Here is a 57,671-nt window from a genome sequence, read left to right on the forward strand (position 1 = left end):
CCATATGCAAACACTTTATGGTGTAACGGCAGGGAATAATAAGGATGAACTAGGTGCTTTTTTTAGTTTCAGTGTCGAGCCGCAATCACTACAGTTATCAGCATCGAACACCAACATCACACTAGGTGAAACATTGGTATTGAACTGGAACACAGTGAACGTATCAGGTTGCACGGCTTCTGGTGATTGGTTAGGTGAAAAAACGGTCGACGCCAGTGAAGCGATAACACCGGCTAACACAGGTGAAAAAATATTTTCATTACATTGTGAGAATACCGCCGGAAAAATTTTCAGCCATTCTGTGCGCGTAACCGTTGAAGAAGACGATGCTAAGAATATACCTGACACCGACACCGACACCGACACCGACACCGATACTGGTACTGGTACTGGTACTGGTACCGATTCAGTCAAAGGTTCTGGTAGTTCAGGTGGATCAAACAGTCCTTGGTTATTATTAGGGCTAGCCTTGCTGGCAATAATCCGCCGTGAAACGCATTAAGCCCACGTTAGTTTGTGGCAAAAATATTGATTGGGTGTGAATCCTAGGTTGTTTTAAGCACCTAACCAGTATAACCAACCTCAACTTTTAAGGAGACAATTATGTCTATTGACGTAACGTACAGCGAATCGTTTTTTAATCTTGATTTAAATGGTTCAACCGACCAAACAGGTAACGTATATACGTTAGGGAATTTTTTCACTTGGGCCGACGGTATCTTGACCTCAACCGACTATGACAAAAGTGTGGGTGATTTTGCTGGTGAAGAAAACCCAGATCCAATTGTAGACCTTGGTTTCTGGGGCGCATTTGGCACCTTCTCTGGCACACAATACACGTTTAGTGGGACAGATAGTGCCAGCGATACAGAACTTGGTTTCATTATCGAAACCAGTGATGGAAGCTATTTGGATTACACCTTTTTTGCGGGCCCAACTCACACACTTTATGGCGAAATTACGTCTATTACATTTGGTTCTGGTTTGGTAAAAGACGCAAATGGTGAGTATTCATTCAGTGATGAGCTCGTCACGATTGATGGGTTAGACACCATTGGTTTAAACAATGGCGTAGATGCAAACGGTGATGTGATTGGTCGTAATGATGCAACGCAAACAAATGATACTCATGAAATTGTAAATGCATTAATGAACACAGATGTGAGTACATTAATCGATGCTATTGATGATTTTGTGGGTCTGAATGACGTAGTCACACCAGATGTCAGCGCTGATCTATTGCTAGCGGCTTAATCCATTAGCACTTACGTCTTTTGGCGTAAGTGCGTTTTATTTTAGGAGTACATGGTGACATTTATCTTACTTATAAAACGTATGTTTATGGCCGGTGTGATGGTGTGTGGTTTTATAAATATGACCATGGCAACCACATTAGTGGATGATATTAAAGTGAATTATCTCACGTCATTTCACACATTACCTTCAACGAGTCAATGGCCTGCTCCTGGTACAGGCTATCCTTTAAGCCCCCCATGGTATGACAATGAGCGAGAACAAATTATTGGGCTGGCTGGTGGCAGTATTTACACGATGCCGCCCACAAGGGGGCACCATACTAAAGTTGATGGTTTTGCTATGTCTGCGCCTTCAGGTTTTGTAAGGCATCCATTAACACATGAAATTTATGTGGTGGGCTCAAAAGGTGATGTGGCCAAAGCGAATCCTGATGGCGCGTCTCCTCAAATATTATATAAGGATTCTGAGAGCGGTAATATAATTAACGACGTATACGTCTTACCTGTTTTTGATGACGTAGGGCGTTTGTATTTTATGGATTCCAATGGTGAATCGTTATCACGGCTTTGGCGGTTTGAAACAGACCAAACATTCACACTCGTATATGAATTCCCTTCTGGCCCTGTGGGGCAATACAGCCATGCTAATGGATTTATGATTAGCAACGGCGTTATTTATGGTTTATTGGGTTATCGTCGGGGTATCCCTTATTTTGATACGTTATCTGCGGCGGATGATTTTGTAGTTGGGGCGTTATATCGGCTAGACCCCAACAGTAGTGCAATAGATAAAGGGTTTACGCTTTTACATGAATTTACGTTAGATCAAGGGGAGATACCTTGGGACTTAAATAATAATTATATCAGTGCGTATTTGAAAGAAGATGATCAAGGCTACTTATACGGTGGCACCTCAGTGGGGACATGTAACACCAAGGGCGTGACTCCCTTGGGCACGATAATGACTTACTTGAACGGTGTATGCGGCGGTAAGTATCAGTTTTTTTCATTTAAGAATGCTCACCTTATTCAGACACCTTACCCGCATATTGATGGTTCTAATCCTCATGGGTCCTTATACCGCATTAAAAAAGACGGCACAGACTTTTCAATTTTACATACTTTTTCTGATAGTGATGGTAGCCAGCCTCGCGGACCCATGACGATTGCTGATGGCTACCTGTACGGCACCACGATGGGCGGAGGTGATCATAAAACATATATTAGCACCAGAACAATAGAAGGGAATGAGTATCCTAAAAAACCCTTAAACATGACCTTAGATGGAACCATTTATCGGTTAAAACTGGCCGACATTCAAGTGGTGAACGGTGCCGTGATAAACAGTGGTTTTGAACATGTGCATAATTTTAAAAGCGGCCCCGGTGACGATACAGACGGTAAAGTCCCCTCAGGATTAATGTTGGCAGACAACGGTCGCCTGTATGGAACAAGTCGATTTGGCGGTCGTGGCTATGTTTCAAATAATTTTAAAAAATATCAGTTTGATATCCATGGCACGTTGTTCGAAGTGGATTTAAATGCCCGCGTAGTCGGTGGCAGCGTGAATATAAGTGGTACACCTACCTCTATTAAAATAGGTGAAAGCACCGAATTGGTTTGGAGCTCGGTCAATACATCGGATTGTATTCCAACAGGCGGAGCACAGGGGGATGGCTGGGCGCAAGACGCAACCATTACACCATTTGGCTCTTTAATATTGACGTTAGAAGCCGGCACGTATTATTACACCTTAAACTGTCATGATGATATTAAAGGTGGCCGTATTGGTGCTGTGACCACCATTAATGTCAGTGTTGAGGGTAAGGTTTCTAATTCAGAGCGCTTGTCATATGGCAACGGAGGCTCAATATTTTATCTTTTATGCATAAGCCTCCTTTTGCTTAGGCATAAAAAAGGATGCACTCATGATATCGAGTGATCCCTTGCGCCCTGTTCTTGATATGGCGCTTAAGCATAAATCAGAGTTTATTCATGCTGCGGCATTTAGCGCATTAATTAATTTGCTGTTATTAGCGCCTGCGATTTACATGTTACAAGTTTATGATCGTGTATTAACATCGGGCAACGAAATGACCTTGTACATGTTGAGCGTCATGGTGATTGCGTTACTTTTTTTAATGGGATTTTTAGAGTGGATTCGCAGCCAAGTCATGGTGCGTATCGGCGGTGCATTTGATGAGCAAATAACTGAAAAAGTATTCAGCGCATCTGCGGCTCATCAAATCACGACAGGGCAAAATAATGCAACGGTGTTATTAAACGATACGCAAACATTGCGTAATTTTATGACGGGCAGTGCGGTGTTTGCATTCTTTGATGCGCCTTGGGTTATCGTCTATTTACTTTTATTATTTTCATTCAATGCACTGTTAGGTGGTGTGGCGTTAGTAGGGGCCGCATTGTTATTTTTGTTGGCATTTGCGAATGATTTGTGGGTAAAAAAACCACTCACGCAGGCCAGTAAAAAATCCGATGAGTCTATGAAACAAGCGGAAAGTTATATTAGTAAGGCGAATACCGCTAAGTCATTGGGCATGCTGGGTGTGCTGCAACGTCGCTGGCAAGACAATTATCAATATGGCCGCCAGCAACAAATATTAGCCAACGAACGCAGTGGACTATTAGTGGCAATGGGGCGTTTTTTAAGGGTGTTATTACAGTCATTAATTTTAGGTTTGGGGGCTTGGCTTGCACTTCAGGGTGATATTACACCGGGTATGATGATCGCGGGTACTATTCTGATTGGTCGAATGCTGTCCCCGGTTGAACAGCTTGTCAGTAGCATGCGACAGTGGGAAGGCGTTAAGCGATCGGCTAATCGTCTCAATACATTATTGGTTACGTACCCGCCTGAAAAAGAAAAATTACAATTGCCAGAACCAACAGGAAAATTGGTAGTAGAAGGGGCCACCGTGCTGCCACCTAATGCACAAAAACCGACATTAACCAGTATTAATATGACGATAAACGCTGGTGAGATGCTAGGAGTTATTGGCTCGTCAGGATCAGGAAAAAGTTCATTAGCTAAATTATTGTCAGGGGTTTGGCAGCCACGTTTAGGTCGTGTACGTCTAGATGATGCCGACCTACAGCAATGGCAATCACAGCAGTTAGGCTCACACATCGGTTACCTTCCGCAAAATGTAAACTTATTTGCTGGCACAATAGCCGACAACATTTCACGTTTTGGCGATCGCAATGACGAGCAAATAATAGCGGCGGCAAAATTAGCCGGCGTGCATGAAATGATTGTCGGTTTGACACAAGGGTATGACACCATTCTTGGGGATAACGGCAGCGGTTTATCTGGCGGAGAACAGCAACGAATAGGATTTGCTCGTGCGTTATACGGCAGCCCTAAATTACTTATTTTAGATGAGCCAAATTCTAATCTTGATGATGCAGGTGAAGCGGCGCTTATGCTTGCGCTAAAAACGTTAAAGCAATCAAAGACAACGGTTGTACTGGTTACGCATAGGCGCGCTGTTTTGAATGCAATGGATAGAATTTTAATTCTAGATAACGGCATGGTAAAAGCGTGCAGTACTAAGCAACAAGTTTTGGATGTGATGCAACAAGCATCAAATGCAGTAAAGACAACGGCTCACATGCCATTGGCGGTTTAGATATGAAAAATATGGCAACACTTAATAGCACCAAAAAAACCGTTTATTTAGGCTGGCTCGTAGTTGGTATGACCTTTGGTATATTCATAGTGTGGGCATCGTTCGCACCTTTAGATAAAGGTGTTGTTGTGGATGGTAATTTAATAGTTGCAGGTAACCGCAAAATTATTCAAGCGCAAGAAAAAGGAATTGTGAGTGATATTTTAGTAGAGGATGGGCAGTGGGTTAAAAAAGGGCAGTTACTGGTGCGCTTGGATGGCTCTGCAACTCAAGCAGAATATGATGCGGCTAGGCTTCAATACTATTCTAATATTGCTCAAAAACTGCGTTTACAGGCTGAGCGAAACGGCACACAAATTATATTAAACTCAACGTTATTAGCTGTCATCGATAATGATGACTCTGTCAAAGAAGCATTGCAGTTGCAAGAACGATTTTTATTGGACTCAAAGCGAATAATAGAAAGCGATAAACAGGTTTTCGTGGAATCCAGACTCAGTACCTCAGCAAGAATAGCGGGATTAAAAAATGTCATAAATAGCTTAGATGAACGCTTAGCACTTTATGATAAACGCATAAATAATGTGAATGAATTAGTCCAACAAGGTTTTGCAGCAAAAGATAAATTAGATGAATTGCAACTTATCGCATCCGAGGCGCGTACTGAGCGTGCAAGTGCACAAGCAGACTTACAGTACCAAGTCGCAAGAATTCGTGAGATTAATGCACAACTTACGCAATTAGTTTCCAATCATAACCATCAATTAAGTAAGCAGTTGATAGACAGTCAGATGACACTGGATGCCTCATTTCAAAAGTACAAAGCGGCTGAGTTGATTCAACAAAGTCGTGATGTTGTTGCCAGTGTGTCAGGTCAGGTGGTTAGTCTGAATATCCATAGCCAAGGAGGCGTGGTTAAACCCGCTGAAATACTCATGGAAATTGTGCCTCATAACAAGCAGTTGGTGGCTGATGTTCAAATCCCTGTTGATGTGATTGATAGTATTCACATGAACCAAGTGGTAGAGCTAATGTTTACGTCGTTTAATCGTAGCCAAACCCCAAAAGTAGACGGGAAAGTAGTGAAGCTGGCCACAGATCGGCAAATTAATGAAAACACAGGCCAGCCGTATTATGCCGCGAGTATCGCATTTGATAGTGGTCCAACGAATCAACTAGTGTTGCAGCCTGGCATGCCTGTGCAGGCATTTATGAGCAATGGTGAACGTTCTATGCTGAGTTACTTGTTTAAGCCTGTATTTGATCGCATTCCTAAGGCATTGGCTGAAAATTAAATTTTCAATAAAAAACGGTACTTTTATCAGTGCTGTTCGTCTTATATATAAATGGATAATTTAATATAGGAAATATCATGACTCAAGATGCTGTAGAGCACTTGTCTGAAGTGACTCATCCCCTTACGGTTCGATTGAAAATGAGCACACATGACAGCCATGAATCTCTTGATCAACTAATCATGAAAAGTAAGCCGTTTGCTAGCTTGGGTAATTATGCGCGATTTTTGCGTATGCAGTATTGCTTTCATTGGTTGGTGCAACCTTTGTATCATAACGAAACGTTAAATAAACAGCTTTCTGGATTAGAAGGTCATTGCCGTCTTGAGCAAGTCATTAATGATTGCTTAGATTTAATGAAAGACCCAGCCGAGCTACCTCTTTTCGTCAAAAATATTCCTGTCCTTAATATAACCAATGCACAGGCTCTTGGTTGGCTTTATGCAATAGAGGGTTCAAATATTGGCGGTGCATTTTTGTTTAAATTTGCTAAAGAGCTGGGTTGTCATGAAGAGTTTGGCGCGTCACATTTAGCGGGCCATTCTGATGGAAGAGGAAAACATTGGCGTGAATTCAAACACAAAATTGATGCTTTATCATTAAATGAAACAGAACAGCTACAAGCGTGCGAAGGCGCAGCGGCTGCATTTTCATTTGTTCGTGATCAGGCTCGCGCTGCTTTTTTGGAGTTCTAGTCTCGTGTTGAAATGGCCGTATTTATGCCTTGCCTATATTTGTATCGCCATTGCGTTTCTTGGTGTCGTGACACCAGGGTTACCAACCACAGAGTTTGTTTTAATCGCGGCATGGGCCGCGGGAAAAAGCTCTCCGCGACTTCAGCAATGGTTACACAGTCATAAATTGTTTGGACCCCCTTTGAAGGATTGGCATAACGATCGAGTTGTCGCGTTGAAATATAAAATTATATCTGCGTGTACAATGATTATTGGGTTAATCGGTATGTGTTTATTTGTTACACATATACCATCTGTTGTGTTGGCCGCATGTGGCATGGGAATAGGTGCTATCTGGATTTGGAGTCGCCCGAGTCGTTCGTCATCGAATAATGAGAATCAAAAATGTCAGTAAAAAAAATATCATCACTGCTAGTACTTTTCTTATGTGTGATCTCAATGGATGCGTTTTCAGAAAATAGTAGCGGTGAATTGAGCATAGATGCACTGCTAAACCAAGCTGATTGGGTTGTAAAAACTGTGATGGGCGCATTGATGTTTGCATCTGTTGTATGTTGGAGCATTTTATTTGTCAAACAAGTAGAGCTGACATCGGCCATTAAAAACAGTAAGGCGTTAAATATGAGCATCGTTAATGCCCAGCAGCTTGGTGAAAGTGTCATGATGAATAAGAACACGCCGGAATATGAATTATTAAGTGCAGCCAAGCAAGAATACGATTGGACAGTCCATCACACGGGGGATGATGAAAAAGCGAAGTCCCGCATTATAGAAAGATTAAATACAATCACCGTCGCACTTGTTTCTGAGCGATTAACCGGGACGGGAATTTTAGCTTCCGTGGGTTCGGTTGCACCATTTATAGGCTTGTTTGGTACTGTATGGGGGATCATGAATAGTTTTATTGGAATTGCTGAAAATGAAACGACTAATTTAGCCGTGGTCGCACCAGGGATAGCTGAGGCGTTATTAGCAACTGCATTTGGCTTAGTAGCCGCAATACCTGCCGTCATTTTTTATAATTACTTTAGCCGTAAAGTAACTGGATATCAAAAACATTTAGATGTCATATCGTCAAATATATTATTAATAGCAAGTCGACAATTAGAATTGCATTTAAAACAATATCACGGTTCTTTGCTTGACGATAATGCCGCTATAGCAGCGGTTAAAAAATAAATATGATGCCAAGTCCTTCACGTCAATCCAGTAGCCCAATCGAAGAGATATCAGAAATAAACATGACCCCCTTTATTGATGTTATGTTGGTATTGCTTATTATTTTTATGGTGGCGGTTCCGCTTTCTAAAGTCGAAATTCCACTCGAATTACCATCCTCATCGTCTGATAAAAAGGTAGAAGAAGACGATCCAATTGTTATATCTTTAACACCAGAATTAGATGTTTACATTAATGATGATAAAATAAAGACAAAGAAAGAAAATTTATTATCTGAAATTATGACGATGACGAACAATGATACTGGGCGTGTTATTTATATCCGAGCAGATAATAAAGTGGATTATGGCAATTTTGTAACCTTGCTAGATGACATTCGGTCTGCAGGTTATACAAAAATATCGTTAATCAGCAATAAGGCAGAGTAATAGCATGCGAATAGGAGGTCATTCGGTTCGTATGCTGTGGCCGATATCGTTACTGATTGCTTTTTTATTACACGCTGGTGTCTACTTTATGGCGATTCATTCATTTGAAATTTCGGTAATTCAGCCAATAAAAAATACGGCCCCTATTGCGATTACTATTGCACCGGCATCTTTTAATAACAGTATAGCGAATGACATATCAGAGAAATCTAGGCTATCAAATAAAAAGCAAGAAAAACCAGATAAAACACATGATATTCATGTTAGTCAGTCTGATAACGGACAACTTAAAAAATATATTGTAAAGAAAAAAGATGCCGTCATTGATAAAAAAGAAATAAATGAATTAGAGCTTAATGATCAACCGGACGTAAAAGAAGAATTTAGAGCAGTTGAAATTAAAGAAGAAAAAAATGAAAAAGAAAACAGTCAAGAAGTCCAAGGTGATAGCGCACTTGCGAATACAAAAATAGTTGCTGATTGGCAGGCAAAAGTACTCGCACATTTAATGCAATACAAGCGCTACCCAATAGCGGCTAGAAAAAAATATCAGCAAGGTAGTGTTTTGGTCAGTTTTGATGTTGATGTTTCTGGTTTTGCAACCAATATAAAAATTTTAGATGAATCTAAATTCCCGCTATTAAATCGGGAAGCGAAGGCGGTGATCAATCGAGCATTGCCCTTACCTTCGCCTCCTCATGTCTTTATTGCAAGTAATAAGAATGTGGTTGTACCTATTAATTTCTTTTTACTTTAATATTTTATTCTATGTTTTCATGTGCACTTTGTGCTTGAATCGGTATATAACGATAATGATGCTATAACCGATGAAACCCGTACTACGTTTGGGCTTGTGGTCTCGCTTTAGTATGAATGTAATACGCTCAATTATTTGATTGATATAATTAGGCTGCTTTTATGCGAGTAGAGAAGGCCAATAATAGTTTCCTATATACTCGGGTATATTGACTTTTGGTAATTATCTATTTTCTGACTGTGTTTCATGGTTCACTCTTCTAGATCTAAGTAAACCAATTATTCTGTTACCCAAAACGCGACTTATTTAGGGAATTATGTCGATATCATTGCTAATTTAGGGGATTCTGCCTATTTCATCACGAACGACGTTTATATTGTTTATTTAAAATACAGCGTATGTATAATCCGCCAACTTTTAATTTTGCAAAGGAATATTTGTGAATACGTTGTTAAGAATGTTTGTTTCTTGTTTGGTGCTTTCTAGTTCGTTTAGCGTAATGGCGGATGAAGATAATGATCACATATACTTGGGTTTTGGGTTTTCTACTGGCTCAGGTACGATTGAGGCAGAATCACGTGGGATGATGACTGACACTGATGTTGATCAAGATCAAACTAGGCTTATAATCGGATATCAATTTCGATCCCAAAAACGTGTTCAGTTAAGTTTTACCTCTATTGATCTCGAAACGAAATCTTCTGGTGGGGAAACAGAATACTCTGGCGTTGATATCGATTGGCACTTCCCTTTTCTAAAGGATGCTACAGTACAGCCTTATTTAGGTGTGGGTTTTGGGTTGTATGAATATGAAGATACTGGCGAGCTTTTTTATAATAACGGTGATTTAGAAGGTGTGGCTTTCAATGTAATGGCGGGTCTATTGATCCCTGTTAATGAGCACATAGAATTTGAAGTGGCTTATCAGGTTAAAGTGATTTCATGGCAAACAATCGAATATCAGAATAACTATAGCTATGATTATGGTTATTATAGCGGTACTGAGGAGATTGAACTCACTTCAGTGTTAAGTTCTGTTGCTCTGTCTGCCCGTTATAAATTTTAATTTGTAATTTTCAATAAAAAAACCGCTCAATGAGCGGTTTTTTTATGCCTACTTATTTTTAAACTAATGTGTTTAAGGGTTGTGATTAATTACACTTGCTTTGTTTTGCGCAAAGGCATTAAAAGCAAAGTCATCTACCGTTAACATTTCCAGTACATTCGCTTCATATTTTGCCATGAATTCGGCTTCCCCTTCGCTGTAGATTTTAGCCTTGAGTGCTTCACTAAAACGTTGCTCTGGGTGAAGTGCTTCCATAGGAATATCCCCTTTGGCATAGGCTTTATTGGCTCGGCGATACAGCTCTTCTGCTTTTTCGTAGTCTTTTAATAGCTCGTTGTATCTTGCAACAGGGTTATCGACTTTGTCATTGCCGGGCGTGGTCCAACATCCGGCTAATATTTTATGACGAATGGCAGTATCGTTAGAGCAGCTAACAGCAATTTCACGCGTTAAGTCATCATGGGGTTTGTCCCAGCGACGACCTAGCGGCATGGTGAGTACGCGTAATGTTTGGGCGACGATTCGGTTGGGTAAGTTTTGTAAAAACTCATCTAATGAATTTTCCATGTTATATAACAGCAGATTAAGACTGTATTGCATGAGCGCTTTTTCGCCGTCTACTTTGTCTGATTCGTGCCAGTTTTTTAACACCATAGAGGCCAAATACATATTTGAAAGTATGTCGCCTAATCGAGCTGAAATAAGCTCACGCATTTTAAGCTCGGCGCCAAGTGTGCTCATGGCGGCGTCGGCACATAAGCCAAAGGCTGCGCTAAAGCGAGCAACGCCCTGAGCATAAGGTTTTGCGGCGTCATCAAATGGCACTTGTGCTTTACCAATGCGTAAACCAAGGGTGAGTGCGCGAGCGGCGTTACCAAAAATTAAACCAGCGTGTTTGAAGAAGGCGATATCAAACGCTTTGATATCATCATTATTTTTAGCGACCAGTTCATCCAATACATATGGGTGGCAACGAATGGCACCTTGACCAAAAATCATCAATGAGCGAGTCATGATGTTAGCCCCTTCTACCGTAATCGATACAGGGTTGCTGCTGTAACCAATGCCAAGATAATTACGAGGCCCAAGGGTAACGGCTTTGCCACCATGTACATCCATGGCGTCACTCAAAATACTGCGCTGCATTTCGGTTAAGTGATACTTTAAAATGGCAGAAGGTACCGATGGTTTTTCATCGTTATCGACCATGTTTGCGGTGTGTTTAACTGCGCTTTGGGCAATATAGGTATTGGCCATAATGCGAGCTAATGGTTCTTGTACACCTTCCATATCGGCGACGGGGGTATTGAACTGGCGACGTACTCTTGTAAAGCCACCACTGGTGCCGACCGCATAAGCGCCGGCGCCAGCGGCACCAGAGGGCAGTGTAATACAGCGGCCGACCGATAAGCATTCGACCAGCATGCGCCAGCCTTCCCCCGCCATTTCTTCACCGCCAATGATGTACTCAAGCGGAATGAACATGTCTGTGCCTTTAATAGGGCCATTTAAAAATGGCCCACCGATAGGGCAATGACGACGGCCAATTTCCATGCCTTTTGTATTGCGCGGAACCAGTGCGCAAGTGATGCCGCGGTCTTTGCCTTTGCCTAGTAAGTTGTCAGGATCAAGCATGCGAAACGCTAAGCCGACAACGGTGGCGATGGGTGCTAGGGTGATCCAGCGTTTTTCAAAATTGAGTTTTAAACCAAGCACTTCTTTGCCTTCAAATTCGCCTTTACAGACAACGCCAGTATCAGGCAATGACGTTGCATCTGAGCCAGCGCGAGGGCCGGTTAAACCAAAGCAAGGAATCTCACGGCCATCGGCTAAGCGTGGCAGGTAATGATCTTTTTGTTCTTGGGTGCCGTATTTTAACAGCAGTTCACCGGGCCCTAACGAGTTGGGCACGCCAACGGATACCATTAAGCTTTCATTGGTGGCGAGCTTTTGTAATACCGCGGATTGGGCTTTTGCTGAAAATTCTAAGCCGCCATAGGACTTAGGAATAATCATGCCAAAAAAGCCTTCTTTCTTTAGGTAGTCCCATACTTCTTTTGGTAAGTCGGCGCGTTCAACGGCCACATCCCAGCTGTTGCATTTTGAGACAACTTCAGTGCACTGCTTGTCTATAAAAGCTTGTTCTTCTGCGCTGAGTTCACCACATGGGTTCTCAAGTAATTTATTCCAGTTTGGTTTGCCTGAAAATAACTCGCCATCCCAACTGACGGTTCCGGCATCCAGTGCCACTTGCTCGGTGGCCGATACTTTTGGTGCCACACGTTTGAACATATTAAAAAGACTGGGTGTTAGCCATAAACGCCTAAAAGGCACTAAGCCTGTTAGTGCGGTTGCGGCCGCACCTAAATATAAAACAAATCCTAATAATTTGTGACCAACGGCGGCACTTGCCAACCCCATGGCGATAAAGACAGCGATCGCTGCGATTGCCCCTGCTTCTTTGCGCATGACGGTAATCAAGCCAGCAACGGTAATAAGTAATAAAAGCCAAAACATAGTAGATCCCTAACTGTGAAAGGTGGGTTAATCCTAGCGGGTTTTAATCTGTTTTGTAAGGTTAGACTGAGACCTTATAAATAGCCTGTTATTACTATGGTTAATGGCGTGTACTATATTGATTTGCATCAGGTGAGATGGCGCTCTAAGCGTCTAGAATTGTAGGGATAAGGTTTTTTTATGTGGATCATTCACTCAGCCGAAGGCATTAATTTTTACTCATGTGCTAGAAAAAGCGATGACGCTGGCACAAATTTTTTTGCATGTACTTGTTTTTGAAGAAAATAATACAAATTGAGTTCAAATATTAACGCAACAATTTAGATGTAATTTAGACGCAATGATGAGTATAAACGGCAAGGCTAAGCTCACAACTGACGTATTTAATCCGGACAAAGAAAAAACGGCTAGAGGATAAAAATTGGAAAAGACAAATTAAGTGTACAAGGTACTCAGTGTGTGATCGGTGAGTGTACTCAGCAATATAAGCTTAATCTCTTTGTTTATGTAAAGGCTTTAGCGATCGCCGCATACTTGATGCTCAATTGCATTTGAGGAGACTCATCGCAATTTCAAAAACAAGTACCATGACCGACATAGCTGAAGCGCTTTTATATGTGCGCTAAAAAGGGCCATGCGATTAAAACTAAGTTAAACGATGACGTGAATGCGAAAATGCCGGTAATTAGTTTTTAGCGTATGTGACAACTGGAATGCTGGGATTTCGCCATTACGCACCAATAACCAAGCCGCTACAAAATTCAAAGTATCATTGATCACACTTTGATAAGTAAAAGCAGGCAATATAAATTCATAATTTTGTGCCAATAATTTTTTTGATTGTGTATTGTTTGATACCAAATTAAACAAACTAACACCCATATTCGAAGCAATATCATTCAAGCTTATTTCTTTTTCTGCTTGGATATTAGCGCCGTCAATACGCAATATTGAACCGGACTTTAATAACCCGGATAAATGACGGTTGGCATCTACAATACTATTAACAGTAGGGCCTTCAAGTACCATAATGATGACTCCAGGTAAAAGAGGAATATCAAAATTCATACTTGGATTGACATCCTTTAGCTGAGTTAAAGTCATATCATATGTTTCCATAAGAGTGACAACGGTTTCACCAGCCACCACTGTATGTTGCATTTCGATGCGGGAATATTCGTCGGCAATACTTGCAAGGCTATCTACTGCCAATACAGGCATAGGTAGAGAGTCCATTAAATCTAATGCTGTTTGCGCTCCATTACGTGCAACCATCATGAAATAATCACGCTGCACCATTTGTGCAAGCGATTCTGGGCTATTGGAACTAGGTGTAACCGTCAGTAAAGAAAACGGATCGACCGCGTTATCAACACCGTAATTAATTTCCATTTGTGAGAAATATTCCGCTACCGCATCTTCGTATTTATTCCCAACTTCACGATAGCTTGAAAAATCAATATCAGGACGACCCGTTTGTATTAAGGTCAAAGGAGGTAGCACTGGTATAAATGTGCCACTGGTGGAACTTACATGCGCGGTATCTGCGGTAAAGCTGCCAATAGAAAAAAGATAATTTTTATCTAAAAATTGTTGCAATTGGGCAATACTAAAACCATCACCTTCTATATCTGTATTATTTAAAATCATATTCAGGGTTTGTAGCTCACCACGATCAATATTGCCGCTTAAGACCGTCGAATCATTCATCATCGCTGTAATAGACCAAGCTAACATACCTTCAATTAATAAATTGAAAGGCAAACTTTCTGTGCTATTGGTGCTGTGAGCATGGTCAGCGCTTTGTAAGCTCTGCGCGTTTAAGTTTTTTGCATCAGGGTGAATACCATTTTCAACCATAAATGTTAAAACAACCTGATTTGACACATCACCCTCACCGCGATCTTCTGGTAATAAATCACTGTTTTGTGCAACCGATAACATAGGTAAAACTAAAACCGGTATGGGTTGAATTTCATTAAAAACTGACACCGGTTCCCAATTAAGGCTTGGTGTTGGGCTTACTAGATATTTAGTGACCGCAAGAAAGCTCATTACTGATGTTTCAATATGATGTTCGCGTAATCGACCTTTTATAGCTTTATTCATATCACAGGATAAATGTTTGGCCGGAATACGATTCAAAGGCGTATGCCATTGCAATCGATTTAAGGAGTGTATAGCGCGTTTATGTAGACTTTGTTTACGCCCTAATGGCAATGCATGGTTCTGGCGTAACGTTGATTGAGTGCTATGAGGCAATGGCGCGTCAGGATTAACCACCCAGGGCGCATAGGAATGACTACCAATTGTAAATGATAAATCTAAATCCAAATTAAAACTAAAATGTATGCGTACAAACAATACTTTAACACTGGCTTTAACACTAACCTCAACCGTTAGGTACACATCAGAGGGCATATGGGCTTCAATAGTGAGTGTGACACTGGCTTTTGCAGTAACGGATACACTCACTTTAATAACTTTAAAATCAACGGCCCCGTACAGTTTACCAACTATGGCTGCTGTCCCGCGTACCCAGTAATACTGTGCTACCTCTTTGTCATCGTTATACGCATGAAACCACGCTAACGAACCTTCCAATATTGCTTGCACGGTTAAAGATAAACCAGCACGTAACGGCCCTTTATTAATTTCTTTACCAACACCAATAGCCAGCGCTAAGCCTAATTCAATAACAGGTGAAAATTCACCATTGGTGATTTTAGGAACGCTTTTTGATGCGACACCCACTAAGTATCCAAAATAAATACCACCTTTGCCGATAAATGGGAAAACCTGCAGGCCAAACGACTCTGTAAAATCATCACTCGTAGGAAAGCCCAAATCAACTTTGAAATTACCATTGGTATAAATATCAACTTTAATAACAGGTAACGTGACGGACACTTCGCCAAATTCTAATTGACGAAACGCTTCTGGTACACGCAATACAACTTTATACACACCTAAATTATCTGTAATGCGTTTATACAATAATTCAAATTTCAAACCTGACAATGAACCGGACACATCGCCACTTAATTCCAGTAATAAGCCATATAAATAGGGGTCATTAAATACTGCTGAGAAATCAATGCCGCCTAGTATGGTAAAACGAGTACCAAATAACCAATGGCTATCTTGATCAAAAACCAAACCATGTTGTGCTGGCTGACTTAAAGGGTTTTCATTATCATTAACGACAGGCAGCATGTTTAGCTCTAATGCATCGATAACATCCGCTACCGATTCAAAACTGGCAGAGTCCGTCATTGAAATATGCTGCCCTAATCCTAGGTACTTAAGATCAAAGAGTTGATTACCTCGACCAGGTACTGCGGGGGCGGGATCATTCAATAAATCCCATGTTAAGTCATCCTCGCCTGCTTCATCACCAAAACTAATATCGAGAAAGCGGCCTTTAATACTTACTACTACGCCGCTTTTTCCATCGCTACGTTTAATATAAGTAATACCGATTGATTCGATATAAATAAAGAGTAATTCAAGATCGAACCGGTACTCGACACCAACGGTATTATTTGTTAAATCCACAACCAATTGTAGATTTTTAAAATTAAGTGAATTCAGAATATCCCAAGGCGTCGTAAGTTGAAAAGTAGAATATGGGTTCGCCAAATTTACTAGATATTCAATAATATCCCCGACCGATAAGTCACCTAAATTAACTTTTAAAATACTAACGGTCGTATTTACATTATCTATTTTTTTGGTAGTACGGCTTAGCGTGGCATAAAGTGCTAATTTTTTATAAGCAATGATAAAACTATAATTTGTGTTAGTAGGATCAAACGCATAACCCACACCTACGTTTAAAGAATTAATGGCCAGAGTGCCATCAATTTCTCCTTTATATTTTGTTTGCTGGTTCTCAACAAAACTTGAGACAGCTACTGCAGCTGTCACATTTAATGCAGGCTTACCCGGAATAATATCCAGCGTCCAACTGCCCGCCACCGCACCTTTAAAATCATACGTAGAATCTGACAAATTATATTTAAAATACAATTCGGTCATATTCACGGCCGGAATATCAGCAGGATTAAAATTTAAGAACTGCGCAACCAGATCACTCAATGCGACTACATTGCCGGATGCAAGTTGCACCAGAAAACTCCAATTACCTGAGCCAGTATCAAGCGGTGGTAAATAAGATGCGGATACAACCCAAGGGGCATTAAAAAGCTGCAGCTCGGCCATCACCGTGCCATACAGTTTATCTTGACGATAATTTGTGCTTAATGTGACACGATCTAGTGTCAACTCAGTAATAATAAGGTTCAGCGTAAAAGCGGGAACCGGTCGTATACTCCCTTCGAATTCATAAACCTTGGTATCAAAATTGGCAACTATTTGAAGATCATCAATTATTAAGTCTTGCGATAAATTACCCGCATCTGGAAACCACTCAGATAACGCATCCACTACAGAGATCTGATCCCCATCACGTAAATTCGCATTAATAATATATTCAGGTATTAAAGCCACCACATCAAGGTGCACGGGATTTGTTTTACCAAATACTAAGCTGCCACCCACCCCGCCCGATTGACTGCGGGTAAGATTATTAAATGGTCGTTGTATTTGCCACTGTACAAATAAGTCCTCTACGGTTACATAGGGAATAGGAGGATCCCAAACCTTATCAGAACCGACCTCTAAAAATACAAATTCAATATCTGTAGGGTCAAAAGGATTCACACCCACATTAACACTGGTTAAACCAAAGTCTCCCAATACTCTAACGGAGTCAGGCATATCAAAATTACTAGCATTGCCACCCACAAACCCCGATAGGGCCGACAAGCCATCTGAAAGCGTTAAAGGTTTATTGAAATCTGAAAAGAATGCCCAAATTGAAGCTGACGGGTCGCTTGATGAGGTTAACTGGGTATCAACACCGATGCGTGCTGTCACACTTTCGCTTATTTCTAATACACCCGTAAAAATAGTTCCCGTAAAATTTTGTGAAGCGTCATCGGAGTAATAGACAGTACGAATGAGCAAATGAAAGTCATTCATTTTCATCGTGCCCAGCGCCATTGAAAAGCCTGCAATGACAGCATCAAGATAAAGCTGAGTATCACCGCCACGAGGAAAAGAAACCGGGCCAGCAAGGCGAACCGTTGTAATACCCGTCAAATTGACGATATGTGTAAATTGATTATTAAGATTTATATCAGCTGAAAAATTTAACCCAATAGATGGGTAAACAACACCCTCTTCCGGTGTAATATCGGTAAGTAACCACTGCGGAGTTTCATAATCAAGCTGATAAAATAGAGAGTCATTATTTTCTAAGTACATACCTTCAGCTTGAGTGGTGCCAGCAAGGTCGGAGAATATTTGTTTAAGATTAACCGTTTGAAGTGGTGTAGCCGTTAAGGTAAGACCTAAACCTCCATTAATTAAATCAGCAATCAAAATAACATGTTGCTGTCCGTTCTCCTCACCGCCTAAATTATCAAAAAAGCCATTCCCAGTAATCGTTACCTGAGTAGAGGTGGATACAACATTCGCCTGTATCAATGGCATATTGCCTTGTTGTGCATATTCTAAAAGATCGGCTACTAGCTGGTTAATATCAACACCCAGCGTAATCGTTTTTAGATTCGCATTATACTCAAGCTGCACTTTCTCAAGAAAATCATCAATTACCGTAGCCATAATGTATTACGTCCCCCGTCTCTTTTTCTTTCTTGACGTTACTGCTGTTGTTCCTTTTGTTGTCAGAATCACAGCATCTGTTCCTTTAGTGATTGTTGCAGCCGTACTTGAGGTGATCTCAAAAATCCAATTTGATCCGATCATTTCAAGATAAGGCTCTCCCGAATGAGAATCACGATTACGCTTACCAGATTTAGTTAATGTAGGAACTGAAATAGAACTCTCTTGAAATTTTTGCATAGTATTGAAAATAAATTCATTCACATCAGCATAATTATCGTACTGCTCCTCATCATCATCGTACATCACGAGGTTATGCTTTAATAAACCACTCTTACCGACAGTTGTTATACTATCGATGGTTTGTTGGGATGGGTGACCAAATGTAACACCGGCACTTGCACTCACCCCCAGTGGCTTTACAGCTTTATTTGTCATATCAGAATTAAATGAATCTGGGCTACCATGATGGCTCATTTTGAGCAAGCGGGTACTTAATGACACACTTTTTTCTACTGATTTATCATAAATAAACTGTTGTTGAACATTGGTTGCATCACCCAAAAACATCATCAAAAAACCATTGGCGTTAATAACAACCATGAGGCTGTTGCCATTATTATCAAAAATTGTTCTTGTATTCTTAGTATTGTGATAAAGATTAATATCACGTTTGAAAGGGGTATCAGGAGCATCATGGCTATATGGGTAATTACCACCGATAATCCACATTTTAAAATCAGTACTGTCAATAATAGTATCTTCATATAGATTTAAGAAATGTGGTTTTAAGTCTTTAATTAAACCTAATTTTGTACTTGGTTTTTTTGTTGTTTTATCATAGATATATGACTTATATTGAGATATTGTTCCACCGTAGTAAGTCGTTTTAAAACTGGTAATATCGAATAATTTACTCACTAAATTACAGTGATCTTTATCGCTATGGGTAAGAATTAAATAATCAATTTGGGTTTTACCCGTTTCTGTCAATACATCTTGAATTGACGTCTTTACATTATCTTCATAAATAGCGAAGCTATCACTGGTCCCACAGTCTATTAGTACCAAGGTATCGTCATCAGATCGGATTAAGGTACAGTCTCCTTGACCAACCCAAATAAAATAAACCTTGGCATTACTCATATAAATTCACCCTTAACGGTTACTAAAATTCAAGAAACGATATACAACTTAACTTTCGTTAACATAAGCGGCGTACCAACCCAGTAGATTTGCATCGCCATCGTCTGGATTTCCAAATAAGTACACCTCTATATCGCCAGGTGGAAATGCTAATGTTAAAAAATTAAATGACACTCCGCGAAACTTAAGCATATAAGATGTGCCTTCGGGCGATGGCCCTGATACTTTATTTACAATCGATTCTGAAATACGCCGACTACTTAGATGTTTATCATTGGTATGACTTTCAATAAATTCACCAATAGGTAGTACATTATCAGGTATCAATTTTGGCTCGATCACCACCAGTTCAATCTGTTTAAAATTCAGGCTTAATAACCCTTCGATCGGAATACGAGTTTGAGAACTAACAGAGCCTGGTAATTTCAAACCGACATAGACATTTTGTATTAATCCAGCGGTAGACCATGCGGCCATTAACGTTACATTTAGACCTGCACTGGACGCTAATGCACCCAAGGTACCAAGATCAAGGTCAAACGACAGCCCATACCAAGGTTCTTCCATACGCCCCTGATTAAGAGGGGAACTCACGTCCATATAACCTAAATCACCAGGCGTACTTGATGATGAACCCTGAATAAAAGAATTAAAAACAAGAGGAAAGTGATTCACGATAGAGGTAGCCCGAGCTAAACTTTGGCTAACATTAATATTGATATCGTTCGCAGAAAAAACAAATTGCCTTATTTCTGGTATTTGAGAGTCAAACAACATGGACAATGTTAAGCTATCAAAACTTAAACCGCCTAAAATGTTATCTACTGAGCCATATGAAAAAACATCGAAGCCTTCTAATGCTTGAAAACGTATCATTCCGCTAAAAATAAACTGAGTACTAACACTTGTAGAGTCTTGATCAGAGTCTTTTGGTGCATCGTCCGTTACTGTAAAAAATTGCACCCTCTGTATATCAATTTCTGCTAGCACAAAACTTTTCATATCGAAAATATTAGGCTCGTTTTGCACAAAAATATAACTTGATGAATCATCATGTCGTTGATAAACACCGCTAAGAACAATATTATTACCATTATCGGCATAGCGCAGTGTCGAAGACTCTCCAAATAGAGTATTTAATTGAACTTGAACAAGAGAATTAAACGTTTGGATATGAGAGTTTTCAAACAACACAGACAATCGCTGTACTTTAAAGTCGTAATCTACACCCGTATAATTAATATCGTCATAGCTTTGGTAATCAATCAAACCAAATAACGTACTATTTTGTAACGCCAATGTGCCTGACTCCGTATGCACGGGTGAGATATTAATCCCAACGTGATGCACAAAAAAATCATCTGCAGCAATGCCTGCTGCGAGACCTTCTAGCTGTGGTGGTAATTCCTGTAGATTAAAGGGTACATTTAGAAAAATGATGCCATTCCAAGAGGGACTACTGACGACATTTTTAAAATTATCTAACTCTGTTCGACCTAAGTTTGAGTCCTCTATGCCGCTATTAATAATACTTAATAAAGATTCTTGTGTTTTTGCTGCACCTGTATCTCCGCCAGCGCCGTCCAGCCATGTCCATGCAGAAAGATCCGCCGCCATATCTAATAAGCTTCGATCGCCAAATTTAAAAACAGCAATGGTGTTTTTACTTTCATCAGTGCTCCATAACCAGTGATAAGGCGAGACATGAAATGTCCAATCATCTACATTTAAGTCAGCAAACGCACCAAAGTACAATAACAAAGATCGATATTGCTGATAATCAGCGGGTTGTAATGCGGATTGCAATGCTGCCTCATAGGAAGATGCATCCTGATAATATTGATCAATAATGCCAGAACTTTCGATTGCAGTGATAACATGATCGGGTATTGGTTGATGATCAGGCCCATCCGAATCAGAAAACTCAGTAAAAGCGCTTACTGTTAATCGAAAGGTGACAGATGCATTATCAAGTACCTTAACTGGATCATTTAAAACTAGAAAAAGTTGATTGCTCTGGAATGCACTTTTTAACGGACCAACAACATTAACCCATTCAAGCTTCTGTTCGATATTCTCTAATGTCGATGAGGCTGTCTGGATCACTCTTGGGGTCTGCGCCAATATTAACTGGTGCCAATTCAATAAGTCAGCACTAAATTTACCTAATAAACCTTGTGGTGTAACACCGACAGGCTCTGCATCTGAAATATCCAATAATGTGCGTTTTTTATTTGATGTGGCACTCGTAAAATTATTAATTTCTGAGCGACGCACTGGGCTCAATACCTGAGCTTCCAATGCACGAAAAGCTTCCAAGCTTTTTTCTTGTAACCCACTATAAGGAACTGATGGGAAACTTTCTCTGGCTAATGGCTGGGCTAATATTTTTGCGGGTATTTCAAGTAGCCATAATACAGGGCTATCGGTATCGTCAATAACGTCATCCGCCACTCTAGCCATGGAGATTTGACCACTGCCTTGTGGTGGTGCTTGATAAAATTCTGAATCATGAGGCTGAGCAAAATAATAAACTGAATTATTAGCAGGGCCGGTTAAGTTAATCCATGATGTGGTTAATAAACCGTTTTTTGATTCCAGGCCAACAATACTTGATGATGAAACGGGTTCTATATCCTGAATGGGTAAAATATAATTAGGTGCATAGGCCGCCTGACCCGAAACAAAGCTAATATTATAATCTCCCACATCCATAAACCCGAGGTATTCAATTCCCGAAGCTCCAGGCATTAAACGCTCCTTAGGTTCAAGCACATCATCGTCAACCGCAGACTGTAATAAGGCCGTTGTTACACCAAAATCCCCCTCATAACTAAGGTAGCAAGGTGCACTTGCCACCGAGCCTGTTCCGTTGGGTAACAATGTAAATACCAATGCAGCACCAGATGTATCAGGTGTTCTTTTAGGGGTTAAATACAAAGTATGACCCAGTGCTGTACGCCAATAAGAAGGAATTGCGATGTCTTGTCCTTCATTCTCCTGAAATGCTAAAAAGCTACGCGAGGCAACCGTTAAATTGACAACATCAATTTGACCGTACAGAAAAAAATCATTAACCGGGGCAAGTACTGGATAACGAAAGCTGGTCAATAAGTCAGTATCAGGAAAATCGACATTATCAACAAAATATCGTAATCCTGCGTCAAGTTCTCGTAACGGTTTATCGGCATCATGAACATCGAAATCCAATGCAATTTTAAAATTAAAAGCACCTGTATTGAGTCCAGAAAAACTTAATGATATTTGACCTCGCGTTTCATTATACGAATAAGCACCATTCCCTGCGGTAAACCTTAAAGACGCCGGTATATTATTAACCGCTTGAAATATAAATCCGGTATCATTTAATGCTATTGAACAACCACGCCCAATTATCAAACCATAATTAATAAAATCAAAATTAATTAAATTTTTTACAATCCAATTATTATTAGTAAATGACGCACTCAATGCAGCGCTTTGCCATGTAGACCGAGCATCTGAGGGGTTATCAATCCATAAAAAACGAACCGCATTCATGCCCGGAGAAGAAAGGTAAGCCGACAATTGTGTTTCGAATTTATCTAAATCACTTGGCCTATTTTTTAAAAAAAGATACACACCATCATGATAATCATTCCAACTTTGAGCCAATGTTAATTCACTAGGTATATCCGTTCCGACAACCCAATAACCAAGCGCATAGTTGCTTACTAATGGCAAAACGTCAGAAACATCAGACCAATAAAGTGGATCACCTGGCGTTTCATTATTGAAAAGAATCGTAGTCATTACGTGTCAACCTATCGTGAGACGATCGCCAGTTAACAATGGTAAGTCATAGGCATCCTTATGCTGCAATACAATAGTAAAAGGATTAACAGTCAAACATATGGGGTCTCGCTGCGATACATCTAGTACCAAGTCTGATTGTGCCGCGCTTACTAGGTTTCCAGTCAAACGCTCAAGGTAAACATTGTTGACCTGCGTTCCTTGCGCCATTGGCATATGCGCATAACGCTGTACTAATTCACGCACAGTTGTGCCTACAGGTAATTGCTGGGGTACATCATTTAGCAATACCGATAACATTGGTGTACTGACCATTCGCCCACGAAAGAAAGTGTATGATATATCCGCTGTCACCGAGTCAAAATTTCCCGTGGCTAAATAGCTTACCGTCGCATCATTTAGCACCGTCCAACTATTGCACCCCAAAACAGCAACGTTACTGCCAATACCTACCTGACCTTCACTATCACTGGAGACAAGGTTTTGAGGATAAAATAAGCGATAGTAACGTCGGCGAAAACTGGTTGCATATAAGTCAATCACGCCTCCGGAACCACGGCTATTTGGGGAAACATTTGGTCGCCCTGCCGCAGACAGAAAAGCATTCATCCCTGTTTCACGCTCACCGTTAGAGGCCATATAAGCGCCTATTTCATAAGTACTACTACCAGAAGAAACAAAACCACTGACCTGAGTCGCACTGCCTGATGTCCCAACAAACTGATAAATTTCAGAGTCTAAGCGCAGCGCCATGCCCGGTTGTAAATCACAGTAACCATCAGCAGGATCAAAACCGTAACGATAAAATAGTGTTTCATCGAATGTCATGGGGACTCCTAACGCAATGACTTCGCGCACTAGGTCAAGACCAAATTCAGTCATGCCACCTTCAACCGCCTCTAATGCTTGTAAAAAAAGCTTATAACTTTCTTGTAATGGGCCCCTTATTGCATTGTTATTAAATGTCCAAATATCACTGGTATCTGAAAATTCAATCACATAAACATACGGCGTACTGGTTGTTGGCGTTAATGTAAAAGGCCCAGCAGGGTTAATCGTATTAGTTTGTGTGGTATTAAATATTTCAGGCAGGTACAAAGAAATGGCTTCAGCGGGTGTGGATGGTGGTGAGCCTTTCAATGTGCGAAATACATACGGTTGAACCGTGTCTTGGGCGTTTTCAATGTAATATTGAAAACCATCACTCTCTACTGAAAAGTCATCACTAAATGGGCCAGAAGTCGGACCAGAAATTGCTTTTATTCTTACAGTATAAGGCTCGCCTGCGGCCAAGGTGACACTTGCTTGAAGAGCACTATGCACCGAATCAAACGTGGCGACTGTACTACTGCCTTGACGTAATTGAACGTGATAGCCACTTACGTTAAAACCTTCCAATAATTCCCACGAAGCATCTAATATTGCACCGTTCAAACGTGCAGAAAGTAAACGAGGTATTGATGCAATAATAGGAGCTGGATGTGTAATTGGACCCGATGTATTTGTACCCGTTGCTTGAATCGTTACAGTATATTGTTTCGTAACATCCAATACTTCGGCAAAGACGGCTTGTGTATCAGTGACCGTACCGAGAACCGGATCGTTACCGTTTTTATATAGATATACAACATAGCCTGACGTAATACTCGACTGAGGTGGCGCAGAAAAATCAACCGTAACCGTACTACCATTATAGGTTGCACTTGTTATGGTGACTATTCCTGAAATAATATCGACAGGATCACTCGCTGGCCCGATGCTCGTAACAGTATCAGCGTCAATAATATATAACACTGCGCTATAAGTAGAAGATGTCTCTAATTCGACATCGATCGTTACCTGCCCACCAATGGTATGAATTGACGCAATACACGATTCATTTTCATCCATTATATTTAACAAATAATGGGTATCCGTTGTTGCACTCCACTGTGCGAACACAATACCTGAGTCATATACAACGCTATTAATAACAGGTTGATCCGTCACGATTAGGGTGCTGTCACCAATTGATATAACACCGCTATCGGCTATTGCGCGTATATCAACCATACTACCAGACGCAACAGTGGTTACATCAAAACTGCCATCTCTTGTAGCTGGGTTTTGAAACGTTTTTGAACTAACGGGAATGATTACTTCAGGCGGGCGAACCGCTAAAATAAATCCTGTTAAAATAGCCGATGCGTCTGCGTTTGCGTCCCAACTTGCCTCTAAGACACCAGCATCATAACTGACATCAATAAAGGTAGGTAAGCAGGTAATAATGGCCGCGTTTTCACTACAAGCCAACACACCATTAGGGTTAATTGTACGTAAACTAAAATGATAACGTTCATCTGTTGCTAACAAACCCTCTACAGACACCGTTCCGTTTACAGTACTGCGCCCATTAACATCCGCTGAAAATTCCTTTCCTGATATATCGGATGTTACAACCAAACTATAGCCCGTCACGTTTGTGTTACTTACTTGCGTCCATGATGCCGCTACCGTGCCGTCGGAATAAATAACAGATGTCATAACTGGTATTGCAATATCCAGCTCTAATTCATCACTATTGGTCGTCATTACGATTGCAGTGTTATTCTCAACGACCCCATAATTCACTAATGCGATCACCACTGCTGAGTATGTATCACCAGCAGGTAACGCCGCGCCAAGTAAAAGCGTCGCGCTATTAGTAAGAGCGCCTTCAACCACGACACTATTTACAGCACCTGACATCGTCGCCGTTACTGTTAACATATAACCACTAATTGCTTTATTTTTGGCTGGTGTCCATTGTGCTACCACCGTTAAGCTGTCATAACGTAATTGAGTGATCACTGGCGTTTCGACAACAAGTTCAACGGAATCACTAATCGAGTCAATCGCTTTATTTGTATTTGTCCATACTTGGACAATCCATTTTTGATCAGGATCGAGTCCACCTGCAGGCACTGAAATACTACCTTTAGTACTGGTTCCCCCCTCTATACTTGCTTGATAAGCTGCTCCACTATTTAACGAAATCAGTTTTATCTTATAACCTGTCACGATCACGTTCTGAGCCATGCTCCATGTCAAATGAATACTGTCACTGTCAATGTTAACGCTGTGAATTTCTGGGCGAGTCGTAATAACACCTTGAACTGTACTCATGCCTTTTGCGCCATCAACACTAATAGCCGATACAGAAAAATAGTAACTTTGTTGAGGGTTTAAGCGTTGAGGTATTGGTAACACACCCAAGGTGGCCGCAACATTAGGAATGAATATTTGATAATTCACATCATCTTGAATTGATGCAACCTGCATCAGGTAACCTGATACCGTATCTTCGCTTACTGATACGGCTTGCCAGCCCGCTTGAATACTATCACCATCATAACTGGCATAAGATAATATCGGCACAGCTGCAGGTAATGTTTTATTAAGACCCCATGCGCTCGTATTATTTTCATTTTCTACAACTAAAAATCCTTTATAGGTTTCTGCAGGAGACAAACCACCACCTAAATCATTAATTGTTAACGTACTTTGTTGAGGGTTATGACTTTCAGCTTTAAACGTGGTACCAGAGCCTTGCGCAACCACTTTTAATTGATAACCGATAATCGTCGCTACTGCATCAGTCACAGGGTCCCACTGACCCGTAATCACGGTTCCGTCATATACGAGTGAATTAAGCGAAACAAGATTGGTTGATAATGCGGTAACAGGTGTTTGAATAACGATGCCGTTATCTGTGCTGACTGATAGTTGAAATAAATAATCAGCTTGATCACCTAAGGTTCCAGGAACATCTATTGTTGTACTAACAGCCGCGCCACTATTTTCTGTTTTTGCGTAGTAGGTTTCTGCTTTTTTTGAAAAAACAGCCGCCGTAAATTGACTAGCACCACTATAAGTATCCCATGCAACAACCACTTTATTACCCTCATAGACGGCATATTGAATGGCGGGCATTTGTGTCAATAAAGAATCGCTTATTGATGAGGTTGATGCACCGTTGTTAGCAAGGGCATAAATCTTAATAGTGTAAGTTGGAATCAACCAGTGCCGATATTAATGAGATGACGGTGGAACTTGCTAAGGAATTATTCACCTCAACCGATTGCACAACATCGTTGCCACGTAGCAAAGATGCCCTATATGCAATTACTGCACTATTATCCTGATTCGTCCATTGTGTTATTAGCTGAGTGCCATCATAAGACACGGCATTAATTGTAATGGGCAATACTAATAATGAATATTGCTTACTTTGCCCTTCAATCATTCCATCAGCCGTGGCACTTACTATAGCAACCCATTCTTGTGACGCATCCAAGGCTGATGTTTCCACGCTGCCCGTTGCCGTGGTTAAACCTGACACCGTATTTTCAAATGTCTGACCTGTTGATAAGGATATTATTTTTAACTGGTATGCCGTCACAGCTATATTGCTCGATGCCAGCCACGTTAAATGAATAGATGAACCATCATAGTTCCCATTTTGAATTTGAGGAGCCGACGTAATAATACTTTGCATTAATGTGGCAACACCCACACCACCATTCGTTAAACCCAACAATTGAAATGTATAATTTTGCTCGGTATAAAGTGGAAAAGGGAATGATATTGCTCCATCTGTAGCAGCACTACCCGCCACCAATAATTCATAAACACTGCCATCAGCAAACGAAGCCACTTGAATCACATAATTATCAATACCTGACAATGCCTGCCAACTTGCAAGCAAAGATCCATCTTCTCGATAAGAAACATTATTAACACTCAATTCAGTTAAGGGCATTGGGAGATCTGAATCGACGGTACATGCTTCACAGGAATCGGCCCCTTCTGCACACACAGTAACAACCCACTGCTGAGCGCGATCTAATCCTCCTTGAGGTAAAACATCCGCACCAATTTTTCCTTGAGTAGCATTTGGGTTAGTTATTAATCCAGTATAAGTAGAACCTGTGTTCTGAGAGGTCACTCGTAACGAATATCCGCCAGACGCCGTCTCTGGCACAGGATCAAATTCAAAATCTAAACTTTTCCCGTTATACACAGCTCTACGCAAAACAGGTAACCGTGTTAACATTGCCACTTGTAGACTGGCAAGATCAGACCCGGATGCAGTCTGTGACTGCACCTGAAGCGTATACACAATATTAGTATCGAGCGGTTTCAAAAAAGACAACATACCAAAATTTGATTGACGACCTGAGATTAAATCACTCTCATAAACAGTTCCGCTATCACTAGACGCCACCAATATTTTATAACCGGTAACATTGCTAGACGTGACACTGCTCCACCAAACTTTAACCTGCGTACCGTCATAGCTCACTTTATTAACAACGGGGACATCCATTCCCATAAGCATTCTCCGCTTTATCTAGGGACTGATCGCTGTGTAAAGTCATACGGTTCTGTAATTCAGAGCTTTTTATCATTCAAAAAATGATTGGCCCAACAAGCTGCAATTTTGATTGCATAGGTAAGCACTATCAGCGCGTAACAACTTTACGCTTTGATATATAAATCGATCTTATTTTTTTTTCTTTCTAAATGAAGTCGATAATCTTCATGCCATTCTTTTGGAAGACGCTTGTATACATGATCAGGATCACTGGATAGCTTCTCGTATTCAGCGGCTATTAATGCCTCTTGCATGCGTAAGTCACCTGTCAATATTCCATTTGCGTATAACGTCCCTGACGCCGCTAACGATGCTTTTCGCTCACTTAAAATCAAATGATAGACTTTTCCATCATAATCTTCGCGACTAACATGACTAACGTTTGCAGTGCCCTTTTGCACATTAATTTTATCTCCAACAACAACGTCCATTGCCACTTTGGCGCCATCAATGAGTACAATTGCATGAGTTTCTGTTACTAATAATTCATGACCGCCATCTGTTTTGATACGCACCATTGGCTTTGATTCAATTCCCTTACTCGTTCCTAATACAGTCAGAACACTGCCTTCGGCACCTCGCACTAACTCTGTTTTATCAGCAGTAAAGTCTTCTACTTTTTTTAAGCTACCATCAGCCATTAAGATGTCAGCCCCTTCGGCAAAACACCCTTGCTGAATTTCAATAGGGGGCACAATATATATTCCATCCTGCCCTATTTGATTGCGATCGCTTGTGAAACGAAAGCCACCAATCGGTGGGGCACCGCTACCGCTTCCCTGTAGAGCAACGCCATCAACGGAAACATTTAATAATGTTGTTGTGCTGTTATAGTATTCAAGACAACTATTAGGATCAGGGAATGAAGCTGCCGCGTAATTCCAATTTAAGGTTTGATCACTCACGGTCCAAATAGTTGAATCAAGAGGCTGCGCTTCTTGGAAAACCAAATAACAACCGCCCCCCTGGGATGGATTTTGCAACGTTATCGTTACAATACCAACAGGAGGACTCACAACCTCATTTGCAAATGTGGCACTTCCCTCTAAAGGAAAAATAAAGTTTGTTGGATGATTAGGCGTCTGATTATAATAATCACACTCACCCTGACCACCTCGGGAATAACAAACCTTAATAGCTGTCGCATTATTTGGATTTGTATTGGTACAACTTGTTTCATATTCTCCAACAACACAGTTGTTTGCGTTATCACGCACGCAATAATTCGGTTTTGTCATACAGGCCGTAGTAGGGTCAACGCTATCTTCAGAATAAAAATAACTGACAATCGGTGGCGTACCTGGTGCACTGCCCTTTGGCACATATGCAAAAGTAGCCTGTGCTTTAGTCGTTGAATTTGTCGTTCCCGTAGGCACTGCACCATTAACCGGTACATTAAAGTTAACCCCAGCGGCATGCTGCGAATCTTGATTTGTCGCATACACATGGCCCGTTTCAGTAAGATAAAGTTCCATTACTACCGTACTGGTATCTGTTCCCCCATTTGCTGATGATAGACCGTTAGCATCAAACGTATTCGGTGATGAAGCGGTTAAATTCATCGAATTAATGTAATTAAGGGTTTGTGGTGTACCTAATGTTTCATTAACAGCCAACACAGGATGACTAGGTTCATCTGTCTTCATCTTGTTCGCTTTTGCTAATAGACTCATAAGATGAGGGTGAGTATCAGCGGTTATCCCACTGCGCTTAAACGTATTGATCACATGGCGATATTGTTGAGGATGAGTCATATCTAATTGGTAAGGCGCGGACGGTTTTGCATGTTTTTGCAGATACGCTATGTCTGCTTTTTCTTCTTGTGTAAAAGGCCTGCCTCCATTTTTTGGGACGCTCGTTACTTGTTGAGATGATCCTGCACTGGATTTAAGTGTGGGCTCATCCGCTGAATCACCACTCGAGCAGGCACTAATCGTTATTAAAAGGCCACATAAAAACAGAACTGTGCGCATAAGGGTTCCTTGTTTGTCATTTTCGTATATTGATAAAGTTCATTTTTGATGTGTACTCAAAGAGCAACCAAACACATCCATTTACAATTCAGTACACGCTATTGCGTACGAGAGGAAAGTAGAAACCTTAAGCATAAGATCACAAGTCGAAAAGACATGACTACTGAGGAAGCAACACTTAGATGCAGGAACGATTTGCACACTAGCAGAAATTCATATGCCAAAGAAAGCACTTATAACAATGCTTAAGCTATCTAGTTCTTTGGTATTAATTTTATAGAAATACTAAAATGGAGGAAAGAGAGGACGCTATGAGGAAACCTAGCGTTATAAGTGCTTATTTTATATGTATTAAATAAAATCTCATGAAATAAAAAGGCCAGCATTGCTGGCCTTTTTATACGATTTGAAAAGCTCAATTAAGCTTCTTCACTCACTTCTGGCTCTTCAGTTTTTTTACTTGCTTTAGGCTTCGATTCTTTATCGTCTGGTTTTTTAGTATCTGCCACGACTAATAATTGAGAGCGAATCTGGGCTTCAATTTCTTCTTGGATTGCTGGATTTTCTTGAAGATAAACACAAGCATTTGCTTTACCTTGGCCAATCTTATCGCCTTTATATGCATACCAAGCACCGGCCTTATCAACCAAGCCAAGCTTAACACCCAGATCAATAATTTCTGCACCACGGTTAATACCTTGGTTATACATGATTTGGAATTCAGCTTGTTTAAACGGCGGTGCCACTTTATTTTTAACCACTTTCACACGTGTTTCATTACCGGTCACTTCATCGCCATTTTTTACCGAGCCTGTACGGCGAATGTCTAAACGAACAGAGGAGTAGAATTTAAGTGCATTACCACCGGTTGTGGTTTCAGGGTTACCGAACATCACACCAATTTTCATACGAATTTGGTTAATGAAGATAACCATGCAATTAGCATTTTTAACATTGGCAGTTAATTTACGAAGCGCTTGTGACATTAAACGTGCTTGTAAACCTACGTGGTGGTCACCCATGTCGCCTTCAATTTCGGCTCTTGGGGTTAATGCCGCAACCGAATCCACTACGATCATATCAACAGCACCGGAACGTACTAAGCTATCAACAATCTCTAGTCCTTGTTCGCCAGTATCTGGCTGAGAAACAAGTAGGCTATCTAAATCGATGCCTAGTTTTTCTGCATATAGCGGATCAAGTGCATGCTCTGCATCGACGATAGCGACTGTTTTACCCTGTTTTTGTGCCTGTGCCATGGTAGAAAGACACATGGTCGTCTTACCAGAAGATTCAGGTCCATAGATCTCAACAATACGGCCGTATGGTAAACCGCCTATGCCTAACGCAATGTCTAAAGAAAGAGAACCCGTCGAAACTGCAGGAATAGCTTCACGTGGTTGATCACCCATTTTCATTATGGCGCCTTTACCGAACTGGCGTTCAATTTGGCTAAGGGCGGCGTCTAGGGCTTTTTGGCGATTTTGATCCATGTTTTTCTTCACCTTATTATCGTTATCCGTTTTAGGTCTGCGAGGCAGAATTTTAAATTACTGTAAATATAACCAGTATTTAAACACATGGATTAATTTTCGCAAGAATTAATTTAGAACGATTTAGCATAGAAAGATTTGTATGTTTTTCACTCACCAGTAAACTAAATTCATCAAAATACGTTCCGTAAGCAAGGCTCATACATAACTCATACATACAAAACCCCAAACCCTTTTCACAAACAGATTATTTCAGCCTAACGTTAGACAAAGCACTGCAGATATCTGCAAAAATCTATAATATTCACCCACTTTTCATATAACCGTCATTAAATTTTTAAGGATCACCATGGGCGAACGAAAAACGGTCATAAACTGGGGCGTTGGGTTCAGTGCAATCACAGGCATCATTCTGAGCCTTATCGCAACGCGTTTTATTCACTACATGCCTTCCATTGATAGTGTAAAAGCCTTATTTTTTATCTCTACTGGGATATTTAGCCATTTTACATTAATGAGTTTGTTGTTTTTTCTTCTGCTTATCTTACCGCTAGGTTTAATTATTCCCAAAGCCAGCAAAGCCATTCGTCATATGGCCATTATTGTCGCCACAATTGGCACGGTGTTATTAATTGCAGATACCTTTGTATATGCCCAATATCGATTTCATATTACAGGCTTTGTTTTCGAAATGCTGATTCAAGGCGGTAATCAAATCATTGAATTATCTTGGTTTACTTGGTTAATTGTTGTCGGGTTTTTAGTGGGTATCTATGCACTATATTTTTACATTGATAAGTGGGTTTGGTTAAACACGCATCGCCCTATTTTTAGTCAACACAAGAAATATTACTTCCTAGTATTTTTCATTGCACTTTTAGGCAGCAACATATTGCACCTTTATGCCGATGCTCAATACGACCAACGTATTACCTCATTGGTTCGTCATGTTCCCATGTATTCTCCTGCAACAGGCAAAGAAGCGTTGCTCAGTAATGGTTTAATTGATGCTCAAAGCATTCGTGAAAACCGCCATGAATTTAAACTCTCAAACTCAACAAATGTTAAGTACCCAAAAACAACCATTGAAACAAAAACGCCAGAATTGAATGTATTATTGATATTACTCGATTCAACTCGCTTTGATATTTTGCAGAAAGATGTGATGCCAAATTATTGGGCATTGAGCGAAGATCAAAACAGTCGCATATTTAATAACCACATTAGCGGTGGCAACTCTACGCGAACCGGCGTTTTTAATATGTTTTACGGTATCCCCGGTACTTACTGGGATGCGTTTTCATCAAGCCAAACATCGCCTGTGATAATGGATACTTTTCAAAAACATAATTATGATATTAGCATTCATGCAGCCGCGCCCTTAACCCAACCGGCGTTTGATCGTACTGTATTTGCGGGCATTAATGACTTTCCTCTAAGTACGCCGGGTAATACACCTTGGCAGCGTGATGAGCAAATCACCAATGATTGGATCGACTTTATCGAACAACGAGAATCCAAAAATGAAGAGTCACCCTTTTTTGGCTTTTTATTTTATGATGGCATTCATGGTTTCTCGACCCCCGAAGATGCAGAAAAGCCATTTCAACCCGCTTGGAAGCGTATTGATCACTTATCGCTAAACAACGACTTTGACGCTACGCCCTATTTTAATTTATACAAAAATGCCGCGTACCAAGTAGACAAACAACTTGGCCGTGTATTACAGCAACTCAAAGATAAAAATATCTTAGACAACACCGTGGTCATCGTTACCAGTGATCACGGGCAAGAATTCAATGATAACGGTTTAAATTACTGGGGCCATGGCAGTAACTTTACTCCGGCTCAAGTGCATGTTCCGCTTGTTATTCATTGGCCTGGTAAAACAAAATCTACTTATAATCACCGTACAACACACAGTGATTTAAGCGTGACATTAATGGAAGACTTATTCCAAACGTCCGCACCTAAAAGCGCTTATAGTTTAGGGCATAATTTGCTAGAAACTGAGCGTGAATCATGGAGTGTCGTGGGCAGTTATGTAAACTATGCCGTGATCGAAAAAGATTATCAGGTTGTCACTTATCAGACGGGGCATTATGAAGTGCTCGATAACACTGGTCGCCCGTTACTAGAGAAAAAAGTAAACGCAAAAACATCCGTTGAAGTAATGGAAGCCTTATCTTACTTTTATAAAGATTAGCGTTATATTTCGGGTTAATTGAAAACAAATAAAAACCACGGCTATCACTAGCCGTGGTTTTTTATTGCTACAACGCGGTTTGATTAAGCAAGATCAAAACGATCTAGATTCATCACCTTATCCCACGCTTTAACAAAGTCTTCTACAAAACGCGCCTTAGCGTCAGAGCTCGCATAAACCTCAGCAATGGCACGCAATTGAGAGTTTGAACCAAATACAAGATCTGCTCGTGTACCTGTCCATTTCACCTTACCGTTGTTGCGATCAACACCTTCAAACGTTTGCTCGTCTTTTGATGTGGCTTGCCATTTGGTTTCCATATCAAGAAGGTGCACAAAGAAATCATTGCTTAATACTTCAGGCTGATCCGTAAACACACCATGATTTACTTGCTCTGTATTGGCGCCCAGTACGCGCAAGCCGCCCGTTAATACCGTCATTTCAGGGGCTGTTAACGTAAGCAACTGCGCACGGTCCACAAATAAGTGCTCCGCTGGTACCGTAAATTGGGTTTTAAGGTAATTACGGAAACCATCCACTTGCGGCTCTAATACGGCAAATGATTCAACATCAGTTTGCGCTTGTGTCGCATCCACGCGCCCTGGCGTAAATGGCACCGTAATATTATGGCCTGCTTTCTTCGCCGCCATTTCAACCCCAACACAACCCGCTAACACGATAAGATCGGCCATAGAGACTGATCCAAACTCTTTTTGAATGCCTTCTAACTTAGATAGCACGCTAGCAAGTTGCTTAGGTTGATTCACGGCCCAGTCTTTCATTGGGGCAAGACGAATGTGCGCGCCGTTCGCACCACCACGCATGTCAGAGCCGCGATAAGTCGAGGCCGATGCCCAAGCCGTAGAAACCAGTTGTGATACCGACAAGCCAGAATCAACTATTTTACTTTTTAAAGTAGCAATGCTTTTAGCATCAATGACTTTACCCGTAGCTTTTGGTAATGGGTCTTGCCATAGCAACTCTTCTTTGGGTACTAATGGCCCAAGGTAGCGCTCAACAGGTCCCATATCTCTATGCGTTAGCTTGTACCAAGCGCGAGCAAAGGCATCGGCAAATTCGTCTGGATTCTTATGAAAGTGTTCCGATATTTTGCGATATTCAGGATCTTCTCGCATGGCCATATCGGCAGTGGTCATCATGATGCCCACCTTCTTGTTGGCGTCTTCTGCATCCGGTGCGTGATCTTTATCGGCTAAATCTTTTGCCGCCCATTGGTGCGCGCCAGCTGGGCTTTTCGTTAATTCCCACTCATAGCCAAACAGCACATCAAAGTAGCCCATGTCCCATTTAATAGGGTTTGCCGTCCACGCACCATCAATACCACTGGTGATCGTATCGCGTCCTTTACCACTGCCATGACGGCTTATCCAACCCAAACCTTGCTCGGCTAACCCAGCGGCTTCTGGCTCTACGCCTACTTTTGCCGCATCACCGGCACCGTGAGCTTTACCAAATGTATGCCCACCTGCCGTTAGAGCAACGGTTTCATAGTCATTCATGGCCATGCGGGCAAATGTATCGCGAATATCTTGCGCCGAAGCCAGTGGATCTGGGTTGCCATCAGGCCCTTCTGGATTCACATAGATTAAGCCCATTTGTACCGCCGCCAATGGGTTTTCTAAATCACGCTTGCCACTATAACGACTGTTCTTTTTATCACTGGTGGCTAGCCATTCTTCTTCTGCACCCCAGTACACATCTTCTTCTGGCTCCCATACATCAGCACGACCACCAGCAAAACCAAAGGTTTTAAAGCCCATGGATTCAAGTGCGCAATTGCCCGTCAGTATCATTAAGTCGGCCCAAGAGATTTTGTTGCCGTACTTTTGCTTAATTGGCCAAAGTAAACGACGGGCTTTATCAAGGTTACCGTTATCCGGCCAACTATTAAGGGGCGCAAAACGCTGCATACCTGCGCCAGCTCCCCCACGACCATCCGCGGTACGATAGGTACCCGCACTATGCCATGCCATACGAATAAAAAACGGACCGTAATGACCATAATCGGCTGGCCACCAATCTTGTGAGTCTGTCATTAATGCGTGAAGGTCTTTGCGAAGCGAGTCTAAATCAAGACTGTTAAACGCTTTTGTGTAATCAAAGTCGGGGTCCATTGGGTCTGACTTTGAAGAATGCTGATGCAAAATTTTGAGATTAAGCTGGTTGGGCCACCAATCTGTATTTCGTTGGCCATCACCGGCTGTATGATTAAATGGACACTTACCTTGCTCTGCCATGATGGCATCTCCTATAAAAACGAATGTTTAACAACGTGTGTATAGTTTTAGTCTCTTGCGCGCTAGATGGCTAATTTATTCTGACTAACACCTTAATAGCCTAGAGGTATAAGCACGGGTTATATCCATTACCTTTCATATTTTTCGCCTGTCTTTCATCAATATTGAACGGCCTAGTGCCTATGCTTCACTGATGCATCTAGAACCCTACCAAGCCACAAAAAACCAATCGTAATACTAACGGCCAGTAATATTTTTACAGGCCAACTCAAGACATCACCAGCAAATAATAAACACTGAGCAAGTGTTGAGAATACGGCAAAAATGACCAACATTTTTCCAGTATCGTATGACGGGCGATGACTATCAAATTTCACATAACCAGAAAGATCTCTTTTCACCCTAGGCTGTGATTGTTCAATATCTTTTGGTCGCCAACCGGTGGGCATAAACCAAATTTTTATTTTATCCCGATAGCGTTTCGTTAAACACGCGTCCTGCCATAAGCAATAGAGCCATTCGAAATGCACACTAATTGGGTTATAAGTTTTACATGGCTTTCTTACACCATAAATCACATCGCATGTTTCAGCTTGATACGTACCAAATATCCGATCAAATACCATAAAAATACCACCATAGTTTTTGTCGATGTAAATGTCGTTCATACCGTGATGAACACGATGAGCTGACGGGGTTGCTAGAATCCCCTCAATCAAGGGTATTTTATTAATTGTTCGAGTATGCAGCCAAAAGCCATAGAATTTATTAATTAACATGTGAGTGATGAACATTTCGGGCGAAAACCCCAAGGGGGCCATTAACATATAGATGGGCCAATACATGACATCCTGCAATGCACCCTGCCTTAAGCCTGCGGTTAAATTAAATTCCTCTGATTGATGATGAGGTAAATGCCCTCCCCATAAAATATTCATTTCATGAGAAACCCGATGCGCCCAATACCATAAAAAATCAAATACAACTAAAGCGGCAATCCAAGTTATCCAGCTATCATCCGGGTGTTTCGTAATAGCAAAGTGTTCAAATAAATAGGCGTACACTAGTAACAATAAAGCCTTGGTAAACACCTCGACAGTTGTTGTAAATGCACCACATGCTAGGCAACTCAGGCTATTTCTTAAATTGTATAAGCCCAAACCTTTTACATGGGAATACATGGCCTCTATGAAAATCAAGATAAAGGAAAATGGGAATGGCATATTGTAAGTAATCGATATTCATAATCAGCACTCATACTATCGAGCCCATCGGGAAAACCATTAAGCTAATTTGTTATATTTATGGGTTTAAATATTTGCACATAATCAGCGCTCGCTCAGCGTCTTATTCAGTCAATCCTATGCTGATTAAGCCAATATCTTGATACGGTTACCCATTATATTCTTGATAAATAAGACCAAACCGCCTATTGGTAATGGCACTTCGATCACTTGCAGGCCCTTTGTTTTAGGCTATCTCCACTTTCACAAGTGCTCTAAACGCTCTCTTTTGACCAATTTGTACATAAGTACACGCTCAGTAGGTAGACCTAACGCGCCTCACATACTGAAATCACACCTTTTGAACGATCGAAAAGTCCTGTTTTTTGAATAATGTAATAGCTTGAACTAATCTTTTAGTTGTACACGTATTCCGAGGTCTAGGCCTTTTACAATACGATAAAACAGTCAGACCCTAACAAGAGTTAATATCATGAAAGTTGCACATAAAGTGGTGATGGTTTCTTCTTCGGTGCTAATTCTTGCAATCACCTTATTGTCTTTATTTCAGTACTATTCGGTTAAGTCTTCATTATTAAGACAAACCGAAAGCAGTATTTCTGAGTCAAGTAATGCCTTGTCTACACAAATATCTAACTGGTTAAACGGCAAACTCATTTTAATTGATTACATTGGACAATCCATCGATGCCCAATTTGATGCAGGCGCAATTAGTCCTTACTTAAACCAAGCCATTTTAAAAGACGAATTTTTATTAATGTTTGGCGGACTTGAAACAGACGGAATCGCCATCACGAATGATCCAACTTGGGCGGTAGATGGCTGGGACGCAAGAAAACGCCCCTGGTACCCTCTGGCAAAAAAATCCAGCCGCGCAGTGTTAACTGAACCTTATGCCGACTCGTCATCAGGAGAAATTCTCATATCCGCAGTGGCGAACCTTTCTGATAATGGTAAATTCATGGGAGCATTTGGTGGAGACTTGAGCTTAAAAACCGTTTCAGAGGCAGTGAATACGCTAAATTTTCATGGTGCAGGGTACGCATTTTTGTTAACGCAGAGCGGTAAGATAATCTCTCACCCTAATAGTGAATTAAATGGCCAACCTATTAATGCGCTTTTTACAGAAGAATCTCCACAATTAATAAACCAACTGCAAAATATTAATTTTGCAGGTAAACCTCATATGGTTTACTTCACCGACTTAAAAGATTTAAAAGGCATGGATTGGGTTATCGGTGTTGTGTTAGATGAAAGCATTGTCATGGCAGAAGCTTATGACATGGGCTTAGCTGCATTCATTGGTGTAATATTAAGTGCCATCATCAGTACATTGCTTTTATTTTATGTGATGGGACATATTTTGGCACCGCTTCGTAATGTCTATGTTTCGCTGAAAGAAATAAACCGCGGCGAAGGGGATTTAACCAAACGACTACCTGTGCTTACAACCGACGAATTTGGTCAGGTCTCGGAACAATTTAATTCTTTTATTGGCAACCTACAAAATCTTATTAAAGATATGCAAGGCCTATCATCTTCGATAAACGAAAATACCACTCTAACCGCTAATACGGCATCGAGCGCGTCTAAACAATTAGTGACACAATTATCAGAAATAGATCAGCTAGCCACCGCTATGCACGAGATGTCTGCCACGGCGCAAGATGTTGCCTGTAACGCACAAAAAGCCGCCGAGTCTGCAAGTAACGCCGATAATTCCGCTGAAAAAGGCGCTGGTATTGTTTCTCAAACATCTGGGTCCATAACCCAACTGTCCGTTGAACTAGACGGCACCGTACAAACCATTAATGAGCTGGCCAATTACAGTAATAATATTGTGGACATTTTAACGGTGATCACAGGCATTGCAGAACAAACCAATTTGCTCGCACTCAATGCCGCCATAGAAGCCGCAAGGGCTGGCGAACAAGGCCGTGGTTTTGCGGTGGTCGCTGATGAAGTAAGAGCGCTCGCATCAAGAACACAGGACTCGACAAAAGAAATTCAAAAAATGATTGATCAATTACAATCGGGCGTCAAAAGAGCAGAGGAAACCATTACACGAAGTAAATCTGAAGCCAGTAATGCAGCCGACATTTCAATTAAGGCTGATGAAGCACTAAGCGCCATACGCGAAAATATCAAAGAAATAAATAATATGAATATACAAATTGCCACGGCTGCCGAAGAACAAAGTGCCACCACCGAAGAAATTAATCGCAACACCACTAATATTCGAGGTATATCTCAACAGCTATCAGAAGGCGCGCAACAACAAAAAACAGACTGTGAAGAAACCAGCAAACAAACATTACAGCAAGACAAATACCTATCTCAATTTAAGGTCTAACCTTAAGTTTAAAACAGTAATAAATTTAAAAATAAACTCACAAAGTGCGTTTATTTTTAAATGCTATAAAAAATTAATCATACCTGTAATCAATTTAACCTTTCTAGCCAAGCCGTTTAGCCAACTATAAATAATCGCTGTATCAATGCTTAAACACAGTTCACTCTCGCGTATAGATATTATATATTTATTCAGATAAGTCCCCTATAAACATTAGCTTTATTGATATTTCATCATGCACTAAATTAATTGGGGTTTGATTTACATAATTTATGCAATATTTTTTTAAATCGCTATAAAGCATTCAATATAGTGTGTCTATATTCCAATCACCATTTTACTGGAACAATCATTATCTTAAACAAGCCTTATGCTACCGAGCACTTATCTACTACCATGGGTACAAATCACTAACTTATATAATTCAATTGTCCACTGTAAGATGACAACCTAATTATTTTAAGCATCAAATTAAATGCACAGGCAATCGCCTCATTTTAAATAACGAGATCACAGCATGAGTATCAACAGCCTTTTTAAACCGTTTAAACTTGCCAACCTAGAACTCAAAAATCGAATCGTCATGGCGCCCATGACTCGTAATTTTTCTCCGGACAACAATATTCCAGGGCAAAACACGGTTGATTATTATCTCCGTCGCGCAGAAGGCGGTGTAGGCTTAATCATTACAGAAGGCACCTGCATAGACCACATTGCCGCTAGCGGGTACCCAAACGTACCCTATATGCATGGTGAGTCACGCTTAGCAGGTTGGAAAAAAGTGGTTGATGCTGTGCATGATGCTGGCGGTAAAATTGCCCCTCAACTTTGGCATGTCGGTGGCGCACGTAAATCAGGCGTAATGCCCGAAGGTGATGTCCCTGGCTATACGCCTTCGGGCATGTTTGTAGCTGGTAAACAAAGCCGCTATGAAATGACTAAACAAGATATCCAAGATGTGATCATTGCATTTGCCAAAGGCGCTGCCGATGCCAAAGCCGTTGGTTTTGATGCCATCGAACTGCACGGCGCACATGGCTATTTAATCGACCAATTTTTCTGGGAGGGTACTAACCAGCGTGAAGACGAGTATGGCGGTTCAATGGAGAACCGTAGCCGCTTTGCTATTGATATTATCAAAGCGTGTCGCAAAGCGGTTGGCCCTGACTTCCCAATTATTTTGCGTTGGTCACAGTGGAAACAACAAGACTACACCGCTCGTTTGGTACAAACACCAGCAGAACTTGAACAATTCTTAACACCACTAAGTGAAGCGGGTGTCGATATATTCCATTGCTCACAACGCCGATTCTGGGAACCAGAGTTTGAAGGCAGTGACTTAAATCTTGCCGGTTGGACACAAAAAATCACAGGTAAGCCTGCCATCACAGTAGGCAGTATTGGTTTAAATGAAGACTTTATGCCCAAGCCGGGTGAAACAACCTTCAGCGAAGCTGAAACCGCAAGCCTTGACCAACTGTTAAATCGTATCGATAAACAAGAGTTTGATTTAGTTGCGGTAGGCCGAGCCCTTATTGCCAACCCTGATTGGGCTAACAAAGTTAAGCAAGATCAATTAGACGAACTGAAAGCCTTTAAAAAAGAAGACTTAATGGCGTTAGTTTAATCATTTACATTTGATATAAAATAAAGCCCTAATATTGTTTAGGGCTTTATTAAAGGTGAAAATTGACACTATATTATCACTTGGTATCTTCTGGGCCATTATCGGCAACAAATGCTCCCCTTTCCCCTTTTGGTTTCTCGTCTCCAGTTGTTGTATCTTGCGCTGTTTGCAACTCGGTTGATGCGTTTATTGCTGCGCCAAGTAAGATGGTGTAAGCCGTCACATAAAACCACATTAATAAAATCACCACGCCACCCATAGAGCCATACGTTTTGCTATAGCTGGCATATTCACCAATATATAAATTAAAAAAATACGACCCCACTAACCAAAATAAAGTGGCGAGTACCGCGCCAGGCGTAACCCAACGCCATTTAGCAGATGCACGGTGTGGCGCATATTTATACAAACTTGCCAGCGCAACATTAAATACAAGTAATAAGATTGGCCATGTGATCCATCCCAGTAACGTTTGAACTGACTCATCAAGAAAATTAAGTACCAATGGAATACCGACAATTAGTAGCAACATCAATAACATGGTCATGACGGTTGCTAGTGTCAGCAGTATTCGAACAAGCATCATCATAAAAAATGAGCGTGCGGTGTCTTCTTCGTAACTTATATTACATGCACCGATGAGTGCAACTGAGCCTTTACCGCCGCTCCACACAGCCAACAAGAAGCTAAAAATGAACCCTAAGCTCAATGCACTGTTATCCGTTGATATTAAGCTTCCAATCTGGGCTTCTACTATTTGTCTACCTTGTTCTGGAATCACATCAACCAAAAGACCAATATGCTGAACCAGTGTTTGTTGATCTGTAAAAAGGCCATACATAGAAGCTAACGCGGCTAATAAGGGGAATATTGCCAATAGAAAATAAAATGCAACCCCTGCTGCAATAAGAGACATATTATCTTTTTGAATTTTTTGTATGACACGCTTGGTTATTTCCCACCAATTTTTGATTGAAAACTGCTGAGGGTGCGTCACTTTATTCTTTGAATTCATGATATTTGAACCTTAATGTTACGCATTTTTTAAATAGGATACGCTTGCCGTCTATATGCTTTCCCATTTCTTATTATATAACTTAAACACTATACCTATTAGGTTACTCTATTTTTAACCGTCATTGAGTTAAATATAAATCAAATATGAGTGTGGTATACGGCACATCATCTCGGTATTATTCATGTCGTGTTAATAATTGCAAAATTTAACGATTAGTAGCTAAACCTAAGGAAACAATATGAATTGGCATAAGTCGATTAAGGTGTCTACCATCGTCTTAATCAGTACAGTCATGTTTTTACTCATTGTTAGAGCATCAGCACCCAGTCTCGCCACATGGTATATAAACCGAGCAATACAACAAGCAGAAGGTATTAGCGGTACAGTAAGCGACATAGACTTGGCCCTTCTTAGAGGTTCTTATACGATTCACCAAGTTAACATCAAAAAAACTGAAGACGGACAAGACCTACCGTTATTTTCTGTAAAGCGAATCGATATTTCAATATTATGGAAGGCGTTACTAAAAGGTAAACTGGTCACAAAGATAGCGATTACCCAGCCTAAACTTAGTTTATACGAGCGCTCTAAGAATAAAAAGCCTGAATCAACGTCAAAAAAAGATAAAAAAACGTGGCTAGGCCTGGCTCAAAACATCATTCCATTTTCGATAAATACGTTAACAATCACAAATGGTGATTTTACGATGGACGCAAAATCACAACTCAAGCGTGCAAAGTTAACGATACAAAATATAAATATCGACGCATCCAATATTGCAAACATTCAAGGTATCAACACAACCGCCAAAATTGCAGCAACGGGTGACATTCAAAACCATGCCGAAATTAAAATAGACGGCAGTTTAGACCCTAATACAAGTAAGCCCACGTTTGATCTTAACCTCGAAATGGCAAAGCTACCGGTATTGTACATTGAGGATATCGTAAAATTCTATGCCCCTTTTGATGTTGAGGCAGGAGAAATTGACATGGCTAGCGAATTAAAATCCGCTAATGGTAATGTAACCGGCTATATAAAAGTGGGAGTATATAATTTAGATGTATTCTCTTGGCATGAAGATGTCGTTGAAGATGATGATCATCCAATAGCGGTTTTACTTGAAATGATGGGCGGCGCACTTGCTAGTTTATTTGAAAACGACAATAAAGATCTAATAGCAACACGCATCCCCATTGAAGGCTCATTGAATGACCCAGATATCTCTGTTATCGATGGCATATTAGGCATACTCAAAAACGCATTCATCAAGGCTTATGATCTTAAAGTAGAGAATTCGGTTCCAGAACCTGAAGCCTAAACAAACGAAAAGGCAGTGAAGAAGACTCTGATTAGCGTTTACTAAAATTAGTCCCACAGCGTAAAGTAATTGAAAAATTTACATGCATTATTTATTAAAGACCGAAATTTTAATCATAACTCATTAGCTTTTCGGTAATGACCCTTGATAATCAAATATTCTATCTTTAATGCGCCAGTAATATTTTTGCTTTTTGGCTATAACAAAATCAGGGAAAGGAAATATATTCGATAGCTTTAATACTTGGTCAAGGCTTGTTACTTCGAACTTTTCTGTGGTACCTAATTTGGCACCAATATTAATACTAATACGTTTAGAGAAAATGTCATTAAACACTTTAACTTGATTTGGTTTAGAAAAATCAAACGTTTCACTTAAATTTACACCTTGTTCATCATGATACGTGATTTTCAACTGATCATTTTTATCAACTTTATCTAAACTCACTCCGGCACAGCGAATAATTTTCGAATCTTTAAGTTGCAGTGCTTTTTTCAACATATCATCAGGGTCGACCAACACCTCTTTACAGCGCAGACAAGTACGTGCCGCAATGTCATTCTCACCGCCACAATGAGGGCATTCCTTAAACACAAAGCGATAATCACATTGATGTGACTGTAATTGTGCACCACTAAGGTCATCTATGAGACCCTGGCATCGTCTACCATAATGCTCAACTAAATCACCGTCATCATCACAGATCCCCCAAAATATATTTGGGAACTCACAGCTAGGACAAACCACTTGTACCGGTTGGCTCTGGCTATTCGGTTTTTTCTCCCCCACTTCAGGTTGGTAAAGGTCAAAGTCGTTACCGGTATAATCAATCACCAAGCAATCTTTTTTATTATCACTTAAACGTAATCCTCGACCGATAATTTGTTGGTACAAACTTACTGATTGTGTAGGGCGCAATATGGCAATCATATCCACATGGGGTGCATCAAAGCCTGTGGTTAATACCGATACATTAACTAAGTATTTAATCTGTTTTTGTTTAAATGCCTTAATTAAATGATCACGTTCAATGTTATCAGTCGCGCCTGTAATCAGCGCGCTATATTGCGCAGGCAAATAACTAAACACTTCTTTTGCGTGATCAACCGTGGCAGCAAATATCATAATACCTTGACGCTTTACCCCTAGCTCAATGACTTGCTCAATAATGCCTTTGGTAACGCGGTGATTTTTACTTAATAAATGGTTTACATCCGTCGTATTATATTCGCCTGCAGCATTGCCTTTAAGACGGCTGAAGTCATAGTGCTCAATAGTGGCATCCACTAATTTAGGTTCAGTTAAATATTGACGCTTAATTAAATAGCGTAAAGGCAGTTCGTAAATGCAATGCTCAAATGGGCGCTGCTGCTCACTGCGCACAAACCCTCGATAATGTCTGCGGTAAATCCAACCCATACCTAGGCGATAAGGGGTTGCTGTTAATCCTAGTAATTTCACGTCAGGGTTAACCATCATCAGTTTATGAATAATTTGTTGGTATTGATTGCTGCTTGATTCACTTTTATTTTTGTTTACTTCTTGATCATCATCTTGACTATCTAGCTTTTCACTCGAAAGATTCACCCTGTGACACTCATCAATAATAATTAATGAGTAGGCTTCGTTAAAGTCGTCTAGGTTGCGGGCCGCTGATTGAATACTGGCGAATGTGACTTGATGCTGAGTTTGTTTCAGTTTTAGGCCAGCAGAATAAATACCCGCCGTTAAACCTAGGCTTTCATATTTTAAATGATTCTGCTCGACCAATTCCTTAACGTGAGTGAGTACCAATATTTTTCGCTTGGCCAAACGGGCAAGCTCGGCGATCACCAAGCTTTTACCTGAACCAGTGGGTAATACAATCACGGCAGATTCATTGGTTTTACGAAAATGTTTAAGCGTCGCAGATACGGCTTCTTGTTGATAATCTCTAAGTTTAAAACTTGCCACGCAGTTGAGGGCCTATGGAGAATGGGATGAGGCTATCATAACAAAAGATAAGTTAGATCTATAACTTTAGACGGTTAATTATTACTTATATTCATGCAGCATTTAATCGTCAAAAAATAATCACCTGCTAGTGAAACCACGCATACAAGCGACCTATTGACCACAACAACTGGTTAGCTCTGATACAAAAATGCCTTGCTACTGAGTTATTCAAAGCATAAATATATATATATATAAGTTCATGCTAGCGATGTAATATTGTCTAACAAGATTAATTCAACACACGATATACACCACGCTTTTTTAAATTCCTAAAAACCTTTCGGTAAACAACTGTTTTCTCAGTTATTGGAAACTGTTTTAAAAAATAATAACGAATAAAATTTTTATTTTTACTGTACCAACGTACGGTTTTAATAGGCGATTTCATCCTTATTTTTAAGGCATATTCATCAGATATAAAAAAACCTAAGGCAAATATTGCCATAATATTACATTTTTCAGTCTTTCATTTTTAGCTTCGATATAGTGCACCTGACTTTTAAATGAAGTCATGCCCCTCATCAAAATAAAATAATAAAAATAGGAAAAACAGTGAAAATAAAAAAAATAAGTAAGGCAATTGCTTTTTCTTTATGTGCATTAATAGCTTCGTTTTCAAGCCAAGCAGACACATCAGGGAAAACGCAACATCCCATTGTACTTGTGCATGGCCACGCTGGGTTTGACCAGATGTTAGCCGACTACTTTTATGGCGTTAAAAGCGCACTGCGCGGCGTGGGTGCGATTGCCTACACACCACAGGTTCCAGGGTGGAACAGTGATGAAGTACGCGGTGAAATTTTATTAGCCTACATTGAAGATTTACTCGCCACTCTTGGCGCAAGCAAAGTAAATTTAATTGGCCATTCTCAAGGCGGTAATACCTCACGCTATGTGGCAGCAGTACGCCCTGATTTGGTGGCTTCTATCACCACCATTGCAACACCGCACTTTGGCTCACCTGTAGCCGACCAAGTGAACGGCACACCATTAGAAGGCTTAGCCGTCACCCTTGGTAATGCTATCGCCACTTTTGAAGCAATTCTTGCGGGTGAACCTAACCAAGCCGTTGATACCATGGCAACCATTCGTGCTCTGAATACTAAAGATGCATTATTATACAATGCGCAATATCCACAAGGTGTTCGCAGCACGTCATGTAAAACGGTACCGAAGAAAAATGTTGGCAGATGGTGGTGGCCTAAGTATGTAAAAGACTACTCAGTAAACGATGGGGCTCATAGCTCAAATGGCGTGCGTTACTATTCATGGTCGGCTACCTACAATCCATTACTTAATTCAAATGTACTTGATCCAGCAGATGCAGTATTAGCCATCACGTCTGTTTTTGCAGGCAATGATCACGATGGATTAGTACCCCGCTGCTCAACGCACTTTGGTAAAGTGATCCGTGATGATTATGTGGGTAACCATGCCGATGAAATCAATGGCATGTTTGGCTTACGTGGTTTATGGACAACCAGCCCAGTGCCTTTATATGTAGAACATGCTCGCCGCTTGAAAAAAGCAGGCTTGTAGTATCTGAGTTATGGAACATGGGATTGTAGACATTACAAACCCATGCTTTCATTTTGTAACCCACAGAGTTAGCTATGAATAAACCAATATTAAATAAACGCGTAGGTCTTAGTGTCGGCATTGCATGTGCCGTACTAGTTATCGGCAGTTTTGTACTAACAAAAAACACACCCACAACACTGGATTTAAATCATTCAACTGATAAAAATGCAAACAAGCCTATTGAATTTGAAAAAACAGTATCAAAAGAAAGCATTCGCGAGTTATTTAACACAGCTGAACTAAGTGCAGAACAAGCGGCTATCTTCCATGCTAGCTTACCGCAGTCACTCGCTGACAGCCCACCACCCAGTCCGCTCGATACGAATACGCAAGGTGAGTTAATTATTAATACGAAGGTAAAACGATTATTCGAATTTTATTTATCCGCTATGGGTGAAGATACCCTAGCAGAGTGCATTGTACGTATTCGCCATGCTCTAACTCAGCAACTATCAGGTAATGCGCTTACGACAGGCATGCAGTTACTAGAAGGGTTTTTACAGTACCAAAACCACATCGGCGAAATTAAAAATGATTTTTCATCACGCTACGATGATCAAACATACAGCCTTGAAAAAGTGAAAGAAATGAAGCAAAACGTACGAGAATCACGTAGTTTGTTTTTTTCACAAGAGGCAAGCCTTGCCTTTTACAAACAAGAAGATGAATACGACGACTACATGATCAAAAAAGTCGCTATTAGAAGCAATCACGATTTAACCGCTGAGCAAAAACAGACTGAATATGAATTATTAAACAGTGCATCACCATCATGGATATCTCAACAAGAACAGCAGGCCAGCTTGGTTAATAACGTTAAAGCACAAGAGAAAGCACTACGTGAAAAAGGCGCGGATGATGCCGCAATTAATCAATTGCGTGTTGATAATTATGGTGAACAAGCTGCACAAAACTTAGCTGCATTAGATCAAAATCGGGCACAATGGGCATCCCGTGTGACACAATATAGAGTTGAAAGCGAACAAATATTATCTAGCTCAAACTATACACAAGAAGAAAAAACACAATTATTACAAGATATACGCCAACAACATTTTTCAGGCAGTGAGTTAGTACGTATCAGTGCGTTAGATAAGATTGCCGCAGATAATACTAAGTAATTAAAGTTTAGGTCGTCTGCAATGCCCAATACGCTCTACACTGCAAGTATAAAGATACATTCGGCATTGCAAGCAACATCAAATATATTCAATCAATTCGTATTTATAACAGCCAAAAAATCAGCTCCATATTTATCCAATTTCTTTTGCCCTACCCCATTAATATTACCAAAGCTTTCTAATGAACTCGGCTTGCTATCCAACATATCTTTTAGTGTGGCATCATGAAAGATCATAAACGGTGGGATACCTTGTTCACTGGCAATATTTTTACGACATGCACGCAGCGCTTCCCACATGGCAAGATCGTTATCATCAATATCCATCGATTTAGATTTTTTATTACCGCCGCCCATACTGCTTTTGGTTTGCATGGTATCAACACGTAACATTAATGATTCTTCACCGCGCAAAATAGCGCGACTGGTATCACTTAAAAATAACTGGCCATAATCAAAATTCACATTCAAATAACCACGTGCCACTAACTGACGAAAAACCGAACGCCACTGGGCATCGCTTAAGTCTTGGCCAATACCAAAGGTCGATACTTTATGATGATCAAATTGTGTTATTTTATCAGTGATTTTTCCGCGCAGCACATTAATTAAATGCACCACACCAAAACGCTGATCGGTTCGATACACGCAGCTTAGCGCTTTACGCGCAGCCTCTGTGCCGTCCCAGGTTTGCACTGGGGTTAAACAGTTATCACAATTACCGCAAGGTTCGGCTAACGTATCACCAAAATAACCGATTAAGGTTTGACGACGACAGGTCGTCAGTTCAGCCAAACCCAACATGCCGTTTAGTTTTTGTTGCTCGATGCGTTTAAAGTTTTCATTGGCATCACTGCCCGCCATCATTTGCTTGAGTTTGATTACATCTTCTAAACCGTACGCCATCCACGCAGTGGCCGGTTCTCCATCACGCCCTGCTCGACCAGTTTCTTGGTAGTAAGCTTCTATACTTTTAGGTAAATCTAAGTGCGCTACAAACCGCACATCCGGTTTATCAATCCCCATACCAAAAGCAATCGTGGCGACCATGACGATACCTTCTTCGCGTAGAAAACGTTCTTGATTTCGCTGGCGAATGGTTTTATCTAAACCTGCATGGTACGGCAAGGCATTCACACCTTGTTCGCTTAACCATTGGGCGGTGGCTTCGACTTTATTGCGTGATAAGCAATACACCACACCCGCATGGCCAGAGTGCTCGGCTTGTAAAAACGTGAGTAACTGTTTTTTGGGGTTATTTTTTTGCGTAATACGATATTGAATATTAGGACGATCAAACCCAGATACAAACACCCGGGCACTCTCTAACCCTAAGCGTAAAATAATTTCGTCACGGGTTTTAGCATCGGCCGTGGCAGTTAATGCAATACGTGGCACTTGCGGAAACATTTTCTGCAATACGCTGAGCTGTAAATAATCGCTGCGAAAGTCATGACCCCATTGACTCACGCAATGTGCTTCATCAATGGCAAATAGCGAAAGCGTACACTGACCCAGCCAATCTAGCGTGCGCTGCAAGGCTAAACGCTCTGGTGCAATATAAATAATATCCAACTCGCCCCTTAGAGCTTGTTGTTCCACTTGAAAATTATGATCACTGCCCATGGCCGAGTTCATACAAGCGGCGCGCACTCCTGCTTGAGTAAGCGCACTCACTTGGTCTTGCATTAAGGCAATTAATGGCGAGATAACAATTCCCAAACCTGGGCGAACTAAAGCCGGTATTTGATAACATAACGACTTGCCGCCGCCTGTGGGCATAAGCACAAAGACGTCTTCGCCATTTAATACAGCATCAATCACTTGGTCTTGTGGTGACCGAAATGCACCGTAACCGAATACCGTATTTAAAATTTTGTAGGCTGATTGCATCATATTAATGATTCTCTTTCGGGCCAGTTAAGTATTAGTATTATTGATGTCCTCTGCCGCCAGCTGTATGGCAAAAGGTCAATTAAAATCCATTAGCTCAAATATAGGGAGTGTATAATCATTGAAAGGAAATATCTAAACGTTATCCCTATTCATAGGGCAATTGCATTAGGTACTTTACTTGAAGTATTCAAGGTCGAGCTGTACTAGCATATTACTGATGCATTAATGTCATCGCGTATTAAATGGTTATCGTTACACCTAGTTCTAACTCAATCTGCTCATTAATTATTTATATAGGTAAACACATCAATAGACTTACTTATTAGATAAAATTTATTCAACATCTAAAAAAATTATGTGGCCATACTATAAAAAAAGTGAACACAGTTGGGTTCACTTTTTTTATAGTATGGCCACATTATCAACCATTATATTAAGGCGTGTATTAAAATTAATTAATAGCAGCGTCTTCTTCTTGTGACTGAGCAATTTTAAGCAGTAATGCATCAATTAATGGTTCGACCGGAATTTCGAGCTCATTAACCGTTAGTTTACCTGCGGTTAAATTCGCAACGCTGATTACATTGGTATTATCTAGCTTAATCAAGCCTTGTTCTAGGAAACCATCTACCATTGGTGCAATCGGTGTTCTTAATAATGCATTATTATCAGCAGTAACCACCATAGTGGCTGCAACAGCTTTTATTGCAACCTTTGGATCCGCTAACGCTGCAATTTCAACGCCATCTACACCTGTGTATTCTACATCTAGTTCTACCAACCAATCACCACCAAATGCATTCGCTTTTAGTTCTTGATTAATGTGCAAACCAGGTTGGAAGGTCGTTGTTAATAATTGGTTAAAATATACATCAACTGATTCAGGGTTTATTTCCATGTTATCTAACTGCTGCTGTAAGTCTTGAATCAGCAAGGCTGACGCCATCGATAAACCGTTCACATCCATTTTGTAACTTGCAGAGCTAACAGGCAAAGGCGATTCAATACTTTCAATTATATAACTAAAGTTAGTATCAACTTTATTATCAACTAAATCGCTCACCGCTGATAAAGTCATGTTATTAATCTTAGCTTCACCCATTGCAGATACTATTGATAGTTGTGCAACTTCCATTACGCTGCTGCCTAGCTCAATACCACTAGTATCCGTTCTACGATCACCGACCGTCGATAGATTATCAATTTTTACATTGAATTCCGCGCTTTCAATATTTGTGCTCGGTAGCTTAATATCAAATAGGGTTTCTGACCCATCTATCTGGCCACTGGAGTTAATCACGACTGAATCCATTTGAATATTAAGATCACCAGCTTCACTACTAAAATCAAGATCTGTAGTACTTAATACGCTATCAAAGCTACCCAGTACATTGGCACGAGAATAACCAGAAAGAATATAGCCACCCATATTTTCATTTACAAATGCAATTAACTCTTCAGGGCCTTGTGAAAATGAAAGGCGATCTTGTGAATAAATTTCAAATAACGACAGCCCAAATTCATTCATATGAACAGGTGCATGCTGCATATTGGATTCAAACAAGATTGAAATCGTTGGAATTTCATTACTTGGATCCGCAAAGGTCATCACAAAGCTGGCATCTGATTTGGCATAGCCACGATTAAAGTGAATGTCCGAAACGAACATTTCTGAATTATATTCAACTGATAATGTTTCTAATTGACTAGTGAACTGGTTTTCTGCAACCAGCCCCATTATATATGGGCTAGTAATACCAACAGCAGTAAGTAGTACAGCGGGGATGATGATCGACTTTTTCATTTTAAATTCCATTTGTTTTCACGCGGCATTCTAGAGAATATATTCTGCATGTAAACAAATTAATTTTTATCTATTTATAGGTAAAATACGCATACAACACACCGTAATACTGTGAAGCACAGCCCATAATAATTGTCGACGATGATTTAATTGAATACCCCTGAAACATTACTTGTGCCAGGTCAAATTTACGCCGCCAGTCAGCATTCATACAAGTAGGCCTTCACTACCAAACAGTCCGGTTAAAGTGTTTAAGTAAATTGATCATATTTAGCACCATCAGGTACAGGTTCGCTTTTTTAGTGCCCACTTTGATTTAACCCACGACATTGCTTTATAAAGCCAACCGATAAACAGAGAGGATGCCACCCCTAAAAAAGTTCTAAGCTGTGTATATACGCAAATACTTATGATTGCGACTTAGCACTTAACAACAATCTCCTGCTTTGGGCTTGCCGAGCAACAAGACCATCAGCCCAAGCCTTGTTAGGATAATGTGGATAGAACACTAAATTATTATAACCAAACGCACTTTATGGTTATAATTGCGCCAAATTTAAGACTCGCCCAGTAATTATTGATTTATACAGGTAAAGAATGGCTTTTTTTGATCTAGAAACACCAGAAAACAACGAAACAGACAACCTAGTATGGTTAGGCCACCTAAGCCCAGACAGCGACACGATTGGTTCAGCTATCGGTGCAGCTGAATTATTTGGTGGTGAGCCACGCCGTGCAGGCGAATTGAACAAAGAAACCGCATTTGTCGTGGATTATTGCGGTGTTGAACTGCCAAAAATGATCTCAAAAGTAGAAGGTCAAAAAGTGGGCCTAGTGGATTTCAACCAAAAAACCCAGCTACACAAAGATGTAAATACTAACGACATCGTTGCCATCATCGATCACCACGCCATTCAAGACCAGCCAATTACCTTTAATACACCGGTATCGGTTGATATTCGCCCTTGGGGCAGTGCGGCGACTATCCTTGCAGATCGTTTCGAAAAAATGGGCAAAGAAATGACCCCAACCACAGCCTGCATGCTATTGGCCGGTATTCTATCGGACACCCTGATTTTCGAATCCCCGACCACTTGCCCACAAGATAAGCCATACGCTGAGAAGCTAGCTAAAATCGCAGGTATCGATGATTTATACGACTTTGGCCTAAAAATGATGGAAGCCAAGTCGGACCTTGCTGACGTATCAACCTACGATGTATTAAAAGGTGACTTCAAACACTACGAAATCAACGGTAAAAAAGTGGGCTTTGGCGTCGCTGAAACCCTATTACCTGAACAGCTACTCGACCGTAAAGCCGACTTACTTGAAGAAATGACCGGTGAAAAAGCCAAACAAGGCCTAGATTTCATCTTCTTCGCCATCGTAGACACCAAAACCAAAAACGCACATTTAGTGGTTTACTCTGATGCCGAAGCAGAACTTGCTGCTACAGCCTATGGTGCAGCCACTGAAGACCAGCTGATGTACCTACCAGGCTTAATGTCTCGTAAGAGCCAGTTGATGCCAGCAGTACAGGCGGTTTTGTCAGCTTAAGCTCTAGAGCGCCGGTTTAAGGTTTTTTAATAAAAAGCCCGCAGATAGTAAAAAGGTGAACCAATTGGTTCACCTTTTTTTTATGGCTATCGGGCGCGGGGTTACATACCCCGTGAGCGCAGCAAGCATACTGGGAGCACCCTCCTACAATGCTAATACATAAAGCAGTTGCTCACTCCCCCAACCAGCCAACTCACAACACCCACATGCAATGTCCGAGGGTGCCCCGCGCCCGATCAAAAGGAGTATTCCAAAATAATATAAAATAAGTGTTTACATTTTAAACACCTACACGTAATATCCAAAGCGTTAATTATTCCCATCTAGTTTATTTAACTAATTATCCAAGTGATAATTTGTGTTTTGCCTATCCCCTCTCAGTTAGACAGCACTACAAAAACAACAGAGCTAACTTATTGTCCATTTTTTCGAGAAGTAGTAACTTGTACTCGAAACAGAATGTCGTAATTTTTTAAAATTCCTTACAACAATAATCCAGCTCTTACTTAGTCAGCGCCTTTTGCGCACATTAGAAGAGTTTATTTACTATGCCTTATACACATCAAGGTCAGCATTATTCAATTATTTCGCCAATCATCTCGATTGCCGTTAACAAACTAAAAGTCATCGTGAAAGATCAAAAAGGCTCGCACCTATTTGAATTCACCGACCGCAAAGAATCGAAAGACTTTTTAAACTTGCTTTGCCAAGCTTAAGTTAAAGTTAAAGTTCTGATTCATAAAAACCACTTAGGCCTTTTGGCGTAAGTGGTTTTTTTAATAATTATCCGCATACTTCAAAATCCTAATATATCCATACCCAGATAATTATACCAAGCACAGCCTTACAGTAGCTCTTTATCAAACTACACTGTCCTATGTTGATATCATCACACCTATAAGCTTAATCTTTGTAAGTCTAGAAAAATTAGCATCATATAGAACTGCAAGTGCCACAAGCATGACTCTGCCGGCTAAATCAACACCGAGGCTTTATTTCAATCGTACTTCCTATTCTGCGTGGTATAATTTTTTACGGATTATTCATTTCACCCGCCACCTCAGATATATTAACTATTCGACACCGCTATCAACGTTCAACCATTTAATTACTCTCTCATCAAAAACATGCACAAACCCCAAAATGTGTTGCTGCTTTTTAAATAATGATGGCCGTGCTCTATCAACTAGAAAACCATAAAACATAAATTCAACAGAAAAAACGGACGGCAGTCTTAAATATTTCATAGTATAGTTTTTGCTTACCAACTGCTTGCCATTAAACAAATGAGCTTGCGAGAATAATGCACCGTTTATACCTAAATTATTCGTTAAACACCCCTGATCTCTGATCGAAATTACAGAATATCTGAAGCATTCCATCAAACCGTATTAATTCACTTCAATTGTTATTTCCGAGCAGGCGAATAGACGTTAGAATGAAGAAAATATAGATACTTTACTTAAATGAAAATTTCACGACGAAACATAATTAAAACCTCCATGACGCTACCTGTTGTATCCGTAATGGGCTGCTTTAATTCAATTGACCAACATGCCAAACGAATCCCTGGTGTTATTGAGGGCGCAAACCATCAGCGAGGCCATGAACTTCGTGATTCGCACGCCAACAATGAACCTTCTAACATTATTGAAACTCCCATTCTTATTGTTGGTGGCGGTGTCAGCGGACTATCCTGCGCTTACCATTTAAAAACGCTAGGCGTGACTAACTTTAAGCTAGTAGAACTTGAGCATAAACCAGGTGGTAATGCGAGAGGGGGACGAAATAACAGCACTCAATTTCCTTATGGTGCTCATTACGTTACTGTTTCAAATTTGAATTCTAAACCTCTGATAAACTTCTATAAAGATGCGGGTGTAATAACAGGATTTGATAAACAGGGTATCCCTTTTTATAATCCAGACTATTTCTGTAAACACCCCATTGAACGAATTAACAATGGACGTTACTGGGAACAGGATAACCTTCCTTATGGGACGATGTCCGCTTCAGAAATTTCCGAAATAGATCGCTTCTTTGTTTTTATCAATAACTGGAAAAACCATATCGGTAAAGATGGGTTAACGGCCTTTACTATTCCGATGGAAGACTCGTCCAAAGATCCTGATATCCTGAAGCTCGACAATATTTCCTTTTCACAGCTGTTGGCGCAACAAGGTTTCACTAGCACACCTTTAAGTTGGTATGCAGAATACTGCTGCAGAGACGACTTCGGTACAGGGATTGAGAAAGTATCAGCCTGGGCAGGTCTCCATTACTTTTGTGCAAGACAGGGGTTTGGTGCTAATACCGGTGACGACTCTATTCTTACCTGGCCTGAAGGCAATCAATGGCTGGTTAATAAGCTTCGAACCAGTGTTGATGGTCACATTACTAGCAATACCATGGCGACCTCGGTAAAACATGAAGATGGCTATTATTACGTGTATTGCCAAGACTTTGCGTCAAAAAGTCGGGTCACGTATAAGTGCTCACAACTTATTATGGCCACCCCGAAATTTATTAATCAATACCTGCTAAAGGGGCTGAAAGAATATCGCGCCATACCAGAATACGCACCCTGGATTGTAGCCACCATTTCAACAACGAAGGTTCCTGGCAACAAACATGCTCGACTGAGCTGGGACAATTTTAATTATCTTGGCAAAGGCCTTGGGTATATTTACGCGCAACATCAAACGGGGAAAAGCAGGAACGATGAATACACCTTGTCATACTACTGGCCCATCAGCCACCTAGAACCTAAAGAGGCAAGAAAATGGATGCTTTCTCGCAATAGAACAGACTGGAACACAGACATACTCAACGACCTAGAAACCATGAATCCAGGGATTTCGCAACACATCACATCTATTAATATATGGATATGGGGTCACGCAATGGCGATTCCAAAGGTAGGATCTATTTGGTCAGGTGAGCGAACACAGGATAACAAAAGTGATAATGGTCTATTCTTCGCCCATTCAGATATGAGCGGTTTTTCTATTTTCGAAGAGGCGTTTGATCGCGGCTACCGAGCGGCGAAGCAGATCCTCAAATAGATGACTTAAGACCCGGAGAAACGAATCGGCTTTTTAACAATAATATTATTATTTGGATGAAAGATGCTATTGCTATCTTCTTCAGTTTCGAATATCTCTTGCCAATAGGTTTGACTTTCGTATTTGTCTGAATGCTTATTAATATAACTGTTCATTGCATAGTTTACTTCCGGAACAGTTTTGTTATCAGGGTTTGTCAGCAAATAGAACGTCTCACCCGCCTGATCATGATCATCATAGGCGTAATACTCCATCATATCGCGAAAACCTGCCTGATACAGTGTGCTCATCAT

36 protein-coding genes and 1 pseudogene (1 of these 37 running past the window's edge) are annotated in these 57,671 nt (G+C 40.6%); 21 read left to right on the forward strand and 16 right to left on the reverse strand.

The features are described from left to right. The 11 genes from ACU6U9_RS00005 to ACU6U9_RS00055 form a co-directional block, all read left to right on the forward strand. Nucleotides 1-502: hypothetical protein (locus tag ACU6U9_RS00005; protein WP_446733043.1), on the forward strand; the 502-nt coding region annotated here is incomplete at its 5' end. Between the two features lie 101 nt (nt 503-603). Next, nucleotides 604-1,254, forward strand: coding sequence for a heme acquisition protein HasA (locus tag ACU6U9_RS00010; RefSeq protein WP_446733044.1), 651 nt, complete (start codon nt 604-606; stop codon nt 1,252-1,254). A gap of 51 nt (nt 1,255-1,305) precedes the next feature. Beyond that, nucleotides 1,306-3,198 carry a hypothetical protein gene (locus ACU6U9_RS00015; protein WP_446733045.1) on the forward strand — a complete coding sequence of 631 codons (1,893 nt, stop codon included), beginning with the start codon at nt 1,306-1,308 and terminating at the stop codon, nt 3,196-3,198. Then, complete coding sequence (locus ACU6U9_RS00020; protein WP_446733046.1) at nt 3,185-4,906, forward strand: type I secretion system permease/ATPase; 1,722 nt, start codon at nt 3,185-3,187, stop codon at nt 4,904-4,906. Before ACU6U9_RS00015 ends, ACU6U9_RS00020 begins: the two co-directional genes overlap by 14 nt. Before the next feature lie 2 nt (nt 4,907-4,908). Beyond that, nucleotides 4,909-6,201 carry an HlyD family type I secretion periplasmic adaptor subunit gene (locus tag ACU6U9_RS00025; RefSeq protein ID WP_446733047.1) on the forward strand — a complete coding sequence of 431 codons (1,293 nt, stop codon included), beginning with the start codon at nt 4,909-4,911 and terminating at the stop codon, nt 6,199-6,201. A gap of 77 nt (nt 6,202-6,278) precedes the next feature. Beyond that, a complete protein-coding gene (locus tag ACU6U9_RS00030) occupies nt 6,279-6,896 on the forward strand; it encodes a biliverdin-producing heme oxygenase (RefSeq protein ID WP_446733048.1) in 618 nt (205 codons plus the stop codon). Between the two features lie 4 nt (nt 6,897-6,900). Beyond that, nucleotides 6,901-7,290, forward strand: coding sequence for a YbaN family protein (locus ACU6U9_RS00035; protein ID WP_446733049.1), 390 nt, complete (start codon nt 6,901-6,903; stop codon nt 7,288-7,290). Continuing rightward, the gene (gene exbB, locus ACU6U9_RS00040; protein ID WP_446733050.1) at nt 7,281-8,075 is read left to right on the forward strand and encodes a tonB-system energizer ExbB; all 795 of its coding nucleotides are present in this window, start codon (nt 7,281-7,283) and stop codon (nt 8,073-8,075) included. Before ACU6U9_RS00035 ends, exbB begins: the two co-directional genes overlap by 10 nt. Before the next feature lie 2 nt (nt 8,076-8,077). Continuing rightward, nucleotides 8,078-8,503 (forward strand): ExbD/TolR family protein, encoded by a 426-nt coding sequence (locus ACU6U9_RS00045; protein WP_446733051.1) that lies wholly within the window; start codon nt 8,078-8,080, stop codon nt 8,501-8,503. Between the two features lie 88 nt (nt 8,504-8,591). Further along, the gene (locus ACU6U9_RS00050) at nt 8,592-9,260 is read left to right on the forward strand and encodes an energy transducer TonB (RefSeq protein ID WP_446733052.1); all 669 of its coding nucleotides are present in this window, start codon (nt 8,592-8,594) and stop codon (nt 9,258-9,260) included. Nucleotides 9,261-9,699: 439 nt separating this feature from the next. Further along, entirely contained in the window at nt 9,700-10,326 is a 627-nt protein-coding gene (locus tag ACU6U9_RS00055; RefSeq protein WP_446733053.1) for an outer membrane beta-barrel protein, read from the forward strand. 72 nt (nt 10,327-10,398) lie between these two features. On the opposite strand, the gene ACU6U9_RS00060 is transcribed toward ACU6U9_RS00055, so the two are convergent. The 8 genes from ACU6U9_RS00060 to recA form a co-directional block, all read right to left on the reverse strand. Further along, nucleotides 10,399-12,843 carry an acyl-CoA dehydrogenase gene (locus tag ACU6U9_RS00060; protein WP_446733054.1) on the reverse strand — a complete coding sequence of 815 codons (2,445 nt, stop codon included), beginning with the start codon at nt 12,841-12,843 and terminating at the stop codon, nt 10,399-10,401. Between the two features lie 651 nt (nt 12,844-13,494). Then, nucleotides 13,495-18,534, reverse strand: coding sequence for a hypothetical protein (locus ACU6U9_RS00065; RefSeq protein ID WP_446733055.1), 5,040 nt, complete (start codon nt 18,532-18,534; stop codon nt 13,495-13,497). Nucleotides 18,535-18,540: 6 nt separating this feature from the next. Beyond that, nucleotides 18,541-19,680 carry a ComEC/Rec2 family competence protein gene (locus ACU6U9_RS00070; RefSeq protein WP_446733056.1) on the reverse strand — a complete coding sequence of 380 codons (1,140 nt, stop codon included), beginning with the start codon at nt 19,678-19,680 and terminating at the stop codon, nt 18,541-18,543. 48 nt (nt 19,681-19,728) lie between these two features. Beyond that, nucleotides 19,729-23,472, reverse strand: a complete 3,744-nt coding sequence (locus ACU6U9_RS00075) for a hypothetical protein (protein WP_446733057.1) — start codon at nt 23,470-23,472, stop codon at nt 19,729-19,731. Nucleotides 23,473-23,478: 6 nt separating this feature from the next. After that, entirely contained in the window at nt 23,479-27,423 is a 3,945-nt protein-coding gene (locus ACU6U9_RS00080; RefSeq protein ID WP_446733058.1) for a hypothetical protein, read from the reverse strand. Nucleotides 27,424-27,487: 64 nt separating this feature from the next. Then, entirely contained in the window at nt 27,488-28,825 is a 1,338-nt protein-coding gene (locus ACU6U9_RS00085; RefSeq protein ID WP_446733059.1) for a hypothetical protein, read from the reverse strand. A gap of 146 nt (nt 28,826-28,971) precedes the next feature. Continuing rightward, a complete protein-coding gene (locus ACU6U9_RS00090) occupies nt 28,972-30,840 on the reverse strand; it encodes a Hint domain-containing protein (RefSeq protein WP_446733060.1) in 1,869 nt (622 codons plus the stop codon). A 419-nt stretch (nt 30,841-31,259) separates the two neighbouring features. Next, nucleotides 31,260-32,333 carry a recombinase RecA gene (recA, locus tag ACU6U9_RS00095; protein WP_446733061.1) on the reverse strand — a complete coding sequence of 358 codons (1,074 nt, stop codon included), beginning with the start codon at nt 32,331-32,333 and terminating at the stop codon, nt 31,260-31,262. A gap of 349 nt (nt 32,334-32,682) precedes the next feature. Here recA and ACU6U9_RS00100 point away from each other — a divergent pair, with 349 nt between their 5' ends. Further along, entirely contained in the window at nt 32,683-34,539 is a 1,857-nt protein-coding gene (locus ACU6U9_RS00100) for a DUF3413 domain-containing protein (RefSeq protein WP_446733062.1), read from the forward strand. Between the two features lie 83 nt (nt 34,540-34,622). On the opposite strand, the gene katG is transcribed toward ACU6U9_RS00100, so the two are convergent. Together katG and ACU6U9_RS00110 are read right to left on the reverse strand one after the other, a co-directional pair. Beyond that, nucleotides 34,623-36,797 carry a catalase/peroxidase HPI gene (katG, locus tag ACU6U9_RS00105; RefSeq protein WP_446733063.1) on the reverse strand — a complete coding sequence of 725 codons (2,175 nt, stop codon included), beginning with the start codon at nt 36,795-36,797 and terminating at the stop codon, nt 34,623-34,625. Nucleotides 36,798-36,970: 173 nt separating this feature from the next. Continuing rightward, complete coding sequence (locus tag ACU6U9_RS00110) at nt 36,971-37,978, reverse strand: sterol desaturase family protein (RefSeq protein ID WP_446733064.1); 1,008 nt, start codon at nt 37,976-37,978, stop codon at nt 36,971-36,973. Between the two features lie 559 nt (nt 37,979-38,537). Here ACU6U9_RS00110 and ACU6U9_RS00115 point away from each other — a divergent pair. From ACU6U9_RS00115 to ACU6U9_RS00125, 3 genes and pseudogenes are all read left to right on the forward strand, one after another. Beyond that, nucleotides 38,538-39,536: pseudogene (locus tag ACU6U9_RS00115) on the forward strand (HAMP domain-containing protein); the annotation flags it as partial. A gap of 27 nt (nt 39,537-39,563) precedes the next feature. After that, on the forward strand, nt 39,564-40,394 hold the full coding sequence (locus ACU6U9_RS00120; protein WP_446735034.1) for a methyl-accepting chemotaxis protein: 831 nt from the start codon (nt 39,564-39,566) through the stop codon (nt 40,392-40,394). Nucleotides 40,395-40,911: 517 nt separating this feature from the next. Beyond that, complete coding sequence (locus tag ACU6U9_RS00125) at nt 40,912-42,021, forward strand: NADH:flavin oxidoreductase (protein ID WP_446733065.1); 1,110 nt, start codon at nt 40,912-40,914, stop codon at nt 42,019-42,021. A 76-nt stretch (nt 42,022-42,097) separates the two neighbouring features. On the opposite strand, the gene ACU6U9_RS00130 is transcribed toward ACU6U9_RS00125, so the two are convergent. After that, nucleotides 42,098-43,036, reverse strand: coding sequence for a YihY/virulence factor BrkB family protein (locus ACU6U9_RS00130; RefSeq protein ID WP_446733066.1), 939 nt, complete (start codon nt 43,034-43,036; stop codon nt 42,098-42,100). A 241-nt stretch (nt 43,037-43,277) separates the two neighbouring features. On the opposite strand from ACU6U9_RS00130, the gene ACU6U9_RS00135 reads away from it, so the two are divergent. Continuing rightward, nucleotides 43,278-44,360: a DUF748 domain-containing protein gene (locus ACU6U9_RS00135; RefSeq protein ID WP_446733067.1), complete on the forward strand. Its 1,083-nt coding sequence runs from the start codon at nt 43,278-43,280 to the stop codon at nt 44,358-44,360. 123 nt (nt 44,361-44,483) lie between these two features. On the opposite strand, the gene ACU6U9_RS00140 is transcribed toward ACU6U9_RS00135, so the two are convergent. Continuing rightward, on the reverse strand, nt 44,484-46,313 hold the full coding sequence (locus ACU6U9_RS00140) for a DEAD/DEAH box helicase (protein WP_446733068.1): 1,830 nt from the start codon (nt 46,311-46,313) through the stop codon (nt 44,484-44,486). Nucleotides 46,314-46,584: 271 nt separating this feature from the next. Next, nucleotides 46,585-46,800 carry a hypothetical protein gene (locus ACU6U9_RS00145; RefSeq protein WP_446733069.1) on the reverse strand — a complete coding sequence of 72 codons (216 nt, stop codon included), beginning with the start codon at nt 46,798-46,800 and terminating at the stop codon, nt 46,585-46,587. Nucleotides 46,801-46,907: 107 nt separating this feature from the next. On the opposite strand from ACU6U9_RS00145, the gene ACU6U9_RS00150 reads away from it, so the two are divergent. Both ACU6U9_RS00150 and ACU6U9_RS00155 read left to right on the forward strand, forming a co-directional pair. Beyond that, nucleotides 46,908-47,894, forward strand: a complete 987-nt coding sequence (locus tag ACU6U9_RS00150; RefSeq protein ID WP_446733070.1) for an esterase/lipase family protein — start codon at nt 46,908-46,910, stop codon at nt 47,892-47,894. A 74-nt stretch (nt 47,895-47,968) separates the two neighbouring features. After that, on the forward strand, nt 47,969-49,057 hold the full coding sequence (locus ACU6U9_RS00155) for a lipase secretion chaperone (protein ID WP_446733071.1): 1,089 nt from the start codon (nt 47,969-47,971) through the stop codon (nt 49,055-49,057). A 92-nt stretch (nt 49,058-49,149) separates the two neighbouring features. Here ACU6U9_RS00155 and recQ read toward each other — a convergent pair whose 3' ends face one another. After that, nucleotides 49,150-50,952: a DNA helicase RecQ gene (recQ, locus tag ACU6U9_RS00160; RefSeq protein WP_446733072.1), complete on the reverse strand. Its 1,803-nt coding sequence runs from the start codon at nt 50,950-50,952 to the stop codon at nt 49,150-49,152. Between the two features lie 451 nt (nt 50,953-51,403). Continuing rightward, nucleotides 51,404-52,756, reverse strand: a complete 1,353-nt coding sequence (locus ACU6U9_RS00165; RefSeq protein ID WP_446733073.1) for a DUF945 family protein — start codon at nt 52,754-52,756, stop codon at nt 51,404-51,406. A gap of 597 nt (nt 52,757-53,353) precedes the next feature. Between ACU6U9_RS00165 and ACU6U9_RS00170 the strand changes: the two genes are divergently transcribed. The 3 genes from ACU6U9_RS00170 to ACU6U9_RS00180 all read left to right on the forward strand — a co-directional run bounded on the left by ACU6U9_RS00170 (nt 53,354) and on the right by ACU6U9_RS00180 (nt 57,378). Continuing rightward, nucleotides 53,354-54,313 (forward strand): manganese-dependent inorganic pyrophosphatase, encoded by a 960-nt coding sequence (locus ACU6U9_RS00170; protein WP_446733074.1) that lies wholly within the window; start codon nt 53,354-53,356, stop codon nt 54,311-54,313. 548 nt (nt 54,314-54,861) lie between these two features. Beyond that, the gene (locus ACU6U9_RS00175; RefSeq protein ID WP_446733075.1) at nt 54,862-55,029 is read left to right on the forward strand and encodes a hypothetical protein; all 168 of its coding nucleotides are present in this window, start codon (nt 54,862-54,864) and stop codon (nt 55,027-55,029) included. Nucleotides 55,030-55,779: 750 nt separating this feature from the next. Then, nucleotides 55,780-57,378: an NAD(P)-binding protein gene (locus ACU6U9_RS00180; RefSeq protein WP_446733076.1), complete on the forward strand. Its 1,599-nt coding sequence runs from the start codon at nt 55,780-55,782 to the stop codon at nt 57,376-57,378. A gap of 5 nt (nt 57,379-57,383) precedes the next feature. Here ACU6U9_RS00180 and ACU6U9_RS00185 read toward each other — a convergent pair whose 3' ends face one another. Next, nucleotides 57,384-57,671 carry the 3' portion of a spermidine synthase gene (locus ACU6U9_RS00185; protein ID WP_446733077.1) on the reverse strand. 1,326 nt of this gene lie beyond the right edge of the window, so 288 of the gene's 1,614 nt are visible here — the last part of the coding sequence; the start codon falls outside the window, past its right edge — the gene reads right to left on this strand; it ends in the stop codon at nt 57,384-57,386.

The sequence above is a fragment of the Pseudomonas sp. HK3 genome (assembly GCF_052920985.1).

What these genes read in the sequence shown, in the direction of transcription:
- ACU6U9_RS00010 (WP_446733044.1), top strand. Translation starts at nt 604, where the DNA reads ATGTCTATTGACGTAACGTACAGCGAATCGTTTTTTAATCTTGATTTA.
- ACU6U9_RS00015 (WP_446733045.1), top strand. Translation starts at nt 1,306, where the DNA reads ATGGTGACATTTATCTTACTTATAAAACGTATGTTTATGGCCGGTGTG.
- ACU6U9_RS00020 (WP_446733046.1), top strand. Translation starts at nt 3,185, where the DNA reads ATGATATCGAGTGATCCCTTGCGCCCTGTTCTTGATATGGCGCTTAAG.
- ACU6U9_RS00025 (WP_446733047.1), top strand. Translation starts at nt 4,909, where the DNA reads ATGAAAAATATGGCAACACTTAATAGCACCAAAAAAACCGTTTATTTA.
- ACU6U9_RS00030 (WP_446733048.1), top strand. Translation starts at nt 6,279, where the DNA reads ATGACTCAAGATGCTGTAGAGCACTTGTCTGAAGTGACTCATCCCCTT.
- exbB (WP_446733050.1), top strand. Translation starts at nt 7,281, where the DNA reads ATGTCAGTAAAAAAAATATCATCACTGCTAGTACTTTTCTTATGTGTG.
- ACU6U9_RS00045 (WP_446733051.1), top strand. Translation starts at nt 8,078, where the DNA reads ATGATGCCAAGTCCTTCACGTCAATCCAGTAGCCCAATCGAAGAGATA.
- ACU6U9_RS00050 (WP_446733052.1), top strand. Translation starts at nt 8,592, where the DNA reads ATGGCGATTCATTCATTTGAAATTTCGGTAATTCAGCCAATAAAAAAT.
- ACU6U9_RS00060 (WP_446733054.1), bottom strand. Translation starts at nt 12,843, where the DNA reads ATGTTTTGGCTTTTATTACTTATTACCGTTGCTGGCTTGATTACCGTC.
- ACU6U9_RS00065 (WP_446733055.1), bottom strand. Translation starts at nt 18,534, where the DNA reads ATGGCTACGGTAATTGATGATTTTCTTGAGAAAGTGCAGCTTGAGTAT.
- ACU6U9_RS00070 (WP_446733056.1), bottom strand. Translation starts at nt 19,680, where the DNA reads ATGAGTAATGCCAAGGTTTATTTTATTTGGGTTGGTCAAGGAGACTGT.
- ACU6U9_RS00075 (WP_446733057.1), bottom strand. Translation starts at nt 23,472, where the DNA reads ATGACTACGATTCTTTTCAATAATGAAACGCCAGGTGATCCACTTTAT.
- ACU6U9_RS00080 (WP_446733058.1), bottom strand. Translation starts at nt 27,423, where the DNA reads ATGCCCGCCATTCAATATGCCGTCTATGAGGGTAATAAAGTGGTTGTT.
- ACU6U9_RS00085 (WP_446733059.1), bottom strand. Translation starts at nt 28,825, where the DNA reads ATGGGAATGGATGTCCCCGTTGTTAATAAAGTGAGCTATGACGGTACG.
- ACU6U9_RS00090 (WP_446733060.1), bottom strand. Translation starts at nt 30,840, where the DNA reads ATGCGCACAGTTCTGTTTTTATGTGGCCTTTTAATAACGATTAGTGCC.
- recA (WP_446733061.1), bottom strand. Translation starts at nt 32,333, where the DNA reads ATGGATCAAAATCGCCAAAAAGCCCTAGACGCCGCCCTTAGCCAAATT.
- ACU6U9_RS00100 (WP_446733062.1), top strand. Translation starts at nt 32,683, where the DNA reads ATGGGCGAACGAAAAACGGTCATAAACTGGGGCGTTGGGTTCAGTGCA.
- katG (WP_446733063.1), bottom strand. Translation starts at nt 36,797, where the DNA reads ATGGCAGAGCAAGGTAAGTGTCCATTTAATCATACAGCCGGTGATGGC.
- ACU6U9_RS00110 (WP_446733064.1), bottom strand. Translation starts at nt 37,978, where the DNA reads ATGTATTCCCATGTAAAAGGTTTGGGCTTATACAATTTAAGAAATAGC.
- ACU6U9_RS00120 (WP_446735034.1), top strand. Translation starts at nt 39,564, where the DNA reads ATGCAAGGCCTATCATCTTCGATAAACGAAAATACCACTCTAACCGCT.
- ACU6U9_RS00125 (WP_446733065.1), top strand. Translation starts at nt 40,912, where the DNA reads ATGAGTATCAACAGCCTTTTTAAACCGTTTAAACTTGCCAACCTAGAA.
- ACU6U9_RS00130 (WP_446733066.1), bottom strand. Translation starts at nt 43,036, where the DNA reads ATGAATTCAAAGAATAAAGTGACGCACCCTCAGCAGTTTTCAATCAAA.
- ACU6U9_RS00135 (WP_446733067.1), top strand. Translation starts at nt 43,278, where the DNA reads ATGAATTGGCATAAGTCGATTAAGGTGTCTACCATCGTCTTAATCAGT.
- ACU6U9_RS00145 (WP_446733069.1), bottom strand. Translation starts at nt 46,800, where the DNA reads ATGGCAATATTTGCCTTAGGTTTTTTTATATCTGATGAATATGCCTTA.
- ACU6U9_RS00155 (WP_446733071.1), top strand. Translation starts at nt 47,969, where the DNA reads ATGAATAAACCAATATTAAATAAACGCGTAGGTCTTAGTGTCGGCATT.
- recQ (WP_446733072.1), bottom strand. Translation starts at nt 50,952, where the DNA reads ATGATGCAATCAGCCTACAAAATTTTAAATACGGTATTCGGTTACGGT.
- ACU6U9_RS00165 (WP_446733073.1), bottom strand. Translation starts at nt 52,756, where the DNA reads ATGAAAAAGTCGATCATCATCCCCGCTGTACTACTTACTGCTGTTGGT.
- ACU6U9_RS00170 (WP_446733074.1), top strand. Translation starts at nt 53,354, where the DNA reads ATGGCTTTTTTTGATCTAGAAACACCAGAAAACAACGAAACAGACAAC.
- ACU6U9_RS00175 (WP_446733075.1), top strand. Translation starts at nt 54,862, where the DNA reads ATGCCTTATACACATCAAGGTCAGCATTATTCAATTATTTCGCCAATC.
- ACU6U9_RS00180 (WP_446733076.1), top strand. Translation starts at nt 55,780, where the DNA reads ATGAAAATTTCACGACGAAACATAATTAAAACCTCCATGACGCTACCT.